The following is a 57,671-nucleotide window of genomic DNA, read 5'->3' on the forward strand; positions in this document are numbered from 1 at the left end:
GGCGGGAGAGCAGCTTGCGGGACACATCCATCCGCTTCTGCAGGATGGTCTTCAGCAGCCAGCCGTCCTCGGACGGCGGCACAATATAGGAGATCGGTGAATAATAGCTTGTCATATTATTTGCGGAACACCTTTTTGCTGCGCACATACTCTACATCAGCAATCTCCAGCCGTGTATTCGCTGTGCGGGCCAACGCAAAGAAATAGTCCGAAAGCCGGTTCAAATAAATCACAGCTTCCGGATTAATATCTGCGCTGCGGCCCAGCGTAACCGCCCGCCGCTCTGCACGGCGGCAGACGGTGCGGCAGACATGCAGCACTGAGGACAGCTGGCTGCCGCCTGGGAGAATGAAGCGCTCCAGCACCGGATTCTCCGCCTGCAATTCGTCGATCCAGCCCTCCAGGCGAACCGCCATCTCGCTCTTGACCTTATATTTGCTCTCGCTGATTTTCACAAAAGCCAGATCCGAACCGCAATCGAACAGCTCATGCTGGATCTCCAGCAGTTGTTCCCGGACATCAGCGAACCTCTCGTCCTCCATCAGACTGCGGGCCTGACCCACAAAGCAGTTCAGCTCATCAATCGTTCCGTAAGCCTCGACGCGGACATCATCCTTGCCTACCCGGCCGCCGATGACCGATGTTTCTCCCTTATCCCCCGTACGCGTATAAATCGCCATCTCTTTTCTGCCCCCTTCACTCTCAACATCACATATTCATAGTTTAATCGGTAGGATGTAAGGTTGGCAAATGAAGATCGGTATTTCTGCCATGTTAATAACTGCCTGAGTCCGGGCAATCCATGACAAGTTCAGTCAAATTAAGGTTTTCGCGTTTTTGTATAGCCTCTTCTATCACACCTATGCCTCCTGTTCCTGCAGGAAGCTGATAATTTCCCTGTTGATGATCTCCGGCTGCTCATGATTAACCCCATGCCCTGCATCCTCGATCACTTTATAGCGGAAATCCCCATCCTTCAAAATCTCCAGGAAATCCTTCTTGTGGCCCAGCTTGTAATCCCCCACCAGAAAGTAAAGCTTGTCTCTGATCGCAACCGCCGTCTCTTTATCATAAAGCTGAAGCTGATGAACAAACATGGCCTGTTGATTATGGTTCTTCATTAACAGCACCAGATGCTCAGCCACTTCGGGATGTTTGTCAAAAAGTCCGGAGTTTGGCGAGCTTAGCTTTCGGGTGACCTTTAGCAGATTATTGCGGGTCGGAACGAGAATTTCCGGGAACATCATCATTAGCGTCTGGATCATCGCCTTCATCGGAGCAGTAATCATCCCGCCTTCCATGCACACCACCCCGTATACTCTTTCAGGCAGGCAGGTCGCATAATTAAAAGCCATGTAGGCACCATTCGATACACCCGCCAGATGGAATTTCCCGATCCCCAGCCCATCGGCTACGGCAGTAATCCAATCCACCTGTGAGAACGTCCGCTTGCTGAAATTGGCGTTAGGTATACTTTTTCCGGGTCCGCCTATCGTGTCTACCGCGATGCAATAGAAATGCCTGGATAATTCCTGCATATTGAGCATCCACATCACTGCAGAATTATCACCCACCCCGTGAAGCAGCAGCAAGGGCGGATTGCCTTCATCTCCTGCCGTTATACAATGTGTTGATCCGTATTCCGTTTCAATATCCAGCTCGCGGAATTCCATCGCCCAGCGTTCCAGCAGCTCATTATAGGAACGCAGCACCCTCTCCTTGCCTGCTTCACGTTTAAATACCTTGACCATGACTGTTCTCTCCCTTAGGTTCAATGTCCGCTTCTGTTAGCTTCTCTTCAAAAAGCGCAGCACCAGCTCTGTAGTAGGAAAAGACGTCTGCTCCGTGGCCTGAGCTCTTGCGATTCCCAGCCCCTGGATGAATGAAAAATAAGCAATCGCCAGCTCCAGCGGATCGCCCTCCACAATCTCCAGGGCCCGCTGGCCTTCCATAATAAGCGGAATCAGCTGCTCAAAAGGCTCTCTAATCTTCTCCTTCGAGATCCGCTTTGCTTCTTCCGGGATAGCTTCGGAGGTTGCTGTCTGCAAAAGAATCAGCCGCCAATGCTGCATCGCAAGACTGCCCGGGGACAGAAACGCCTCGGTCAGCCAAGTGATTCTCTCCATAGCCGTCCCTTCCAGCTCCGCTGCATATTGCACGGATCTTCCTGCCCCTTCCGACGCCAGTTCGACAATCTTAGTGAAGATCTCCTCCTTCGATTTGAAATACATATATACATACCCCTGGCTGAATCCTGCACTGGCCGCAATATCCTTGATTTTGGTCCCGGCAAATCCTTTCCTCGAAAAAACCTCGAGCGCGTGAGTTATAATTTGGCGCGTTGCCTGATCTGGAGCGAGTTGCTCAAAGCCGTCGATAAATCTCTGCTCCAGCATTTTGCTTTGAATGCTCATAGACACCTCCATGAAATGAATGATCGTTCATTCATAACCCATTATAAGGAATTTACTAGTAATAGGATACATCTATTTTCAGCGAAAAATAGAAGGAGGGCCCTAAGGCCCTCCTTCTCCAAATGGATGTATGTGCAGTCAATCCCTGCGCATACGTCCTCTCATATATTCATTAATCTTCAGGTCCAGCAAACTGCTAATTTCAATCACAATATCTGAGGTGAAGGATTTCTCCTGTATAAAGAGCTGCTCCATTCTGCTGCGAAGTGCCTGAATCTCATCTTCCAGAGAGAGTTTGCGAGTTAAAGCATCCGCCTTGCAGGACCGTTTTCCGTTTCCCGGATAACATTCCCCGCTATAGGAAGGCAAGTAACAATCGGCGCAGAGCACAATCATCCCTCCTAAACTTCATCTCACTGCCTTATTCAGTCCGCTCACGTTCCAGCTGTAAGACGAATTCACCTATCCGCTCTATCGCCTCGTTTAGCTGGGATACCGATGTGGCATAGGAACAGCGCAGATAACCTTCGCCGCCTAAGCCGAATACACTGCCAGGAACAGCAGCTACCTTGTACTCCAGCAAGAGACGTTGGGCAAATTGATCTGAGGTCAGTCCGGTACGGCGTATGCTTGGAAAAGCGTAGAACGCGCCTTGCGGCTCATGGCAGTCCAATCCCGCATCGCGCAGGCCTTTGACGATCAGGCGCCGCCGCTGATTGTAGGAATCCGTCATCCGGTCTTTCTCTTCCATACCGTTGGTCAAAGCCTCCAGCGCAGCTACCTGCCCCATGGAAGGGGCGCACATTACGGTATACTGATGAATCTTCAGCATGGCCGAGATCAAATCGGGGTGGCCGCAGGCATAACCCATCCGCCATCCGGTCATCGCAAACGCTTTGGAGAAGCCGCTGACCAGAATGGTCCGGTCGATCATCCCCGGCAGTGATGGGAAGCTCACATGATTGCTTCCATAGGTCAATTCGGCATAGATTTCATCTGAAATCACAATGAGATCATGCTTCTCGACGACTTTGGCAATCGGTTCCCAGTCTTCCCGGCTCATGATCGCCCCCGTCGGATTGCTCGGGTAACAGAGGATCAATATTTTCGAGCGCGGTGTAATTTTGGCTTCAAGCGCCTCTGCCGTAAGTTTGAAGTTATTTTCTCCAAAGGTCTCGATCCCGACCGGAATGCCTCCGCCAATTGCAGTAATCGGCGAATACGAAATATAGCAGGGCTCAGGTATGAGAATTTCATCTCCCGGTGCGATCAATGCGCGGAGTGCCAAATCAATTGCTTCACTTCCGCCTACCGTGGCGATAATCTGATTAGCGGGATTATACTCAACAGCGAAACGAGATTGAAGATAATTGGCAATGCCTTCACGCAGCTCCGGCATCCCTGCATTGGAGGTATATCCGGTAAAACCTCGCTCAAGCGAATAGACACAGGCTTCACGGACATGCCATGGGGTCTTGAAGTCCGGCTCCCCGACCCCGAGGGAAATGATATCCTTGCTGCCAGCCGCCAGGTCAAAAAACTTGCGGATGCCTGAGGGCTGGATTTGCTGAACCAGCGGTGCCAAATATGAATTCATTGATTTGCCTGTATCTCCGGTTGGTTTGGGTTCATTGGTGATCATATCATTACTTCCTTTACGGAGATATCATCAGACGCTTGTCCTCTTCATGCTCTTCAAAGATGATACCGTCCTGTTTGTATTTTTTGAGGGTAAAGTTGGTTTTAGTAGAGAGCACCGAATCAATCGGAGACAGCTTCTCGGAGACAAAATTGGCGACTTCGCGCAGGTTGCGCCCTTCCACTTCCACTAATAGATCGTAGGCGCCGGACATCAAATAGACCGATTTGACCTGCGGGTACAGATAGATCCGTTCGGCAATGCCTTCAAATCCGCGGCCCCGTTCAGGCGTGATCTGCACCTCGATCAATGCGGTCACCCGTTCGTCATCCACTTTATCCCAATTCACGACAGTAGCATATTTTACAATGACATGATCTTTCTCCATTTGCTCAATAACCGTCTTAACATCATCTTCTTCCGCTCCGAGCAACGTCGCCATCAGCGCCGTAGAGCTTCGGGCGTCCTCCTTGAGCAGTTCCAGCACTTTCCGCTTCAATTCATTCATTTCCTTCATGCCTTCCCTCCGGATAGTTCGCACCGGCAACTGCGTAAAGATCACGCATCGTCCTGCGAAAAGAGTTTAATACTAATATGACACGAAAATGACAGTTCTGCAAACAAAATAACCCCATGGGGAAGACGGGGCAGTGCTCGAAATAAGGGTCGCCAACACAAAAAACCGTCCACCCCTCCGGAGGAAATCCGGCGGATAGCGGACGGCTTTAGCTGCTGAGGTTTTTACGCACGAACAGGTCAGCCCCTTCGTTGCTTCACCCCCCGGCAGGAAGGTTACATATAGTAAGAGCTTTGTACGTTCGGCTGATGCTGGGGAACATTTCCATAATGTGCGTTTGTTCCGGCTGCACCTGTTTTTTGCTGCACGAACTGCTGGCATTTCTGCTGGGTCTGGTGAGCGGTCTGAATCTGCTTGTCAATATCTTGGCGCAGTGCCTTGCCTGGCGTAGTGTACATGTTCATTTGGGACATCTTCGTGTACAGTTCCCCCTGCAGGCGTAAAGTATCCATGGTCAGGTCGTTGAACACCCGGCGTACAGTTGGACAATTCGACTCCGTAGCAGCGGTCGTATATTCGCGTACCGTCCGTTTCAAATCTGCAAGCACTGTGTTGAGTAAATCCTCATCCGACATAAATGCCGATCCGTTTTGTGCGTACACAATATTACCCCCTCAATAGTTTGGTTTTGAAATTGCTTTCCATACTAATACCCGGCCGCTTTATTGCGGCTGTGTCGGTGCGTATTGCTGATGCTGCTCCAGCAGCTGCACAAGAGTATTCATATGACCAGTATGGCTTTGGATTTGTTGAACGCAGATTTGGTGCACCGTGGCGTTCTGAGTCGTCCCGGCGGTTGCGGCCATCTGCTTGATCAACAGATCCTCATTAGAGATGGAGTCAGCGATGTATTCCACTTCTTTGCCGCTAAGCGCCTGCATTTGGTTCGATTGCATAGTGTGTATTTCCCTCCTTCTAAATGGTTCAAGCAGTCGTTATTATGCCGCGTATCCAGGCACATTATGTGTGCATTGATGTTATGCGTGCTCCCGGATGAATGCCGGTTAAACCAGTGCATAAGAGCGGGTAAAGCCGGCGAAACTACCCTATCGGTATCTCATAAAGGAGAGATCAACAAATGAAACTAAACAGCGGGCAGCTGCCTTGGGGCAGCTCTTTTCCAAATCCTCCATCCTATCCTGCGCTTGAAGGGGATATTACATGCGATTGCCTGATTGTTGGCGGAGGTATGGGCGGAGCCATGTCCTCCTACCGCTTATCTTTAAGCGGAGCAGATATAGTTCTCATTGATAAAAGAGCAATTGGAGACGGAAGCTCCCATGCCAATACCGGCCTGCTGCAGATAGCCAACGACAAATCGCTGACTGCGTGTATGAATACGTTTGGGGAAGCAAACGGTGTGCTGTTCTATAAGCTGTGCCAGCAGGCTGCCCGGAGAATTCTGGAGCTGCCTGACAAGTTGAACATTGATCCGCACATTATTCCCCGCAGCAGTCTGCTGTATGCAAGCACACCTGAAGATGTGCCAGCTCTGCGGCTGGAGCATGAGAATCTGGTATCACACGGCTTTGATTCGGAATTCTGGGGGCAAGACAAGGTCAGCTCACATTACGCCTTCTCCAAACCCGCCGCACTATATTCCAAGGGCGATGCAGAGACAAATCCTTTCCGGACTGTTCACAGCCTAATTGACAAAGCCCGTGACAACGGTGTCCGCATCTATGAGCATACCCGGGCACGGCATTATGAATACAGCGCCGAAGGTGTGACCTGCATAACCGGGAACGGACGGATCTTCGCCAAGAAAGTGATTTTTGCGATGGGCTACGAAACCCAGGAGATGAAAAAAGACCGTGGCGCCGAGCTCATCAATACCTACGCCATTATGACAAAACCGCTTGATCATTTGCCCAAGTGGCATGAGCGGAGCCTGATCTGGGAAACTGCCCGCCCGTACCTCTATTTCCGGACTACGCCGGATAACCGGATTATTGCGGGAGGCAAAGATGAGCCGTTGACCGATCCGGAGCGCCGGGATATCCGCGTGCTCTCCCAGGGCCAGCGGCTGCTTGAAGAGCTGGAAGCCCTTTTCCCGGAAATCCGGGGAATCGAAGCGGAATATTCATGGGGAGCCGTCTTCGGTTCAACCCGGGACGGACTGCCCTATATGGGCCCGCATCCAGAGTATCCCCACTGCTATTTCATTGAAGGCTATGGCGGAAACGGTACGGTCTACAGCATGATCGCTGCCGAGCTTCTGGCCGATACCCTTGCCGGCAAATACCGGCCCGAGCTGGAGCTGTTCTCGCTGACCCGGTCAAGCAAGCCGTCTCCTTCTCCCGCCGTACAGGCATAAAAGCAGCAAAAAGCTTGGGCTCTGTTGAGCCCAAGCTTTTATTCTGCCTAGTAGAAGAGGTATTGATTACTTATTGTGCTTTTACGAATTCAGCAGATTTAATACCTGCCTGACGGCCGAAAATAATGATTTCCGCTACAGAGTTGCCGCCGATCCGGTTTTGTCCGTGCAGGCCGCCTACAACTTCCCCAGCCGCAAACAGTCCTGTAATAGGTTTGCCGTCTTTATTTAGAACTTCTGTGTTCGTGTTGATTTTTACGCCGCCCATGGTGTAATGAATCCCGGGGCCGATTTTAATCGCATAGTATGGCGCACCGGACAAGTCGTTGTCCATTCCTGTAGTTCTGCCGAATTCAGCATCCTTTTTATTCTTCACCGAGCTGTTCCAGGTATCCAGTGTCTTTTGCAGCTGATCTGCCGGGACATTCATTTCTTTGGCCAATGCCTCGATAGAATCTCCTTGGATCACAAAGCCCATCTTTTCGTACTGTTCAATCGCTTTAACACGGGTCTTTACGCCGGAATCAAATACAAGAAAAGCCGATTTCTCTGGAAGTGTATTGATTGCAGCTGTGACTTTGTCCCGCGTGTCCAGTTCATTGGTGAACCGTTTGCCTTCACTTGAGACAAGCAGAGCGCCTTCACCGCGGACAGCTTCCCCAATGAGATAGGATTTGTCCTGCTGCACCGTCGGGTGAACCTGAATTTGATCCATATCGACTGTCGTGCCGCCGAGCTTCTCAATCATCTGGATGCCGTCACCGGTGCTGCCGATCTGGTTTGTAGTCACATATCCTTCCAAGTCAGGTCTCACTTTAGAAATCATATCCATATTCGCGCCGAAACCGCCGGTCGTCACAATAACAGCAGCCGCTGTAATGTTTTTCTCATCCTTTTGGTTAAAGAGGACTTTGACGCCGTTTGCCTTGCCGTCTTTTTCAGTTATCTCCTTAACATCCGCGTTCACAAAAAGCGGGATGCCTTTTTCTTGTACGTTTTTCACCAAACCTTTGACAAGGTATTGTCCGACCGCTGAACCATCTTCAGGACGGTGTGTACGTTTTTCCTTCATCCCGCCAGTAATCGTGATATTGTTCAAGCGAATTCCGATGGAATCCAGCCAATCAATAGCGCTTGCTGAATTGTCAACGAAGAAACGGAGCATTTCTTTATCGTTGGTATCATGACCGCCTTTTAATGTCTCTTCATAAAATAAATCATTGCTGTCTTCAATGCCCTGCTCTTTTTGGAATTTCGTTTGCGAAGCGTTCATTCCGGAAGATGACTTTGTTGTGTTCCCGCCGGCAACCGGCATTTTTTCCAAAATAACCGGATTCATGCCTTTTTCTTTTGCTTCAAGTGCAGCAGACATCCCAGCCCCGCCTGCACCGACAATGATAATATCATATTTATCTTTTAATTGATCGAACGGTGTATAGCTTGCTTCGGATGCCCCCGAAACGGCTTCAGTTTCTTTCGGCGCGTTTGTCGCGCTGTTCTTGCTCTTGTTCTCATTTGCGTTGCTGCTGGTATTGTTGTTGCTGTTTCCGTTACCGCATCCAGCGATAACAAGCATGACGGAGAGAATGAGAAGAAGAGCAGCTGCTGTTTTCTTTTTCATGTGTAATCTTTGCCCCCTTGTGCATATTTTCACAATAATCATAGCGGCAAAGATGCTGTTCTTGGAAGCTTACGTAATTAAAAAAAACATTTAGTAACTAAAGTAACTGGATTTTGCTGCTGGGGCAGCGGAACGCTTACGGAAGATGGAATATGCAAAGAGCCCGCGTCCGACGCGGGCTTCTTGTGCTGGAAGTATGGTGATGTAGGATTCGCTCGTTTAATTCATCATACTGGCAGCAATGCGGATGACCTCATCCTTGGTCAACTCAGATTTCTCCTGGCGAACCGACACATTATAGACGATCTGCGCTTCGGGGTCAGACCAGACCAGGTTATACGTATACCCCATGTCGATCTCCTTGTTGCTGGAGTTTTCGAGATAAATGAGCTGCTTGCTGCCAATCTCAATATTCTCCACCTTTGTCGTTTTGGTCCACGACAGCGGATATGCCGGTTTGTCTTTGTCATCAACACGTGAGGCACCGATTCTCACCTGAACCTTCCCCTTCTTGTACACCAGTGAAGAAGAAAGATAGGCAATGTTCTCCGCCTTCTCTACTCTCCAGGTCAGCCGGAAGTTGTCTCCCAGGTCTCTCACGCTTCCGCCTTCAAGCTGCTTCTCATCTGGAACTTTTATGAAAGAAGGCTTGATAAACGCCTCGTCCAAGGCATACCCATCCGGCATATACCCCGGCTGCTTCACTTCCGGAGCGTGGTGCTTCTCGACACTGGTCTTATAAGTGGAATAGTCCTTGACTATGATCGGCGGGCAGTACAAGCCAAGATGAGATTCTTCTTTCCGGTCTTCACGTGTGATAACATAGGTGGCATACTCTCCAGGAAGCAGCAGCGTCTTAATGGCATTGTAGCCCTTTGAATATTTCATGTTGTAGAGTTTATTCTCTTTGTAGATTTCATTCTCTGTACTCGGCTGTACCTCGGGATGCAAGGGAATCAAGGGTTCTATCGCCTTCTCTATCATACCACCTGATGTCGTCGCCGGAAGCGGCTTATACGGCAGCACCTTATACTGAGCTCCAGCCCCCTGCCGGACTTCACCGGAATACTGGGTATAGCCGCCGCCCAGCAAGACCAATACAAGAAGTGCCGCCACCCAGCCCTGCACCGGAATCCGCAGGAATCTCCTCCGGCCCCGCCCAGCCGCGGCTTCTGTCTCCAGCCTGCGCATCACGTTAGGAGCCGCTTCGTTTGGCGGAAGTGTCTGCAGCGCTGTCTGCTCTTCTGCAGCAGGTAAGGTCCCGCCAAGCCCGAGCGCTTTCATTACCGGTCCATGAACATCAACGGGGATCAAATTGGCCGAACGGTCTCCATCCTTCAGAAACTGCTCCTCCGAAGTCAATTCACTCTTGCCCATAATTGTTTCTCCTTTCTCTCAATCGCTTTTTTAAGTTTGCCTCTGGTCCGTTCATATCTTTTGCGTGCGGTAGCCGTACTGACGCCCAGAATTTCGCCGATTTCCGCAAACGATTTATCTTCATATATTCGCAGAATTAACAAGTTCCGGTCTTCCACATCAAGCTTCCCCAGAGCGGCCGAGACCGGCTCGCTGAACAGGCGGTTCTCAACCATTTGTTCGGCGCTGTTCACCGCAACGTCCTGCCGGAGCAGCTTGCGCAGTTGAAGCTGAAATTTCTGCCGCCGCAACTGATTCAGACAATGGTGGTAAGCGATCTTGTAGAGCCATGATACGAAATCCGCCTGCGGCTTGTATTGCCCGATATTCTGATAGGCCTTAATCAGGACATCCTGCACCGCATCCTCCGCCTCTTCCTTGCTGTTCAGCAGCCGGAAGCAGTAGAGGTATATCCGCTGCTGGTACAGCCTGATTACATCTGAGAACAGGCGGGCATCTCCGGCCTGTATCCTCCTAATCTTCTCTTCTATAGAATCCACGTTGGTCTCCTTTCTTCTATTTCTTCTGTTTCTATAGATATAACACTTGAGTAGCCTCAGGCGTGACATTTATTTCTTCCGGCTGCACAGCAAAAGAGACCAACAGATGAATCCCTGTTGATCTCCCTGGTGTAGAGCCTGCTTCCGAAACCGTCTGCTCTACGCTAACTCGACGGTCTGGTTGAGGTTCAGCTCCGGGTCATCATAGCCGGTCTTCAGGAACGCCTCGCAAATAAAGGCAGGGCCTGCATTGGTGGGGGTTGGCGGCAGTGACTTTCTCTCGCTGGCCTTTCTTAGGGATCGGTAACGTAAAGGGAGTTACACTCAGCTTAGCTGGCAGCAGCCCGGCTCCACGATGTAGAATCCGGCACTTTTACTGCAAGCTAGCCGATGCGCTCTGTAAGTACTTTCCAGCCCTCTGACTGGCCCTAAAGTTGATTCCCTGTTGACTGAAGATATCGAATCTTCCGGCTGGAGCGGTCGGCCCCGGTTCCTCTATTCAATTCTAGCTGGCGATCGTTTTCCCGCTTCCCTTCATTCTGTGCAGACGCAGATTATGAACCAGTACAATCAGCTTGGCAGCACCGATCCCGAGAGATAGGATACTCAGGACAAAGACGAGATGTCCAATCCCAGGCAGAAAGGAGACCACCACTCTCCATGGGGCAAAAATATGACTAGGACCGTATAAAACCGTAATCGGCAGCACTACATTAAACAAAAGCAGGCAAAATGCGAATACGCTGGTCCGCAACGGGGTAAATCGAAAGCTTTTCTTGCGTTTAAACAGGTTGAAAGCCGACACTCCCAGCATAATTGCCATTGCTATACAAGCCAGATCAATGAAAATATGGGTACCGGCAATACTGCCCACATCCTCAACCGGCTCGCGTCCATGTATAATGTCAAGAATTCCATCAGCCACCATGCTTAATTTGAAGCCGCGCACCAAATAATCATGGGCATTGATCAATACCACAACACCTACGTCCCCGTCCAGCTTCATATCGGAGTGAAAGCTCTCAACATCACCCGGATGCTGAACAATACCATTAACGATCTCCCAGCCCATGCCATATTCACCGCCGGTGGTAGGGTCTTTTATGGCCGGCTGATGCATCTTCGCAACACTTTCCGCAGTAGCCACGCTGCGATCATGGAACTTTCCGCCATTGATTTGAGCAATTAAATAATGGTTCATATCTTCTGCGCTTGAGATCAGATAGCCGGACGCAAGCATGGATTGGTTGTCCGGCTGCTCAAAAGGAACCATGAAACCAAAGACGGACTTGTAGCCTGTGGCCAATCCCTGTAGTTTCGCTTCGGGTGTAGAAGTAAAACTGTTCTGCATATCCAGAGGAGAATACACATGATCCTGGATATATTCAGCATAAGACTTGCCGGAAACGGCCTGAATAATTCCGCCCAGTATATCGTAATTGTAGTTGGAATATTGAAACTTGTTGCCGACGGTCTCGGTTAATGGTGTGTCTTTCAGATTGTGTATAAGTGCATCTATAGTTGGCATCGTGTTGGTAAAAGCTGTCCGCCCATGTAAAGTGGACAGTCCGCTGTTCTGATTCAGTAAATGCCGGACCATAATGGTTTTGGACGCTTCCTTGTCAGCAAGCTCGAAGTCCGGCAAATAGCGCTGTACCGGCGCATCCAGGTCAATCTTCCCTTGCTCAACTAATTGCATGATGGCCAGCGCCGTAAACGATTTGGAGACCGAGCCTAGAATAAAAGGGGTTTGCGCTGTAACGGGCTGACCCTCAGGGCCGGAAATTCCATATCCCTTGGTGTAGACGGTCTGGTCTCCCTGTACAATCCCGACCGCCATACCCGGAACATCCAGTTTCTCCCGCATCGTTTCCACAAATTTGTCAATTCGGTCCGCATCTACAGCAAGTGGAGCCGCTTCCGCATGGGCCATCCCCGGTTGCAGTAAGGGCAGCACGCTGCCTGTGACCATAACCAATATAATCATTAATGCTTGGATGATAGTCCGCTGTATTGTTTTCATCTCTCTTAACCTCTTCTCCTGATTCTGTCCCTTCTCTTGTCAGACATATGGATCAAGAATATCCTTTCAACCTTTCAGCTATATTTCGAGAATCTTAAGTTAATCTTAAATTTCCTGGTGCAGATGCTTATGTATAGCTGAAAATGAAAACGGCAGACCTGTAGTTTCGGGTCTGCCGTTTTCGCATGATGCTATGATTTAGCTGCCGCTGCCGCGGCACTCACCAACCAACAATTTCAACTGCCTTCTGCAGTGCTGCTTTATTCAGGAACGCCGCTGCTTTCCGCTGCGTTACTGTTTTCTTCGGCGGGTGCTCCTCCTTCATTAATACTGTTGCTTTCAGTTCCGGCGCTATTATTTACTTCCTCTGCACCCTGTGACACTGCCGTAGGGTCCGCAGCCTCTACCAGAGTAAGCGAAGTTCCGTCAATCCACCACGTCCCGTTCAAGCTCGAGACCAGCAGCCAATTGGCGTACTTGCCTTTGACCTCTACCTTCTGTGGCGGAAGGATGCCCCCCTTGGGAGCCAGAAGATCAGGATACTTATACAGCTTTGTTTGTGCATTCAATTGAGCAGTGGCTTCTACTGTCTCCACGACAGCCAATGTCCCAGGTGCAGGACAAATCCAACCCACACCGCTGCCGTACTTGATCTGGAACCAGTTTCCCTTACGTGCGATTACATATACTTCCTGCGGCTGCTGCGTGCCTATGGCTGGCGAATTGCCGGTACCGGAGAATACTGCCGATTGGGTGAACAGATTCATGGGTAGCCCAACCTGCTCCAGCGTCTGCTTCTTGAGCCAAAGATCATATGAGACCGCAGCTGCATACACTCCGACTTTCTTATTCTTCGCCCAGATGTTATTAAAAGCGCTGAGCGGCAGTGGCCCTTCACCGGCGTACGAGCCGATTTCAATCGTAAGGCCAGGTCGTTTAAACTCCTGGATGAACCAATCCTTGTAGCCTCCACCGGATGGATTCTTCTCCGGCTTCACCAGAGAATAGCCGGTAAAGAGTCCGACATCGGCGGCAATTTTTTTGTCCCGTGCCAGATTGGCTGCCAGCGTGTTGAAGTTCCAGAAAACAATCTCGCCGGAGCTGTGATAGGAAATGGTCATTTCCGGATCCAGCGTATAAGTGAAATCCATCATAAGCCGGATCTCCGGCGCTTGCGCCGGTTTCACACCCTTGTAATTCTGGTACGACGGATAAGGCGAAGTATTCCTGATCGCGCTCCAGCTCGCTGGATACTGGCGGTTCAGGTCGAGCCCTTGCATATTCGCTTTCCAGCGTTTGAAATTACTGCTTCCTCCATTGTAGCCTACCAGTGTGGAAGCTAGACTCTTAGACAAACCCGCTGTTCCCTGCTGAGCCAGCGTGACACCATCCGGATTCACCATCGGCACGATCCAGATACTGACATTGTTCAGCAAATCTCTCACCTTATAGTTTCCCAGCTTCTGATCTTGGACATAAGCTTGAGCATACGAGTCTGCCATTTTCATGAGCAGTGAAGTCGTCATCCATTCCCGGGCATGGTGCGAGCCATTCAGAAACAGAGAGGCTTCCCCGCGACCTAGCTGAACTGCCCACAATTCGCGTCCGTATATCGTCTTACCCAGCGATTTGTAAGTGATCAGTCCAGGATATTTAACGGCCAGACTCTTGATATCTCTTTCCATAGTGGAATAGGAATAGACCTGGCCAGGGTTCACAATATTAGCCGAACCTAGCGACGGACGCGGAAAAATAGCAAGACCCAGAATTAACAAACATAGTACCATACAAAACTTGTAAAACAGTGATTTCATCGACAACCCTACCATCCTGAGCATGATCCTCTCTACCAATATTTGAGTTAACACTAGTCAAAAAGGCCTAGCATTGTCAAGTAGATTCGACATATTATTTAGAGAAAGGACCAATATGCCTAGTATTTGCTTCTTAAATTCATAGAGGAGTGATGAAACCCCAAATCCATAGCGAATAAGCGAGTAACCACGTCTGGTTCAACGATTGTCCTGTACAGTAAAAAGGGACCCGAAGGTCCCTCTTGATTGGCAGCTGCCGCTTATATATATTTAGCTATAATTTCATGGCCCGTAGCAGATACTGTGTACATATATACCGGCCTGCCCACCGATCCATAGCTGATCTCCATCTCCAGCACACCGGCCTCCGTGAGAAAAGCCAAATATTTGCGGACAGAGATCCGCGAAAGCGGGGCACTTGCCGTAATATCCTCGGTGGAGAATACCGGCCTTTCCAGCTGCTGTATGGTGTTCCAAATGCTCTCCAGCGTCCCTTCTGCAAGTCCCTTGGGCAGAGTCCCCGCTTTGTCTTCCTCGGTTCCCAGGGAATACCGCAGCAGCTTGTCAAGCTGCTCCTGGCTGAGATGCTCCCTATGCTTCATCAGCAGATGATCCTCCCGATATGCAGACAGCGCCGCCTGAAAACGGGCGAACTCAAAGGGCTTGATCAAATAGTCAACAGCCCCGTGCTGCAGCGCTTTACGGATGCTCCCATTGTCGCTGGCTGCGGAAATCACGATAACGTCAACCATGCTTCCCTGCTCCCGCAGGGAGGACAGCAATTGCAGCCCGTTGGTATGCGGCATATAAATATCGAGCAGTATCAGGTCTACTTCACGATCCACAAGCATCTTTGCAGCCTCATCGCCTGAAGAGGCCCAGCCTGCGAACTCAAAACCCTGCACCTGCTCCAGATAATGGCGGTTGAATTTCGCCACCATCGGATCATCCTCAACAATCAGCACCTTAATGTTCATACAGTTTCATCACCCTTTACAGCATATGGCACATCGGCCATAAACGTTGTTCCCGGCTTCCTATCCTCTACAATCTGAAGCTGGATCAGTAACTTCTCCATTCATTCTGCCGCACCTGCCCCTCACCTTTGAAGAGGCTCAATTAAATACGACTACAAACATAATATCATTACGGCAGATAATTTTGGAGGTAAAGGCCTGAATCTCCCTGCTGCCGGATAATCTGATCTCAGAAAATAATATAGAGCACCAAAAGGAGACTCTATCCTCAGACAGAGTCTCCACACCATTTACGGTTTATAGGTTAGCTTTCGCTGCAGCAGCCAGCCAATCGGCTAAATCATTGATTTGATTAAGCATTGCAATGGGATCGCGGTACCAGGAACTCGATTCATTCCACAAATATACGCGTCCTTCCTTGACCGGAGGAAGAATTCCCCAGATGGGATCAGCCTGCAGCTGCTCCAATGAGGATTCGGAGGTTAGCACAAGATAATCTCCCATATACTCCGGCAATAGCTCCAATGAAAATTCAGCATAGGATTCCTGAAGCATTTTTCCCGGTACTGCTGCGGGAGGGTTCATCTCCAACTGCTCGTACATAATACGTCCGCCTCTGCCGGACTTGCTGCCAAACAAATATACAAGACCATCAAACTCTTGCATAACGGATACCGTTTCATTCTCTGAGACAGCTTCCTGTACCTGTTGCTTCGCGCTGGCTATCTGCTCCTGGAAATGTTCCTTCCATTTCCGGCTTTCTTCCTCCTTGCCAAGCACCTTGCCGAAATAGTCCATTTCAGCTTCAACGGATTCAAATGAATTGTACGGCATCACAACAGTAGGAGCAATCTGTTTATACTTATCATAGGTTTCTTGATCCGTTACATGACTAATAATCAGATCAGGTTCCACCTCAAGCAGCTTTTCCAGCGAGTTGCCCACATCCACCACACCGTCAAGCATTCCTTCAAGGTATGGACTTGACATTAAAAACTCCTCTGCCGCAACGGGCTTAACATCCAGTGCAAGCACAGTACCCAAATAGGAAATAGCAGCCACCCGTTGAGGATGGACGGGAATCTCCACTTCACCAAATGTCGTAGAGACAGTTTTGGTTTCCTGCGGCAATCCGTCCGGCTGAATGGCCGGAGTCGATACCGCTTTATTCTGTTGTTCATTTGGCGCCTGGCTGCTCCCCGCAGCTTGTGATCCGCCCTGAGATGTTCCGCAAGCAACAAGCAGCAGCATGACACATAAGCTGAGCATTGTGGTCATTTTCTTGTAATGGTTAAGCATATCAAACTCTCCATCCTCCGTATATTGATAATGATTTTCATTATCATCAATATGATATCGTTGGATAAGTTTCATAACAAGAGACGGATTTAACTTCTTTATAGCATAATCCGAAACACCACTTTGCCCGGCTTCTAATTGTGCTCTAAACATTCCGGGAGCAACACCCATGTTTTTTTTAAATATACGGTTGAAATATACAACGTCAGTATAGCCAACATATGTAGCGATTTCCTGCAAAGAAGCATTGGTAGCAAGCAGCATCTCCTGTGCTTTATACATGCGAAGTTTGATGACATAGTCAAGCGGGCTGTAGCAGGTCTGCTCTTTGAATTTTCGTGAAATATATTGAGGACTGTAATTAAGCTGCTGCGCTAGGCGTTCAATGGATACCTGACCACGATAATGCTGTGACAAATACCGCACAACCTGCTCCGCTACTGATGTCTTGGCTGCTTTCCAGTACTGCTTATCCTTTAAAGCGTGATGGAGGAATTGCATGAACATTCCTTTTATCAGCAGCTTACCTATAGGGCTTTTGTCAGTATGCCAGCCCTCCAGCATCTGCTGGGCAAGACTGAGCAGTTCCAGCGGCTCTGCTGGAGAAATTCCCCACATATGATCGAAGGGGCTGTCCGTTTGCATCAGGATATGAAATTCACGCAAGGAGTTCTGCGACAAAACAGCCTTATAGAAAATGAAATACAGCTCCATACCCTTCTCCGTATTTACTTTAAGCCGCCTGCCTTTGCCTGCGTGCAGCAGATAAAATCCATCAGCCAGCCAGATTTCTTCATCCAGCCAAAGCTCGCCGCTGCCGTGCGTACAAAATATAAAAGAACTTGCAGGCAGGACATAAGGCAGATGAAACTCACCTGCTTCTACCCGCCGCAGCCGTATATCCAGCACTCTTAGAAGCACCTGATCCCAAAGCTGCAGGTGATGATCGTTGTCCATAATCAATGTTCCCCTTTATCTTCACGGCTGGACAGCACCTTAATGGTCATACAGCTTCATCACCCATTACAGCATATGGCACATCGGCCATAAACGTTGTTCCCGGCTTCCCGTCATCTACAATCTGAAGCTTGCCCTGCAGCTTCTCCACGCTTTTCCGGACCAGGTACAGACCGATCCCCCGTTGCTCTCCCTTGGTGGAAAAGCCTTGAACAAATACCTGCTCCCGCAGCGCCTCTGGAATGCCCGGTCCGCTGTCCCGCACGGTGCAAATCAGGCGCCCCCGGTCATAACAAAAAGCAAGCTCTATCTCCTTGACGTTATGCTCCTTCAGTACCTCCATAGCGTTGTCAAGCAGATTGCCGGCAATCGTGATCAGTTCATGAATGCACTGCGGGTCTGCCGATTCCGGCAAATAGCTGTCCCCGGTCAGCTGCAGATCAATTCCCGCTTCGCGGGCCCGGCTCAATTTCCCCAGCAGGAAGCCTGCCATCACGGGGTCCTTAATCTGTCTCGTAATGGAGCCAATTTCCTTCTGGTAGTTGCCCACCATTCCCGAGATGTATTGCTGCAGCTCATCGTACAGGCCCATATGTGTCATTCCCATAATGACATGCAGCTTGTTCATGAATTCATGCGTCCCGGCCCGCAGGGCGTCCGCATATACGGAAATGCCGGACAGCCGTTCAACCAACACGGCAAGCTCGGTCTTGTCCCGGAATGTAGCGATGGCTCCCGCAATCTGGCCATTCACCCGGATCGGAACACTGTTGACGAGCAAAGTGATACCGTTCAGCTCAAGATCCTGATCCACCTTCGCTTCCCCTGTGGCCAGCACGGGCTCAAGACGCAGCTCAGGCCAATAATCTGCGATATGCCGGGTCATCGCATTGCCAGTAATGCCCACCGTTCCCAGAAGCCGCTCTGCTTCCACATTGATCATTGTGATCCGGGCTTTATCATCTACCGCAATAATACCTTCGCGTGCTGACTGCAGCATGGCGCTGCGCTCTTCCAGCAGCTTGGAAATATCTGAAGGCTCCATGCCGAACATCATCTGTTTGATTTTCCGGGCCAGCACGATCGCCCCTCCGGCTCCAAGCACAGCACCGGACAGCAGAATCGCAATGATGGTCCATTCATTTTGCCGTATCAGACGGTGTACGCGTTCCAGTGAAAGTCCGACTACGACTACTCCCACCTGAGAACCTCTGTTGTTATACACTGGCACAAAAGCGCGCAGTGACTTGCCCAGCAGCCCCTCGCCTTCGGAGATACTCTCTTCCCCGCGCAGCGCCATCTTCTGTCCTCCACCCACAAAGTGCCTTCCAATCATCGAGGCATCAGGATGGGAATAGCGGATACTGTTCATATCGATTACGACTACAAACATAATATCATTGCGGCGGGTGATTTTGGAGGTATAGGCCTGAATCTCCTTACTGCGGCCCTCCCCAAGCCCTTCCGACACCAGCGGCATCAGGGCAAGAGTGCGGGCAATCGTAATGGCTTTATCCTCCAGGGCATGGCGGGTCTGCGGGATAATCTGATTCCGGAAAATAATGTAGAGCACCAGCATGACCAACATCACCACAGCGGATACCATAACTGCAACCTTCGTCCTTAGGCCATAACCTTTTTTCTTGGCCAAAACTTAACCTTCCCCCCATCCGGTCATCCCGCCCTCTTCAAGACGGATGATATTTGCCGCTTCTCAGCAGACGGCGCAAGACCAGCCAGCTGCCCAGCGGAGATGCACCCAGCAGCAGCATCAGCAGCGTGATGACCTGCGGTGAGTCGTTCACAGACAGCACCGCAATGAATACGAACACCCCTAGCAGCCGTCCGCTCATGAGGCTCAGCTCCCTCAGCACGACAAGCTCGACCCGTTTGCCGGCAGCCTCCGCAGACAGGCCCATCAAGTCAAAGCTGGTCGAAACCATAGGCAGCATATACAGCGGAATACAGAGCGAGGTTCCTATGCCCATTATCAGCAGCGTCCCGTAGCTGACTTTCCAGAGCAGCGGCGTAATCACAGCCACCAGCAGCAGGCCACCGGCCAACATGCCTGCGGAGCGGAATTTGGGCTTGAACCACTTACCGGCAACAAAATAACTGATTAGAGATACAGCTGAGGTAATTAGCGCAAACTGCCCCAGCTTGCTCTCCTCCCTAGCCGCTATGTACACCAATAAGCCGATCAGAAATGAAAAAACGCCCTCACGCAACCCTTGAAACAGCAGCGCAGCCGCTGCCGGTCTCCATGGGCTGCCGGCACGCCGGAGCTCTTTCCATGGCTCCAGCCACAGGTAGGTCCCTTCGCTCTTACGCTTCTGCAGCAGAAAGCTGAGAACGGCTGAAATACCATAAGTGCAGAGCGAGATTATAAATACGACGCGGTACCCGTGTTCTCCTGGCCACAGCGAGATCAGCCAACCGGAAACCCACGGTCCGACGATGCCGGTAAAGGAACCAAGCAGCCCCATCCACCCATTGAAGAAATCGCGGTTCACCGCTTCGGTAATTTCGAAAAATACGATGTTGAACGCCAGCCAGAAGAAGCCTATCGAGAGCCCCAGGATCAGGCCGAGCGGCCAGATATAATGTACTGCTTGTCCGCCCAGCCACAGCACCAGCAAATAAAAAAAGCCCGAAACGGCGATTCCCAGCCGCAGGGCATTCATCTTATTATGCTCCTTCACCCATTTGCCGCCCACCCAGAAGCTGAGGCCAACAGCCACCTGCTGAGCAACAGTAAACCAGCCGATCATGGCAAAATTTTGGCGGCTTTTCCACAGATAGACGTTCAGAAAAGTGCCTGCCAGCACACTCGCCAGCATATACAGCCCGGCCACGGCAAGCAGCAGAACCGCCTGATTACGCAATAAGCTTTTCATAATTAACCCCCTGCCTTTGGACATTCCTAGCTTTAATATGTCCAGAAAGCAGGGCTGACATGAATCGGCATTTATTCCGCAGAGGTGCTCAGGTTACGCACAAACTGAATACGGTCTTCCTGCGCCAGATTGTGCTGAACATGAAAACATGAAGGACATACATAGAGATTAAGCGCAAACGGCGCTTTCAATACAGCTCCACCCAGTGCTTCGGGAGCTGATGGCTCAAAGCTGTCTACCTTCTGTGTACCGGCAAGCACCATCAGTTCATGACATTGCGGGCACTCGGGCGCTTCAAGCTGTGCAGCAAGAATTGCAGAAACGCTATGCTCATAACGCTTCATATCATAATCGTCGCTGAATTGGCTGGCGGTATTGAAGATTGGCACTACGCTCTCCTTGTCGCTGTCGTCCCACAAGTCCTCATCGCTGATTTCCTCTGACTCCGGTTCGTCCTCAGTCTCCGGCTCGTCTTCTTCCAGATCGTCACTGCCCAGAGTGACTGTACGGTAGCCGCTAAGCTCATTGTTGCAGTGGGGGCAAGTCTCTTCGGGTCCAAATTCCTCGTCCCACACGATTTCGGTATGACACCAAGGGCATACGGTTGTTTCCATCACTAAAATCTCCTTCTTACCTCACATTTAAATTCAATTCACCATTAAATAAATAATACCGGCCGCTATAAAAGCCAGGGCAGAAAAAAACAGAATCCGGATCAGCATCTTCATGATTTTCCTACTCCCTGAGTTTAGAATATAGCGGCGCCAATTACATAAGACAGTGAAACCGAGATCAGCATGGCCGTCAATCCGACAGCACGGTTATCTGCGGCAATTTCATCATCAATTGAAAAAACAGGGGTTAAAAACTCGAACAAAAAATAAGCCAGCAAGAGCAGCAGAAATCCGACAACCGACCATTTCATCGTCTCGTAAATTGATGCCCCTGCCTGTATGCTGAAGCGCAGGATATTGCAAATGCCGAAGATTTTGCCGCCTGTCGCCATGGCTACCGCCAAATTCCCTTTGCGGATTTCTTCCCAGCAGTTATATTTCGTCACCATTTCAAAAAAGGACAGAAACACCACCAGCCCCAAAATCGCCACGGTGAAGTAACCGATCAGTGCGCCCAGCGGATGGCCCAGCATAAGATCAATAGTTTCTTGCATCTTTCCCCCTCTTTCCGCCAGGCTCCGCCGCTATTGCAGTTCAGCCACGGTTACGCCCGCGCCGCCCTCATTATAATTCCCGAGCCGGTAGCTTTTGACATGCTTATGCTTGCGCAAGTACTCCTGAATGCCTGTTCGCAGCACGCCGGTTCCTTTGCCGTGTATGATCGAAATCTGGCCCAGGTTGCCGAGAAAGGCTTCATCAATAAAGCGGTCGGTCTCCATGATTGCCTCTTCCAGGTTCGTCCCGCGCAAGTCCAGCTCACTGCGGATGTTCTCGTCACGGGTACGTTTCACTGTAGTAGCCCGGCGAAGCGCAGGAACGGGGACATCCGGGGCGGAAGCCAGGAACTCCAGATCGTTCAGATTAACCTTCATCTTCATAATGCCGAATTGCACCAGCGCTTCCTTCGTTCCGCTCAGCTCCACGACGAAGCCTTTCTGATTCACGCTCGGCAATTTGACTTCATCTCCGGGCTGAATCCGCCGCGGCGCTTTGCCGCTGCTGCTGCGGGATACCGCCTTCTTACGCGGTGCCGGCTCGGCTTCATCGAGGCGGCGGCGTGCTTCAATCAGCTTATGCTCCTTGACGGAGGCACCTTCCTCCATCGCCAGCCTCCGCAGATCGCTGATGATTTCCTCCGCTTCCTTACGCGCCTTGTCCAGAATGGCACTGGCGTCTTTCTCCGCCTTCTCCAGCCGCTTGTCACGCTGGCTCTCCAGCTTCTCCAGCTCCAGCTGCTGCCGGTTGCGGAATTCTTCCGCTTCACGGCGGACCACTTCGGCACGCTCGCGTTCATTCTCTGCACCCAGACGGTTCTCTTCAAGTGAAGCAATCATGTGCTCCACGCGCAGATCCTCTTCCTTGACCTCGCCGCGGGCATGCTCAAGAATGTCACTCTGCAGGCCGAGGCGTTCGGCAATGGCAAATGCGTTACTTCTGCCCGGCACACCAATCAGCAATCTATAGGTTGGGCTGAGACTTTGCACATCAAATTCCATGCTGGCATTGATGACCCCTTTGCGTTCATAGGCATAAGCCTTCAGTTCGCTGTAATGCGTGGTGGCCACCATCCGGCATTCTATCCGGTGAATATGCTCCAGAATCGCAATGGCGAGCGCCGAGCCTTCGGCCGGATCTGTTCCCGCTCCCACCTCATCCAGCAGGATCAGACTTTTCGGAGTCATACGCTTCAGTATGGAAATAATATTGGTCATATGGCTGGAAAAGGTACTGAGGCTCTGCTCAATGCTCTGTTCATCCCCAATATCGGCATAAATCGCATCAAATACACACATCTGGCTGCCTTCCTCTGCCGGAATGAACAATCCGGACATCGACATCAGACTCAGCAGGCCGATGGTCTTCAGCGTAACCGTCTTACCGCCCGTATTCGGCCCGGTAACGATGATTGAGCTGTATTGATTGCCAAGCTCCACATCCAAGGGAACGACTTGTTCCGCCGGAATAAGCGGGTGGCGTCCCTTGCGCAGCTTGAGGTAGCCACGATCATTCATCCGTGGCTGGGTCGCTTTCATATCGCGTGCCAGACGCGCCTTGGCAAAGATGAAATCAAGCTCGCCAAGGATATCGACATCATAGGTCATCTCTTCGGCAATGTCGCCTACCAGCGCGGTCAGCCGGTGGAGAATGATCTCAATCTCGCGTTCCTCGCGCAGGCGGGTCTCCCGCAGCTTATTATTCATCGCCACAATGGACTCCGGCTCAATGAACAGCGTTGCCCCCGAACCGGACTGGTCATGCACGATTCCGCCAAAATGGGCGCGGTATTCGGCCTTGACCGGAATGACAAACCGGTCACCGCGGATCGTCACCAGCTGATCCTGCAGCATCTTGGCCACTGAGGAGGAACGGATCATTGAATCCAGCTTTTCACGGATTCTCGTCTCCCCTCCGCGCAGCTCCCTGCGGATCGTGGCAAGCTCATGGCTTGCCGAATCGAGCACATCCGCATTCTCATCAATGCAGGCCCGGATGTCATCCTCTACATGCTTCTGCTCCGAGAGCAGATCGCTTAAGGCAAACAGAGAATGGATCTTCTCATCCTCATGCATGGCCGCCAGAAACCGCTTGACCCGGCGGGCTCCGCCAATGGTATTGCCAACCGACAGCAGCTCCGTCGTTCCCAGCATGCCGCCGATGGAGGCGCGTTTCAGCGCAGGTCGAATATCGCTGACCCCGCGGAAAGAAGGAATACCCTTCAACCGGTCAACGTTAGCCGCCTCATCCGTGGCCTGCAGCAGTTTCTTCACCCCTTCAAAATCACTGGAGGGCTTCAGGTCTTCCGCCGCCAGCCGTCCCATCGGAGTTTGCGTATATTGCATCAATTTATTTAAAATCTTGCGATATTCAAGCGTATGCAAAATCTTGTCGTCCAATTACTGTCACAGCTCCCTTCATAGATGTTTACATTATACCTAATTCGGCCCATTTGCGCTATTTAGGCATAGAATCGGCGATTCAGGTCACAATAACAACTGCACATATCCTTGAAACGAAGGCAAAGGAGGTTAGTTCAGTGAAATTTTTGGGTCATGTCGTCCGTTTCATCGTTGCAGCCATCGTGCTGCTGGTTGTCGGCTGGATTGTCCCGCAGTTTACGATCGGCGGTTTCTGGAGTGCGCTTGTCCTTGCCCTGGTGATCGCTCTGCTTGGCTGGGTTATTGAGGGCATCTTCGGCAAAAAAACAACGCCCTTCGGCCGCGGAATCGTCGGCTTTATCGTCAGCGCGTTAGTCATCTGGATCGCCCAGTTTGTCGTGAGCGGTGTCAGCGTCTCCATCCTTGGCGCACTTCTGGCAGCACTCGTCATAGGGATTATCGACCTGTTTCTGCCGGTATCCACTCCGTTCGAAGCGGGAAAATAACGTAACGGCCAGCAGAGGCTCTGCAGACAACGAAACCCCCTATTTCCGGATTATAACGGAATTAGGGGGTTTATTATAGTAACTTACGCATAGGACATGACCGGATCATCGTCATGGGCTACAGATGCGGTAACCACAGTATTCTTTCCGCTCCGCTTGGCTTTGTACAAGGCATTGTCTGTCTTGCGGAACAGCCGCTCTTTGCCGTCTCCGAGCTGGTAATCACATAACCCGATGCTGACCGTAATCGGCTTGTCCCCGGCATAGGGATGCTCCATCTGGGCGATATTTATCCGCATCTTCTCTGCAGCGGCATAAGCATCGTGAAAGCTTTTATCCGTGAAGATCACTGCGAATTCCTCACCGCCATACCTCGCCGAAAAATCATTTAAGCTGATCAGGCTGCCCATCTTGGCCGCAACCTCCTTCAGCACAAGGTCTCCGACCCAGTGTCCATAAGTATCATTCACCTGCTTGAAGTTATCAATATCAAACAGCGCCAGCTGCAGCCGCAGCCCGTTGCTTTCACACTGCTCCAGCAGCGAGTCCAGATATTCATGAAATGACTTGTGATTGTAAAGACCGGTAAGTGCATCAATCTTCAGCATCTTATCGGAAATTGCCCGCTCGACCATAAGTTCCTGTTCGGATATGGTCAGCTGCTCCAGATGCTCACGGGCTTCACGTGCCCGGACAATTACGGCCTGAGCCATTACAACGAACACAATAAACACGCACTCTACCATCAGAAACTCCAGCACCGGCTTGTCCAGCAACGGCCGTTCCAGCCCCAAATAAACACCGGCATAAAACAGTAAGCTAATCAGTCCCAATCCGTGCAGCAGTCTTTGATCGAAATAAACAAGCGCAATCATAATTGGCATCATCAGGGTCATTTGTGCACCGTCAACAAACGGCTCCAAGACGAAATACATCAAATAGGACACAATAAACCCGCAAACAACAACAGCCTGCTTGTGATATTGCAAGGTAGTGCGCAACCACATTTCGGCGAGTATCATCGCGATCACAATCATTATATTACATCCTATAAATAGGTGCCCCTTGCTCGGAATCAGCACCGTCTTGACTTCAGGCATATGGGTTGACAACATAAAGATGAGCTGGGCAGCCAGCATGAAAATTACCAGCACCCAATACCCGCTTAATATTCTCCGGTGCCATATCTCCGCGTTCAACGTATCATTAGCTAAATTGATGTATATCCCCTACTTCTAACCGTTAATATAATAGCTTTCATTATAATAAATTTAATTTATTTTTGCATCATTTATTTGCATTTTTCGACAAACTTCGGACATATTTTTAGACGAAATTTTGAGCCTGATTGTTTTTCAACAGTTTTGAAAAGTTTATCCAAGACTTCCGCTTAAAAGTAAGCTATGCTATTGTCACCGAACGGTATCAAAATATAGTTATAGGAGGATGAAGATGATCCGAAGATCAGCTATGCTGCTGTCCATCGCATTTGTTCTTATACTATCGGCCTGTAGTGGCGGCAACGGCAAGCAAGCCGGCTCCACCAGCAATAATGGCACTGCCGCTTCCGGCATCAAGCCGGAGGATGAACTCATCATTTCTGCTACGAATTACAGCTTTGACCAGGAGGAATATCATTTAAAAAAAGGCGTGCCGGTGGAGATCACCTTTAAGAACGAAAGCGGCAATCACGGAATTCTTGTTCCTGAGCTGGAGCTTCAATTAACCGCCAAGGATTCTTCCCGCGTCATTGTTCCAGAGGAAGCAGGAACCTTTGAAATGACCTGTGCAATCATGTGCGGCTCCGGGCACAGCTCGATGAGCGCCAAGATTATCGTGGAATAATAGCATACAGTTATCCGCAGATGCCAACTTGATATCTAACAAGTGGAAACGGCTTCGCCGTCCTCAAAAGGACGGTATCCGTTTCAGCGAGAAATAGAAGGATAATTTATAGCGTGAAGCATATAAATTCTTATATTTAGATAAAGACGGGGCCCAGGCAGAATTCACTGCCCGGGCCCCGTCTTTATCTTGCGTCCGCCATTCAACTATCCTGTTCGATCAGTTGAATCCATTCATTATATTCACTTTGCAGCTTGGCATATTCCCCTTGGAGATTGCGATGCTCCTGAGAGAGCTTATCCAGCTCACCTTGCCGCAGTTCGAACTGCGCCTGCACCAAACGAAGCTGGCCCTGCACGAGCTCGTAGCTCTCACCGATTTCTGCGAGCTGCTGCTGCACTTCGCTGCGCTCCCGGTTCATGGATTCAGCCTCGGCTTCGGCTTCTCCGGCCTGCTGCTGCCAGATCTCGATTTCCTCGCGCAGAGTGGCTTCCGCTTCGCTCCACTGCTGCTGACGCTGCTGAAGTTCTTCATATTTATGCTTCCAGGATGCCTCGTACTCCCGCGCTTCCTTCAGCACTTCCTGCTGCTCCGCTGCGGTTACGGCAGCTTCACGGCTGGCTTCGTAGAGCTCCTCGAGACGCCGTGTGGACTCTTCGCTTTCGGCTTCCAGCAGCTCGTATCTTTCGCGAAGCTGCTCGCCGTCCTGCAGAACATCATCATACTGCGCAATGAGTTCCTCATAACGCCCGCGCAGCGCCGAAAGTTCCTTGCGGGCTTCCGCTGCAGCTTCGCGCTGTGCTGCGCTCTCCATTTCCGCTTCTGCACGCAGTTGGGCCTCACGGTCCAGCTGCTGTACCATTCCGTCTGCCTGGCCGCGGAGCGTATCAATCTCACGCTGCAGTCCTGCTGACTTCTCTTCGGCTTCCAGAAGGTTCATCTCCAGCTCGCTGATATCCTCCATATGCTTGTCCGCAAGCTCCTGCCAGTTCCCGGCTTCTTCTGCTGTACGGGTAAGCTCCGCCTGTACGTTCAGCAAACTGTCCTTGGTTCCCTGCAGCGACTTGCGCAGCTCTGAGGATTCTTGCTGTGCCAGCTCATACCGCTGGCGTAGTCCTTCCAGCTCATCGCTGAGCAGCTCTCCCAATTCGGCGGCAGACCGCAGCTCCTTCTTGGTGTGGCTCAAGGTATCGGTTGTTGCCTGCAGCGATTCTCTGAGTTCTACGGCTTCGCGCTGTACCTGCTCATAACGCTGGCGCAGCTCTTCCAGCTCCCCATTCAGCAGTGTTCCCTGCTCCGTAGCGGAGCGCAGCTCTTCAGAAAGCTGCTCCTCCCGGCTTAGAACCGCTTCATATTGCGCCAGAAGCGTCGTACGGGCATCACGTTCACCCTTCAGCCCCGCTTCCGCCGCTCTCAGCCTGGACTGAAGCTGCCCGGTTCCGCCGCGCAGCTCGCTAAGCTGCTTCTCCAGCTCTCCGAGCTGCTGCTTATGCCGGTGCTCTTGGGTACCCTGTGACTGCCGCAGCTCCTTATTCTTGGCAAGCTCTTTCTGCAGCGCTTCTCTTTCGGTGCTGAGTTCTTTGTCCAGCGCGGATTTGGTATCCGCCAGTTCCTTGCTCAGCGAAGTGCGGATCTCCACAACCTCGCTTCCCAGCGACTCCCGGGTCTCGGCCAGTTCCTGCTGGAGAGCCGACAGCGTTTCCGCTTTCTCCTTGGACAGTGTCTCGCGGAGAAGCTCCAGCTCCTGCGCATGCGCCGCTTTCAGTACTTCCAGCTGCTCCAGACGTGCAGCTTCAAGCCGGTCCAGCTCCTGCCGGTGACTCTCGCGGGCAGCAGCCTGCTCATTCTCATTCGTATCCCGCAGCGCCTTCAGTTCCACCTCGCGGGCCTGAAGCTCTTCAGCCAGCTTATCCCGGTCCGCAGCGGCCGTCTTCCCTGCTTCAAGCAGCTGCTCGGCATGAACCTTGCGCTCCTGTTCCTGTATCTCCAAATGCCGTTTGCGTTCCTCTTCAGCGGCGGCAATCAGCCGTGCTGCATCTTCTTTGGCCGCAGCATCCAGCCGTTCGAATTCCTCCTGCCGCTCCCGCTGTACTTCGAGGAGACGTGATACCTCCACGCGCAGCTCCGTGCGCTCGCCGGTCAGCATATTCAGCTCATTCTTAAAGTCCTGAACCTGGATGGCCTGCTCTGCCATATGTACGGCTGCAAGCACCGCAATCCGCGGTGTATCCAGTCTGGAATGTGATTTGGAAATTGCGCGCATGTGCTCGTCCACATAACGGGCAACCTGCTTCATATATTCAGTGCTGCTTCCGACAAGTTTATAGGAAGTTCCATATATCTCCACGGCGACACGAGTCCGGTCCATAGCCACAGTTGTGCCCTCCTTTGTATGTGTGCGGATTCTAAGTTGCTATCCCTGCTTCTATTGTAGCGTTATTCTTAAACATTTGGCAAAAAAACGTCTTCATTATATTGATTTAGTCCATATCCGCCGAACCTTAAACTTATTAGAAAAAAGCCGCAGCGAATCTCTGGTTCTAAATGGATTCGCTGCGGCTTTGCACAATTCCTGCTACTTTCTTAATTCCGCACCAAAAGTTTGCTGAAGTGCGGAAACAACCTTATCATGCACTTCCCCAACTTCCTCGTCGGTCAGTGTATGTTCCGTATGACGGTAGAGCAGCGAGATCGCTACGCTCTTCTTCCCGCTTTCCATTTTGCCGCCGGTGTACACGTCGAATACCTGCACATTCTGCAGGAGTGTTCCTCCGTTCTCACGGATGGATGCCAGCAGATGGCCTGCCGGAACTTCCGAATCCACAACGACTGCAATATCCCGTTCCATTCCCGGGAAGCGCTGCAGTTCACTGTACTGCAGATTAGCCCGTGCGGACTCATAGAGCGGCTTCAGCAGGATCTCAGCTACATAGGTATCCTCCAGATCAAGCTTGCGCTGCAGTTCAGGATGAAGCTGGCCGATTGTTCCGATCTTCACGCGCCCTTCATCTCCCAGCAGATACACCGAAGCGGAACGGCCCGGATGATAGTCTTGCGGGGCATCAGCTTCGTAGACTACGCGTCCGGTAAGTCCCAGATGGGCAAACACGGTTTCCAGCGCGCCCTTAAGATCGAAGAAATCGACAGGCTCTGCCGTCACATTCCACTGTTTGGCTGCGCGGCTTCCGCTCAGCAGCAGTCCCAGCACCGGCAGCTCACGCGGCTGGCGGGTGAGCTGCTCTTCATCGGTGAAGAAGACATTGCCGATTTCGAACAGCGCCAGATCGCTTTGCCGGCGGTTGGTATTGTAGAGGGCAATATCCAGCAGCTGCGGAATGAGGCTGGTACGCAGCACGCTGCGTTCCTCGCTCATCGGCATGGCAAGCTTCACAGAAAGTTGACCTTCCGCAAGCGCAGGGAACCATTTGCTCTGCTCCGGCTGAATGAAGGAATAACCCATGACCTCCTGATATCCGCCAAGGGACAGCAGGCGGCGCAGCTCGCGGCGCAGGAACTGCTGTCTAGTGAGTGCTCCAGGAGTGGTAATACCTTCCATCAGGGTTGTCGGGATATTGTCATAGCCATACAAACGGGCAATCTCTTCAATGAGATCCACATCATAGCTGATGTCGCCGCGTCTGGTTGGCACCTGAACTTCAACGACTCCCTGGGAGGCATCGCCGCATTTGAAATGCAGACGGCCAAACAATGTCTTCACTTCCAGCAGCGACAGCTCCGTGCCGAGATAGTTGTTCAACTTCTCCAGCGACAAGGTCAGAACCTTCTCCTGTACAGAGTCTCCTCCTGCCTGAACAATGCCTTCATGCACTGAACCCCCGGCATAACGCGCAATCAGCGCTGCCGCCCGGTCCAATGCCGGAATTACGGCATTCGGATCCACTTCTTTCTCGAAGCGCAATGATGCTTCAGAGCGGAGGCCGAACTGGCGTGAAGCCTTACGGACCGTTCCACCGTCGAATTTGGCCGATTCCAGCACCAGATTCACTGTTTCTCCAGTTACTTCCGTTGCCAGTCCGCCCATCACTCCGGCAAGCGCTACGGCTTTTGCCCCATCGGCGATCACAAGCATTTGCGGCTCCAGCTTGCGTTCTTGCCCGTCGAGCGTAGTCAGAACCTCGCCTTCCTGCGCAAAGCGGACGCCAAGCACGCCGCCTTCCACCTTGTCACTGTCAAAGGCATGCAGCGGCTGTCCGTATTCCAGCATGACGTAGTTAGTGATATCCACGATGTTATTGATCGGACGGACACCTGCAGCCATCAGCCGGTTCTGAATCCAGAGCGGAGAAGCAGCAGGCTTCACTCCGGTAATATAGCGAACTGCATAGCGGGAACAGTATTCGTCATTCTCGATTTTTACAGAAATAGAGTCGGATGCCTTGCCCCCGGTCTCTACCAGATCCGCTGCTGGATCAGGCAGCTTCAGATCCCGGCCAAGAATCGCGCTTACCTCATAGGCCGCGCCAATCATGCTTAGGCAATCGGAGCGGTTCGGTGTCAGATCGAATTCAAGAATTTCATCATTCAGGCCCAGAACCTTCAGGATATCCTGGCCGATCTCGGTATTCTCAGGCAGAACAAGAATGCCTTCCTGCAGTTCTTTCGGCAGCAGCTTGTCATTCAGCCCAAGCTCCTTGGCCGAGCAGATCATGCCTTGCGACAATACGCCGCGCAGCTTGGCTTTTTTGATGTCCAGACCCGGAAGCTTCGCGCCTACCAAGGCTACAGGTACCTTTTGTCCCGCTTCGACATTCTTTGCTCCGCATACGATCTGCAGATCCTCGCCCTGTCCTGCATCCACGATACATACGTTCAGCTTATCGGCATCGGGATGTTTTTCTTTCGATTTCACATATCCGGTTACAATCCCGGAAAGCCCCTTGTTGCGGCGCTCGACACCGTCAATCTCGATGCCTGCAGTGGTGATTTTGTCCGCCAGCTCTTCAGCGGTTACTCCCTCTAACGATATATAATCAGCCAGCCATCCGGTTGATACTTTCATGTCCGCTCACTTCCTTTATTTCAGATGTATTTATCTACCAGCCCGCTCACCCGTCAAAAATCTAAATGCCCTTGAACTGCTTCACGAAGCCCATATCATTGGTATAGAAATAACGGATGTCGTCGATCCCGTATTTCAACATGGCAATCCGCTCCGCACCTACGCCGAAGGCGAAGCCGCTATACTCCTCAGGGTCGTATCCGCCCATTCTGAGTACATTCGGATGCACCATGCCAGCGCCGAGGATTTCCAGCCAGCCGCTCTGTTTGCACAGCCGGCAGCCGTCTCCGCCGCATTTGAAGCAGCTGACATCAACTTCAACGCTAGGCTCGGTGAATGGGAAGAAGCTCGGACGAAGGCGGATCCCCGCACTCGGGCCGAACATTTCTTTCATGAACTGCTGCAATGTACCCTTCAAGTCACTCATGCGGATTCCCCGTCCAATGACCAGACCTTCGATTTGATGGAACTGGAAGGAGTGGGTGGCGTCATCATCATCGCGGCGGAACACTTTGCCCGGACAGATGATTTTGACCGGTGTTTCACCCTGCATTGCCTGCATGGTGCGGATCTGCACCGGAGAGGTCTGCGTACGCATCAGGAGATCATCCGTCAAATAGAAGGAATCCTGCATATCGCGTGCCGGATGGTTCTTCGGCAGATTAAGCGCCTCGAAGTTATAGTAATCCGTCTCTACTTCAGGGCCTTCTGCTACCCGGTAGCCCATGCCGATGAAGATATCTTCAATCTCCTGCACCACCCGAGTTAGCGGATGAATTCCGCCTTGCGGCAACCCGCGGCCCGGCAGCGTAACATCCACTTTCTCTGCCCGCAGGCGGTTCAGCGTTTCCTGCTGCTGGAATGCCTCCTGCTTGGAGCCGATAATATCTTCTATCGCGCTGCGCACCAGATTCGCCACCTGGCCGATTACCGGACGCTCTTCCGCGCTAAGCCCTCCCATTCCCCGCAGAACCTCGGTTAATTCGCCTTTTTTGCCCAGATACTTCACGCGTAAGTCATTCAGAACCTGCGGATCTGTTACTTCCTGCAGCTTAGCCAATGCCTCAACCTTCAACGCTTCCAGCTTCTCTTTCATGGCGTGTACTGCCCCCTTAATCATCATATTGTCAACAAAAAAAGGCCTTTCCTCCCGGTAAGGGACGAAAAGACCGTGGTACCACCCTTGTTAGGCTGCCGTACCACTTCCCTTAAGAGCTGTATTCCCTCTTTCGGTGCGGTAAAGACATGCCTCACTTTAACAGAAATAACGGTCTGCGGCCGGTTTCCCCTACTGTCTTCCTTCAAAAAGGTCTTGAAGTGAATTCAGGGAACTGCTCCGGAGTGAACTTCGGCAGCTCTGCTCTCCTAGAAACGCTCTCAATCTGCGGCGTTTCCTCCCTGTAAGCCAGGCACTGCGTACTCTTCTCCATCACTGCATTTATTATGATGTTGCTGGGAAACTGCATCTTCTTACTCAGAAGATATGTCTATTCATTATATGCACAAAATGTCGTTTTGACAAGCCGACAAATTCAGAGGAATTAATCCCTAAACTCGCCGGGAACGAACCTGCTAACCTTTAATATAGTGGACGGGAGCGGCAGCTATGATATTTTAGTGACTTAGCACAGAAAGGGAGTATCGTTTGTAGAAAACTTGGGTAATAGGACTCAGGGGTTGGAGTATGAATAAGCCTGTACTATACATAATGTTTAAATCTGATGCTAATTATATCAAGATCCCCATCTCCTCCCCGGCTTACCGGATCGCTTGATGACCCGAACGGTCGGCTGGCAGGGGATTTTGGGCATTTCAGGCTCGGATCAACCTCTTATATTCCATACTCGGCCCGGATGCCCTAAGCAGGACGTCCTACATACTGATGAGAAGGATCCCTAATCGTACTGGAAGCACTATGTTTCTATGACTATTTGAAAGACACTCTCTCGTTGTCCCTGCGGCCAATTACCCGCAGCTGGGATTAGTTCCGCATAGGTATCATCTACTATCAAAGAGATTTCTCAAAGTTTTATGCGGGGAGAGGATGACAGTGGCTTTATACAAAATCAAAAACACACGCAGATTAATCCTTTTATTTGTCGCTATCTCCGTTATTCTGGCGGGCATCAGCACCGCTTCTCTGCTGTATCTGAACCACACAATTAACCGGCTTTCAGATTCACTGTACAGCGATGTCTACCAAAATTCAGAGCTGATTCTGAATGCCGACCGGGATCTTCATCAGGCTGCCCTTGCGCTGCACACCGTGATGAACCGGAACATTACGCGTGAACAGCGCGGCCTGCTGTCTCAGGAGTATCATGACAATAATGCCCAGGTGAAGCAGCGGCTGGGCATGGTCAGCTGCAACATCAACGCTATGAATCATCCGGAAAAGAGGATGACACAGAGCAATCGGCTGCTCTCCCAGCTGAGAAACGAGCTGCTGAGCTTCGAAGACGCTTTTGAAAGCTGGAAGAATACCGGGCAGAAACTGATCTCCCGGCGTATGGAAAGCAATTGGAACCCGGATACGTACTCAGCTATCATGATCAACACCCGGCTGAGTGAGGTCCGCAGCAGTCTGGATCAATCCGAGAACCTGATCGATAACTACGGACAGCAGATTACCCAAGAGTTCCGTGAGCGAAAAAGCACCCTCTTCGCGGCCTACTCCCTGATCTTGTTCCTGCTTATGCTCGTTATTATTTATCTCTGCCGCAGAGTAGTTTCGCTGCAAAGTGAGATGCAGGAAGATCAATCCCTTTACCAGCTGATCGGTGAGACCATGTCTGACTTCATTATTTTGACCGATCCAAACGGTATGATCCTGTACGCCTCACCTTCCCATTCCAGCGTGCTTGGCTACGTGCCGGACAAAGGTGTTCCTCTTTCCAACTACATCCGCGAAGCTGAAATCTCCTGGGCGAAGCTGAAGAGTGTGGTTCAGGGGACTCCACGAATTTCGGAGCTGCGCATGCGTTCGGCAAAAGGCCACTGGGTGTGGCTGGAAACGAAAATCTCACCGATCACCGGCAGCCATGCTTTTCCCGCGCAGTATATGCTTATCTCTCGTGAGATTACCCAGCGTAAGCAACATGAGGAACGGCTCCACAAGCTGGCCTTCTATGACCATTTAACAGCAATCCCCAATAGAGCCCATTTTAAAATGTACATGGAGAACCTGATTAATCAGCCTGAGGACCGCAGACAGGAAATAGCAGTTGCGCTGCTCGACTGCGACAGGTTCAAGCAGCTTAATGATACCCTTGGCCACTTGGCCGGAGATGAATTCCTGCAGCTGCTCTCCCGTGAGCTGCAGCAGACGGTTAAAGGATTCGGTCAGGCGTTCCGCATCGGCGGCGATGAGTTCGCCGTCGTGCTTCACCGCTTTACCAATCCAGAGATGCTGAACGAAATGCTGGACCGTTTACTTCAGCTGTTCAACAAATCCTGGTCTGTCAACCAAGGCTCCAGCTTTCATACTTCCGCCAGCATCGGCGTAGCCCTATATCCGCAGCATGGCGGAAGTATCAACGAACTGCTGCGCGCCGCCGACCTGGCGATGTACCGCTCCAAAAACAGCGGCGGTAACGAAGCCAATCTATACAATAAGCTTGTGGATGAAGAACATTCAGACAAGCATAAATAAAGAAACAGGCAGCAAAACAGGCTGTTCCGGAATCACTGCCCAAACGGCGGCGATGCTGGAACAGCCTTTATCAGCTGAGTGGCTATCCGTTTCTTCTATATCTTAACTTCAGCTGCTTAACTGAAGCGGATTATCTCCATCGCCGCTGCTTGCACTGCTGCGGTCTTGCACCACTACCTTAAGCAGCGCTTCACTGCCGGAGCAGTCTATAAAGCGGTCTCCGCTACCCTTCTCTTCCCAGTCATTCAGCCGCAAAATATATCCAACCGACTCTGTTCCCGGCACCACTTCGATCCGTGCTACCGCACGTCCATCCTCCATCTGCCGGAAATCGCACTGCCCATCCTGGATGCCTGTACCCCACACCCAAAGATTCCAGCCGCGGTAATCGCCGTCGGGGCGGTCATAATGAACCTCAATGATCTTTGCCCGCGGTGCAGGCTCGCCGTAGACATCATACAGTACCATCATCGACAGTCCTTCAAGCTCTACTGCATGATCTGTGGCAATACGGAAGGCTTCTGTACCGGCACCGGAATGATCCACCACAATGTTCCAGCAGCCGCCTGTCTCAGGCAGCTGCTGAGTAACAGGCCCCCAATTGGCGTTGAAAATAACAACGATATTGTTCCAGACATCACCGCCTGCATTATCCTTCAGCTGATAAGCGACGACGCCGTCTTCACAGCGCAGGAACTCCAGTGAGCGCTCGATCTCCTGCCGTCCATGCAGACGGAAGGCCGGATGCTTGCGCCGCAGCTCAATAAGCCCTTTATAATATTGAAAGACAGGCATAAATGTCTCTTTGTTATCCCAGCGGATCGCATTGACCACATCAGGGGAACGGTAGCTGTTATGATCCCCGTATTTGCTGCGCAGCATTTCATCTCCGGCATGCAGAAAAGGAATGCCCTGGGAGGTTAAAATGATCCCGTTAGCCAGCAGGGATCGGCGCACAGTTTCATTGTCAAGAACATCCTGCGGGTCGATTGCGAAGTACGGATTTGCTTTAGCGACCGCCTTTTCGACCTCTCCGCCGCCCTTCAATCTTCCATTCTCCAGTTCAGGCAGATCCGCCGCCTGGCGCTGGCCTTGGGAAGCAAGCACCTTATCCCACAGATTCAAGTTATCATGAGCGGTAACATAATTCACCGTTTCGACAGGCGAGTCGGTAAATTCATGAATCGCTCCTTTTATTCCCGACGCCACTGCGCCTTCTTTGCCATATTCACCGGTTGCGAAGCCTTTGCCCCAACCATCGCTGTCGCCTTTTATTGCCGCACGGAAGTTGTCATTGAACACGGCATAACCTTTGCCCCGCTGCACACCCTTCAGCGTTTTGTCCGCCAGTGGAGAGTCCCCTCCTGTCCACGGCTCCCCGTAGATCAGCAGATTCGGATTAATGGCAAGGCGCAGCTCTTCCGTAATTTCGCGCATGGTTACGCTGTCCATCAGACCCATCAGATCAAAGCGGAACCCGTCGATATGATACTCCGAAGCCCAGTATAACAAGGAGTCCTTAATATATTTGCGCACCATAGGCCGCTCTGTGGCAATTTCGTTGCCGACGCCCGAACCGTTGGACAGTCTACCCAAATAATCATGACGGTAGAAATACTCCGGCACCAGCGGCTCGAATGGCCCCTTCTCAACAGAATACGTATGGTTGTACACCACATCCATAATGACCGAAATGCCTCGGCTGTGCAGTGCCTGCACCATTTCTTTGAATTCACGGATCCGGGTCCCGGGTTCAGCCGGATTCGTACTGTAGGACCCTTCGGGTACATTATAATGCTGTGGATCATAACCCCAGTTATATTCGCTGTAATGTCCCGCTTCGGTGTCCAGACCATTTGCATTCAGTTCGTTTACCGTCTGGAAATCGAATACCGGCATTAGATGCACGTGGGTAATTCCCAGTTCAGCCAAATGATCAATCCCCAGTGCATTCCCTGCGGAATCACGTAATCCGGTTTCCGTAAAAGCTTTGAACTTCCCCTTATGCAACATGCCAGAGCTCTCATGGGCGGAGAAATCCCGTACATGCAGCTCATAAATTACCGCATCTGCGGGATGTTGCAACTGGGGTGAACGGTCCTCTGCCCAGGAGGGCGGATCGGTCTCACGCAAATCCACAATCGCCGACCTCACCCCGTTCGCCGAAACAGCGGTTGCATAGGGATCGGCGGCCTCCCTTATACTGCCGTCGGCAAATACGGTGCGGTACATATAATATTTGCCTTTCAGATCTCCGGTAAGCTGCGCCTGCCAAACACCGCCATCCTGGCGCTGCATGGGGATAATCACTCCACTGTCTTTGGAATAAACGGCTGATACATCTGCGCCGGTCCCGCCGGTCTCGTACAATACAACCGATACGGTAAAGGCCGTCGGGGCCCATACTTTAAACTGGCTGCAGCCTGCAGTGTAGGTTAGTCCAAGGTCTTTGCCTTCATAAGTCTCTATTATTGTCTCTGTATTTATATAATTGCTATTCATGTATTCCACCATCCCCCTGTTCTCCGCCATATTGCCGGATAACGGTTTACTTCACTTAAATCCAACTATTTCCACTATGGAAGAAATTAATACTTGCACAGATCTGCAAGCGAAGTCTATAGAGTACTGTCTTTCTTTTGAATCATAATATAATATGTAACACTATGTTCACAGGTTTGGGTTCCACCCGTTTTATGTGCCCACATTCTATTATCGGCTGCTGCGCCCAGGTATTTGAGCTTGTCCTTATAAATGACAGCACGAACAAAAGATGATGTACTGCCGCTGACAACAAAAAAACGGCCTCCTATAGAGGAGGCCGGCAGTAGTAGTTGGAAGAGTGAATTGCCTAAACGGATAATGCAAGAAAGCTTTGCGAATTTACTTCACGCTGCTCTGCACAAGTGCAGCAACTTCCTCGGCGGTGCCAAGCTGAAGTGCTTTAGCAGCCATTTCCTTCATATCTGCAGCGGACAGCTTAGAAATCTGGCTGCGTGCAGGCAGGATGGAGGTTGCGCTCATGCTGAACTCATCGAGGCCCAGACCGAGCAGCAGCGGAATCGCTGTGCTGTCGCCGGCCATTTCGCCGCACATGCCGGTCCATTTGCCTTCGGCATGGGCTGCGTCGATAACGATTTTGACCAGACGCAGGATCGCCGGATTGTATGGCTGATACAGGTAGGATACCCGTTCATTCATACGGTCGGCAGCCATCGTATATTGAATAAGATCGTTGGTACCGATACTGAAGAAATCCACTTCTTTGGCGAACTGGTCAGCCAGAACCGCCGTTGATGGAATTTCTACCATGATGCCCAACTGAATGTTGTCCGATACTTCCTTGCCTTCTTCGCGCAGCTTAGCCTTTTCTTCCAGCAGCAGATCGCGGGCTGCACGGAATTCGCCGAGCGTAGCGATCATCGGGAACATGATGCGCAGGTCACCGTGAGCACTTGCTCTAAGCAAAGCGCGCAGCTGGGTGCGGAAAATATCCTGACGGTCCAGACACAGGCGGATCGCACGGAATCCAAGGAACGGGTTCATTTCCTTCGGCAGATCCAGGTAAGGCAGCTCCTTGTCGCCGCCGATATCCAGTGTGCGCACAACAACCGGCTTGCCGTTCATGTTCTCAAGCACAGTGCGGTAAGCATTGTACTGAATTTCCTCGGAAGGCAGCTTGTCACGGCCCATGTACAGGAACTCGGTGCGGTACAGACCTACACCTTCGCCGCCGTTCTCGATCACACCGTTCACATCATTAGGTGTGCCGATGTTGGCAGCTAGTTCTACATGTTTGCCGTCAGCCGATACGGTCGGCTCATCGCGGAGTTTTTTCCACTCGGCAATTTGCAGATCATAGGCTTCCTGCTTAGCTTTATATTCGGCGACTTCAGCATCGCTCGGGTTGATTAGAACATCTCCGCTCAAACCGTCGACAATCACCAGATCTCCCGCCTTGACTTCAGACAGTACATTCTTGGTGCCGACTACCGCCGGAATTTCCAGGGACCGGGCCATGATGGCCGAGTGCGAGGTGCGTCCGCCGATATTCGTCGTGAAGCCCTTCACGTATTTACGATTAAGCTGCGCCGTGTCGGATGGAGTCAAATCCAGGGCAATGACGATAACCTCTTCATTGATTTCCGCAGGACTTACATAGTGAATACCCAGCAGGTGGTTCAGGATGCGTTTGGTTACATCGCGCATATCAGCGGCACGTTCCTGCAGGTAAGCACTTTTCATATTTTCGAACATTTCGATAAACTGAGTGGCAACTTCATTTAGGGCATAGTCCGCATTAACCGATTCCTCGCGGATTTTATCCATTACGGGACTGATGAGTTCGGGGTCTTCAAGAATCAGCAGATGGGATTCGAAAATCTCCGCCTTCTTCTCGCCCAATTCAGCGAGCGTGCGCTCCTTAATGCCCTGCAGCTCGCCCTTGGATTTCTCCAGGGCGCTCTCCAGTTTGGCAATCTCGGCTTCCACATCGCTTACAGCAGTCTTCGTGATTGTATAATCCGGATGTTCCAGGATAAATGCACGGGCTACGGCAATACCTGCTGAAGCCGCGATTCCTGAAATTTTATTCATGGAGCTCTCCCAGCCCTTCTTTAATCATCACATCTTGCAGTGCGCTCAGTGCTTCCGCTTCTTCACTGCCTTCAGTAATCAGACTCAAGGTATCGCCAGCTTCAAGACCCAAAGACAATACGCCGAGAATGGATTTAAGTGTTACTTTTTTACCTTTGGCTTCCGCGAATGCTTCTGTGCCTTTAAACTTTGTTGCTGTATTTACCAGCGCTGTTGCTGGGCGTGCGTGAATTCCGTCTTCGTCAATAATTCTGAATGTTTTTTGCATGATAATATCCAACTCGCTTTCTGTTAATTTGAATGTTTGTCTTATGTGAAGGCCGCGCTCCCCTTCATTATAAGGGAAGCGCCATGCCAATGCACATTTTACTGAATGCTGATGATGTCTTTATCGCCTACAGCCACTTTACCCGACTTCTTCAAGGTAACCGTGGACCCTTCAGGCAGATTGGAGAAGATGACCGGTGAAATAACGGAAGGCGCATGGGCTTTCACGTATTCCAGATCCACTTCCATAATCGGCTGTCCTGCAGCTACCAGGTCGCCTTCTTCTACAAGAATCGTGAAGCCTTGGCCTTTAAGCTTTACAGTATTAACACCAATATGCACGAGCACTTCCTTGCCGCCGTCGGACATAATCCCGATAGCATGCTTGCTCGGGAATACATTGAACACTTTACCGTATACCGGTGAAGCAATCTTGCCGTCATCTGACAGGAAGGCGAAGCCGTCACCCGTCATCTTCTGGGAGAAGACAGCATCTGGAACCTGCGTAATATCAAGCAGCTCGCCATTTACCGGGGACACGATGTCCTCAGGAATAATTGCTGCGCCTTCTTCACCGACCTGCTTCTCAAGCTCAGGCTGCGGTGCGGCTGAAGCAGCTGGTATTCTGCCGTTCATGACATCCTGTATCTGTGACTTGATTGTATCTGAACGTGTACCAAAGATCGCCTGAACGTTATTACCAACCTCAAGCACACCGGAAGCACCCAGCTTCTTCAGCCGGTTCTTATCTACGCCTGCCTTATCCTTAACCTCGACGCGGAGGCGGGTGATGCAGGCGTCCAGATGGGTGATGTTTTCTTTGCCGCCCAGTGCGGACAAAATGTTGCGCGGCAGATCATCACCGCTTGTAGATACATTCCCCGTGTTGACGTCTTCCGAATCATCGGATGCATCTTCACGGCCCGGAGTTTTCAGATTGAACTTCCGGATGACATAGCGGAATCCAAAGTAGTAAATCACGGCAATAACCAGACCTACCGGGATAACCAGCCACCACGCAGTACGGTTCGGGATAATACCGAACAGCACATAGTCGATAAAGCCGCCGGAGAAGGTCATTCCGATCTTAACATGAAGGATTTGCATAGTCATAAAGGAAAGACCTGCAAAGACAGCATGCACTGCGAACAGAAGCGGAGCTACGAACAGGAATGAGAATTCCAGCGGCTCTGTAATCCCTGTCAGGAAAGAAGTAAGGGCTGCAGAAACCATCAAGCTGCCGACAATCTTTTTGTTCTCAGGTTTGGCTTCATGGTAGATCGCCAGTGCCGCTGCCGGCAGACCGAACATCATGAACGGATATTTACCTGTTGTAAATGTACCCGCTGTGAAATCCACCCCGTCGCGCAGCTGCTGCATGAAGATCCGCTGATCCCCGCGTACCAGTTCGCCGGCTTTATCGACATAACTTCCGAACTCATACCAGAACGGCGAATAGAAAATGTGATGCAAGCCGAAAGGAATCAGTGAACGCTCAATGACACCGAAGATAAAGGCCGACAGCGTCAAGTTCGTGTTGATCATGCTTTGCGACACATAGTTCAGGCCGTGCTGGATCGGCGGCCAAACAGCCGTCAATACAAGACCAAGAATCAGGGAGGTTACTGCCGTCATAATCGGCACAAACCGTTTACCCGCAAAGAAACCGAGATACGACGGCAATTCTATGCGGAAGAACCGCTTGTACATCGACGCGGCCAGTATCCCGACCAGGATACCGCCGAAAACCCCTGTCTGCAGCGTCGGTATTCCCAAGACACTGGAATAGGAGAAATCCTTCCAGGTCAATACATAAGCGTTAATGCCCAGTACCGTTCCCATGGTTACATTCATGACGAGGAAACCGATGATTGCCGCAAGACCGGCAACCCCTTCACCACCGGCAAGACCGATGGCTACCCCGACCGCAAACAAGAGTGACAGGTTATCAAAAACAATCTGTCCCGAGTTCATCAAAACGTTGGCAACGGCCTGAACCCCGCTGTTTTCCAGTGCCGGTACGTATTGGAGGAAATCCGGGTTAACCAGCATGTTGCCGATCCCGAGCAGCAAGCCCGCCGCAGGCAGGATGGCTACAGGAAGCATAAGCGCTTTACCGACTCTTTGCAAAACGCCAAACAACTTTTTGAACATTTAGGCCACTTCCTTAATAGTAATTTCGCACAAACAGGAAACCAAAAAAGGCATGAGCAACACAGCATTAAGGTTTGTCTCTCTAACACTAAGGTTAGATTGCCCCAGCTTGGGGCCTGACAACCAAAATACTGTAAATCACTCATGCCTGATCGTATCAGTTACACGTAGGTATTCTGTTTTATTGGAACAGGGAACATTGTAGCACCGATTTTTTGAAGTTGCAAGCATGTTTTTGTAAGGGGTTCATTTCAACCCTCATGCTGCTCCATATCCTCTTCATCCTCTTTCTTCTGGGCCAGACGCTGCAGATGAATAGTCAGGTAGCTCACTTCAGCCGGATATACCGGAATACGCACCCGCTGCTCAATGACCTTAGTCAGCTTCCAGGCCAGCATGTACATTTCAGGATATTCGCGCTTCATTAACCCGTCAAGAGAAGAAGTCTCCCGCACACTCTCACCACGGCGCAGTCTTTCCAGAACAAAACGCAGGTGGGTGACCAGCCGGGAATAATCCAGGGAATCCCGCGGAACATGATAACTCAGATTATCCTCCACCAGCCCCACGAGATCACCGATCAGCACGGAATGCTGCTTCACCTCGGAGATATGACGGTTGCTCAATGCGCTTACAATATGCAAAGCAACAAAACCGATCTCATCAAAAGGCAACGTTACCCCCATCGCCTGATTGATCCGCCCGACCGCATATTCGGCCAGACTGTATTCCTCAGGGTAAATTTCCCTGGTTTCGTACAGAAACGGATTATGTATGGCGATATCTTGTTCATGACGGCGGATGGCAAATGAAATATGGTCAGTGAGTGCAATATGAATATGTTCATTCAGCGGTTGGCGGCTGCTCTGCATGATATGCAATACAATCTCCTGAACTACCTCGATCAGCTTCTCGTCCACCTGCGGAACGAGCTGCTTGTATTGCTCCTGCTCCTCCTGGCTGCGGAGAATAAACATCTTCTCCACGGAAGACAGACTGATCCGATCACGCATTTTCCGGTTAAAGCCTATGCCCTTTCCGATCACCACAACCTCGGCGTATTGGGGATGCTCGGCAATAATCACATTGTTATTGAGTACCTTAGCCACTGTTATGCTGCTCACTGCTTACACCTCTTTGAATTCTGAATACCTTTGCCGCTGCGGCAGCTGCATAACTTGACAGCATGTGTAGATTATACTTGGCTACCGCCATAACATCAAGATTTCAGATGTGGAAGAGGCTGGATCATTTTACCCGGAAGGTTCTGCCCGAGTATTTATAGACCAGGAATAAGGCGATGGTCATGTAGGCTACCGTGGTCAGCAGTACCATTCCCGCAAAATAAGCCGGAGTGCTCTCCAAGCGGAGGCACACAATGGTTGCAGCCAACACAATGCTGTTGACAATGGTGAAGAACGGATTCTTCAAATTCAGCTCTGTGCTGTAAGGCTGGAAAATATAATACATGAACAAGTGATGCACGGAGAAGAACAGGGATAAGCCGAGGATAGCCCCGCAAAAACCAGCTGCATCCGCAATCCCCCAGGTTTCATCCGAAAGCAGAATGAGCAGATTCACAGCTATACAAATAGCTCCGGCCGGAATCAAATTCAGAGCGGTTATTCTCAGCAGGCGAATCCGGAAATTGCTCAGCACCGCCGTCCGTTCCCGGTAGAATCCATACCGCAGCAGACTAATGTCGCAGTTGTAAAACATGGCTTTGCAGACCTTCTCACCGATCGAGGTAAAATTCATAATAAATACAAAATAAGAAAGGCTGCCGATTAAAAAATGTGACATCTTGGTAAACATTGCCGGTGAGACCATCATCGACAGCAATCCGGCTGCGAACAACACGCCAATGATGAGCAGCCGCCGCTGAATCGGCTGTATTAAAAAACGTTTATGCCGGGAGAAAAAGATCGCATTCAGGTAAGCATAGCCGCTTTTCTCCTGAAATTGACCGGGACTCAGCTGTTCCGCTGAAAAATCCTTTTCTTTCGTCTCGACATCCTTCACTCTCGATTCCTTCATCATACGCCCCATATCCAGCAGCGGATCGTCTATTTTGGTCACGGCATCAACCGCACTGCGGTAACGGGGATAACGCGCAATATAAACGGCGGCAACCACTCCTATAGCCGCAATGGCTAAACCCGCCGGCAGGTTGAACAACATAGCGCTGTCCACGAAGGACACTTCTGCATACAGCAGAGCATAGGCAAGCGGAAATCCCACGCCTATGACGGTCCACACCCACCCTGTTTTTTTGACAAGCACAATGTCCGTATGGTCGAAGAGCCATAAATGCAGCGCCTCACTTCCCAAGCGCCAGGCAGTTAACAGCAGGGCAAGCAGCACTCCCTGCCAGACCGGGGCCTGCAGCAATGAAGCGAAGAGGCACATGGCCGGTATATAATAAACAAAGAAACTGAAGGTCCGAAGCGACAGAGTAGCGTGCATGTACTGATCAGCAGGCAGCCGCATCAGCTTCACACAAATATATTTGTCCCGCTTCGGTTCCAGGATGACCGCATTTGAAACTGCGGCTACGACACAACTGATTATGACCAGCACTTGCAGATAGAGCTGATACTGTTCAGCAGGCGGCAGTTCCTTGCCGATTGTGATCACCGGCCAATAGACTACAATTCCCAAATAAGCGAATTTGGTCAGAAAGCCCCATATTATCTTCAGAATAAGCACGATTACAGTCAGCGTCTTTTTGAGTCCTGTCCGGGAATACAAGTCATTCTTTGCCATCTTCCCAATTACCGGCAACCGCTGGAGATAATAGATCAGCCGGTTCGCCCCGGATGCGCCCCTGATATCCAGTATGGTGTTCAGCGTCTTAATCATTGCTGCCCTCATCCTTTAGCAAGGTTATGATTCTCTCCTCGAATTCCGGGCTGTGCAGAGTGTCGGCAGGAATCTCCTGGAGTGTCCCGTTATTCAGGATAACGAGTTCGTCGCACAAGTCGGCTGCAAGCTGCAAAATATGGGTGGAGAAAATAATGATATGATCCTGCTTCATCTCCCGCAGCAGCTTCTTGATCTCCAGTGCCACCACAACGTCAAAAGAAGTCAATGGTTCGTCCAGCAATATCAAGGGCGGACGCGTAATGATAAAGCAGAGCATTTGGATCTTGTTCTTCATGCCATGAGAATACCCTTTGATCAGCCGGTGGCGGTCCTCCTGCTCAATCCGGATAATGTCGAAATAGTCTTCGATGCTTTTGCCAGGTTCAATCTTGTCGCGGTTGATATCCATATAGAATTTCACAAACTCATAGCCTGTAAGAAATTCCGGCAGGATGGGCAAAGAAAACACATACCCGATATCCGCCTCGCGAAGCGGACTGCTTACTTCGTTTTCCCGTAAAAAAGCCCCGCCGCTGTCCATTCCAATCTCCCCGCTCAAGCAGTTGAACAGCGAGGTTTTACCGGCACCGTTGCGGCCCAGCAGACCGTAAATCTTGCCTTTTTCAAAAGTGTAGTCAATGCCTTTGAGCACTTGTTTATCTCCGAAGCTCTTACGGATGTTATCCAAGAGCAGCTCCATACGAAGTTCCCCACTCTCCATAAAATTCAAGGTATGACAGGCAATGCGCCTGTCATACCTTGAGTTATCCCGCATTATCCTTCAAGTTTATCAGTTGGAACCACTGGCACTGCCGGTACTGTAGGTACTGCAGGTACTACCGGTACCGCAGGTGCAACCGATACTGCCGGTCTGTGGTCCGGAGTTCCCGTTTTTCCTTTAGTCAAACCTTTAATCAATGCCTCTACATCAATTCCCGAGACACTCTTCAGCATTTCCGGTGCCGTCGACATCAGCTGGGTCACATAATTGCTGACCCGCGCCGCTCCTTCACCATTGCCCGTATCCACCACAGTGAGCTTGTCGATGGATGCCAGCGGCTCGGCAATTTTACCGGCCAATTCAGGCAGCATCTTCACGATGATGTCGAGCACGGCAGCTTCGCCGAATTTCTGGAACGCTTCGGCCAGCTTCTCTTTGGCTTCTGCTTCTGCGAGACCACGCAGGCGGATAACTTCGGACTCCGCTTTACCTTTAGCCAGCTCTGCGTCGGCTGTTGCCTGGCCTTCCAGGCGTTTCTGCTCGGATGTTGCCTTCGCCTGGGTCTCAATGCTGTACTGCAAGGCATCGGCTTCACGCATCCGCTTGGCCTTATCGGCTTCTGCCGCCTGTTCCACTGCGTAGCGGTCGGCTTCCGCTTTCTTCTTCACTTCCGCATCGTACTGCTTCTCGCGCACCTGTATTTCTTTGGACTGCAGGTCTATCTCGCGTTCCTTGCGAACCAGTTCGACCTTCATCTGCTCTTCCACCACCGTCTGCTTGGCGCGCGCCTCCTGGATGTGATAAGCCTGATCGGCTTCCGCCTTGGCTGTATCCTGATCACGTTTAAAGGCTGCAACCTTCAGCTGATTGTCCTTGGAGGCTTCGGCGATGTTCGTATCCCGCAGCAGTTCAGCCTTCTGCCCTTGCTCCTCGGCGTTTGCCTTCTGGATCCGCGCATCCCGCAGCGCTTCCGCTTCGGCGATTTCTGCATCCCGCTTCACTGCAGCAATCCGCGGTTTACCTAGAGCTTCCAAGTATCCGTGCTTGTCGCGCACATCTTTGATGGTGAAGGAGACAATCTGCAGTCCCATCTTCTTAAGATCGCGCGCTGCTACACCCTGAACCTCCTGGGCAAACCGGTCACGGTTGCGGTAAACCTCTTCCACAGTCATTGAGCCGAGAATCGCCCGCAGATGCCCTTCAAGCACTTCCTGCGCCTCGCTCTTCAGCCCTTCTATCGGCTTGCCCATGAACTGTTCGGCTGCCGTTGCCACATCTTCGGTAGAACTGCCTACCTTGATAATAGCCACACCATCGGCGATAACCGGCACCCCTTGCTCAGTGTATACCTCCGGTGTCGTCACATCGAGCTTATGCGAAAGCAGAGACATGAACTCGGCCTTCTGGAAGACAGGCAGAATGAACGCCCCGCCCCCGCGGACTATCTTGATTTTACGGCCCGAGCCATCATCTGAGATATGATTGCTGCCGAGAAAGGAACCGGTGACAATCATTCCTTCATCTGGTCCGACCGTCTTGTAACGTGCCCAGAACGCAATCCCAAGCACCAGCAGAACCGCTACAACTACAATAGGAATAAACAAATAATCTGGAATGTCTAAGCCTAACATTAAGAATCCACTCCTTTTCTCTCTTCAAATTCAGTTACCAGCGCAACACCTTCCCGGACCTCTACCACTACAACCTTAATCCCGGCCGGGAGGGAAAGCTGCTCAAAGCTGGCTGCCGTATGCAGGCTGTTGCCTGCGCCGAACTTTACCATGATTTCGCCATAGCCCTGTGTCGGAATAGGAACGGTAATTTCTCCGATCTTGCCAGGCAACTCGCTCATGGAGAATCCGTTTGACATCTCGCTTTTGTCCATCGGTTTGACGACTCCCAAGTAAAGAACCACCCCCATAAAGGCTGCGATCAGCAAGGACAAGGCAAGAACAGCGCCATCTTCCAGCCTGCTGTAACGCGTGAGCAGAATACCTGCTCCGCCAAATACGGTGACTCCCCCGGCCAGCACAGCAGGGTTCAGGAAATCAAAGGAAGCTACATCAAATATCCCATCCAAAACATTGCCGATCAGATCTCCCACAACTACGCTGACTACGGCAAAAATGACGCCGAGCGCCAAACAGCCCAAATACAGCGTTTGCATTATTTTCTCCTCCCGTCTATAGTTCCGGACTGTCATACTAGTATAAACGTTCAAACCATGTCCTTGGTTTCACAAACTTGGATGATTATCTCAATATTGTATCGTGGAAGCAGCCTTGAACCCAAACCGGCCTATGCCAACAGTTTATGCAAAAAAGCCGTCCCCATTACCGGGAACGGCTTGATTTCCTGCCCGGAGCTGCAGTTCTGCAGCCCCTTTATGATGGCGTTCTTACAGCGCCATTGTATAAATTTTTACGACATCCTCACGCTCCAGCTTGCGGAAATTACCGAACGGTCCGAAACGCACCGCTTTGTCTGCCATATTTCCGATTTCGCTGTCATTGATATCATAGTCGCCCAAGGTCTTCGGCGCACCGATGGAATCCCAGAAGCGGCGCAGTGCTTCAATGCCTTCAAGACCGGCTTCTTCATCGCTTTTGCCGGACGGATCAATGCCGAATACGTTCACGGCCAGCTGGCGGAAGCGGGCAGGGTTCGTACTGAGGTTGTACTTCATCCATTGCGGGAAGAGAATAGCCAAACCGCCGCCATGCGGGATATCGTAGACTGCTGATACGGCATGCTCGATGTTGTGTGTTGCCCAGTCTCCGGCGAAGCCCATGCTGACCATGCCGTTCAGAGCCATTGTGCCGCAGTACATAATCGTTTCACGCAGCTCGTAATTGTTCAGGTCCCCGATCAGCTTCGGTGCCGTTTCAATAACGGTGCGCAGCAGCGTCTCACAGAAACCGTCCTGTACAGGCGTGTTTCCGTCGGTATGGAAATAATGCTCCAGAACATGCGACATGATATCCACCATGCCGTAGACAGTCTGGTCACGCGGCAAAGTGAAGGTGTTCTCGGGATCAAGGATGGAAAATGCCGGGAAGGCATGCACGCTGCCCCAGCCCATTTTTTCCTGGGTGACTTCGTTGCTGATGACAGATCCGTTGTTCATCTCGGAACCGGTAGCCGCCATCGTCAGCACTGTGCCCAGCGGCAGCGCGGCTTGCGGAGCAGCCTTGCGTTCCACAAAGTCCCACATATCCCCTTCATATTTCGCGCCTACCGCAACTGCCTTGGCACAGTCCAGTACGCTGCCCCCGCCTACGGCAAGGATCAGCTCAATGTTGTGCTCCCGGCACAATGCCACACCTTTATGTACAGTGGACAGACGCGGGTTCGGCTCGACTCCGGCCAGTTCGGTCACGACAGCCCCGATGGAATTCAGCTCAGCCAGCACATTATCGTACAAACCGCTGCGTTTGATGCTGCCGCCGCCGTACATCAGCAATACGTTCTTACCGTATTTCGGGACTTCGGTCTTCAAAGCCTGCAATGTTCCTTGTCCAAAAATCAGCTTGGTAGGATTATAAAATTCAAACTTGCGCATATGGGTAAACCTCCATTAGTTGATGAATGTGATGCAATTTCATATTATAGACCTCCGGCGTGCGTCATTCAAATCACAGCGTCTCCCCGTATCACGCCAAGCTGAACGAACTGTATAAGAAAAGCCCCCAAACCTGCATGGCCGGGGACATTAATACTAACATTCAGTTGTTTATAGGGCTCCGAAGCTCTGCACAAACCGGCGGAAAGCGGCTTGTCCTTCCGGTGTCCGTTTGTAGACCCCGGCATGCTCCAGAATATGGGTGAACTTGATACCGACCTCATTCTGCACGATTTTGACAGCTTCTTCGTGGTTGTGACCTGTGCCAAAACGTTCGGCCAGCTCTTGTATCCACGAGGCATGCTGTGCAAGCGCGTGATCAGCTTCACTCTTCACGGCAGCCAGTAGCGGGAGATCTCCGGCAAGCACGCCTGCGATAGCATCCAGCTCTTCCTTCAGTCGTCCCGGCAGAATAGCCAGACCCATAACCTCAATCAGGCCGATGTTCTCCTTCTTGATATGGTGCATCTCCCGGTGCGGGTGGAATATCCCTTCGGGGAATTCCCCGCTGGTCCGGTTGTTGCGCAGCACCAGATCCAGCTCGAAGCCGCCGTCTTCCGCCCGCCGCACGATTGGAGTAACGGTATTATGCGGGGTTTCCACACCGTCAACTTCGCTGAAAGCTAATACCTCAGCCTCAGGATCGCTGTAGGATTTCCAGGCCTCATAGAGATCGTTGCCGCATTCCAGCAGCACTGCAGGGTCTACTCCATGCAAACGCAGGACCGACATCGGCCACTTCACGATGCTGAGGCTGACACCCGGGTAGGAGGCATGGGTGAACGTCTGCTCTTTCGGTGCTTTCTGGATCGGGAAGGTATGGCGCCCGCCCTGGAAATGATCATGGGTCAGAATCGACCCGCCGACAATCGGCAGATCGGCGTTCGAGCCAATGAAATAATGCGGGAAAGCTTCCACAAAGCTGAGCAGACGCTTCAGCGACTCCTTGGTCAGCTTCATCGGCACATGATCGTGATGGAACACGATGCAATGCTCGTTGTAGTACACATACGGCGAGTACTGTAAGAACCATTTCTCATTGTTCAGCTTCAGCGGAATTACACGCAGATTCTGGCGCGGCGGGTGATTCAACCGTCCGGCATAACCCACATTTTCGCGGCAAAGCAGGCATTTCGGATAGACCGGCGGAGGGAGCAGCCGGGCCATGGCGATTTCCTTCGGGTTCTTCTCGGGCTTGGACAGGTTAATCGTCATTTCGATATCCCCGTATGGTGATTCCTGCAGCCAGAACACATTCTTCGAAATCCGGTCCATGCGGATATAGTTGGAATCAATACTTAATTTGTAAAAGCGGTCGGTTGCCGCCTCAATGCCCTTCTCCGCCGAGAGGCTATAGAATTGGGCATTGACTTCAGATGGCCGTGCCATCAGCAGGCCCATAATCTTCGCATCCAGCAGATCACGGTACGTATCGGTATTCTCCGGAATCAGTCCGATTTCGAAGCCATAATCGATCAGAATGTCCAGCGGTCCCTGCGGGCTCTCAAGCGGTGTTTCACTGAATTCAAGGGCATACGGCTCACTGAAGCCGAACTGGTCCAGCAGTTCATTGCGGCTATAGTCAACATCGGCAGGCTGGATCAGCTCCTGGTGCAGCGCAAACAGCACAAGCTGTTCGATGGCATGCAGCGCCTTCTCTCCGGCCGGAGCGGTATTAATATCGTTAGGCATTTAAATTCTCCTTAATGTGGTGTAGCAAGTTGTCTGTGTCCTTTTTGGGGGGCAGCTGGTTCAATAGAATGCCATACTCCCCCGGACAGCCAGGAGTTATTCTTCTCCGTATCCTTGCGGATTCGCTGAATGCCAGTTCCAGGCGCTCTGAATAATATCCTCAAGGTCCGCATGCTGCGGAGTCCAGCCGAGAATGGAACGGGCTTTGTCAGAAGAAGCTACCAGCACAGCAGGATCACCGGCGCGGCGCTCTTGAATGACAACCGGAATGTCCAGCCCGGTCACCTTCTTGGCGGTTTCGATCACTTGTTTGACCGAGAAGCCGAGGCCGTTGCCAAGGTTGAAGATATTGCTTGCACTGCCGCTGCGCAGATAGTTGACCGCCCGGACATGGGCGTCAGCCAAATCGCTGACATGGATGTAGTCGCGGACGCAGGTTCCGTCTTCGGTCGGATAGTCTTCGCCGAAGACAGCAATGCTCTCCCGCTGCTTCAACGCGGTTTGCAGCACCAGCGGAATCAGATGGCTCTCCGGACGGTGGTCTTCGCCAATCTTGCCGCTGGCATGTGCCCCTGCAGCATTGAAGTAGCGCAACGCCACGTATTTGATGCCGAGCACCTTGTCAAACCAGGCCATCATGCGTTCCATCGTCAGTTTGGTTTCACCGTACACATTCGCCGGCTCTGTGCGGTCAGTTTCCTCGATCGGCACCTTTTCCGGTTCGCCGTAAGTTGCGGCCGTGGAGGAGAAGACGATTTTGTCCACACCTGCATGCTGCATCGCTTCCAGCAGACACTGTGTACCATATACGTTGTTGTCATAGTATTTGACCGGGTCCTTCATGCTCTCGCCCACCAGCGAGCTTGCGGCAAAATGGATCACCGCTTCAATCTTGTTCTCCGAAAACAGCTTGGCCAGCAGCGCCTTGTCCCGCAGGTCACCTTCATACAGCTTGCCGCCCAGCAGCGCCTCACGGTGGCCTGTCAGCAAATTGTCGATAACCACAACTTCCTCGTCCCGCTCCAGCAGCTCAGCTACTGTATGAGAACCGATATACCCCGCTCCACCTGTTACCAAAATCGCCATCTTACTTCACTCCTTTCAATTCTTCCACACCATTGCCGATACCGCATACGTAGAATTCGCCTACCAGACCGGATCTGGTGGTATAGGCTTCACCGACTTCACGGATAAAGCGTTCGACATCATCCTCATGCACCAGTGATACCGTACATCCGCCGAATCCCGCACCGGTCATCCGCGAGCCAAGGGTTCCGGGAATCCGCTGTGCTTCTTCAACCATAATGTCCAGCTCCTCGCAGCTTACTTCATACAGATCGCGAAGCGAGACATGGGAGTCATTCATATATTGACCAAACTGCTTCAGGTCATTGTTCTTCAGTACTTCAACCGAGTCAAGCACACGCTGGTTCTCTTCCACTACATGGCGGGCGCGGCGTCTGACGGTTTCATCTGTAATTTTGTGCTGATGGATTTCAAATTGCTGAGGTTTCAGCTCTGCCAGGTAAGACAGGGAAGGAACCTCCTGCTTCAGAATGGACAATGCTTCGTCGCACTGGCTGCGGCGTTCATTGTATTTGGAATCCACGAGACCTCTCTTCTTGTTCGTGTTGCCGATCACCAGCTTGTAGTTGCCGGTCACAAATGGAATCAGGTTGTACTCCAGCGTATCGCACATCAGCAGAATCGCGTGATCACGCTTGCCGTTGGCTACGGCAAACTGGTCCATAATTCCGGAGTTTACGCCGACATACTGGTTCTCCGCACGCTGGGACAGCAGCGCAATTTCTACTGTATCCGTATCCCCACCCAGCAGTGTCAGGAACGCGAAGCCGGTAACCACCTCAATGGAAGCGGAGGAAGAAAGGCCCGAACCGTTCGGAATATCACCGTGGAACAAGAGGTCGTAGCCGCCGGAAACCGGAAGATCCTTCTTCGCCAATTCCACCATGACGCCAATCGGATAATCGATCCATTCCCCTGTTTTGGCCTTGCCGATTTCGCTGTAGTCAATGGACGCTTCGTAAGGAAGATTCGTCGATGCGAATTGAACCTTGCCGTCGCTGCGCGGGCGTACAATCAGTGTTGTGCCGAATTCCAGCGCTGCCGGAAGCACATAACCCCCATTGTAATCCAGATGCTCTCCAATAAGATTGACACGGCCAGGTGCGTAGAAGACGCGTGCCTCTTCGGTACTCTCCCCGTACTTCTCAATAAATTTGCTGTTAAGTTCCTGTATGCTCATTAGTGCCACTCCATCCTTTCGCTGCTCTTGCTTCAACTTGGAATCAGTCTTGCTGCCTTCATGGTTATATTATAATAAAATCAGACTTGCCCTGATAATGCAATCATGTGTGCAATGCATGGATAAATGTGACTTCCGTGTTATAATCGGAGGACGGGCATTTCCAGCGATTACCCGTTTCCAAAGCGGTGACAGCGTTAACTCCAGAAAGGAAGCTTCTTCGTGGAACATACTTATTCCGTAGGGTCAAATCCCGTCTATTATGATAAGCAAAATCTGCATGTACTGTTTGCCGGCGAAAGCCAGACCTTGCCGCTGCATCAGGCCGGTCCCAAAATCTATGATTATTACCTGCTTCACTTCATTGAATCCGGCTCCGGGACCTTCCGCACCGAGCAGCGCAAATATGAGCTGGGACAAGGCGACTGCTTCCTGATCCATCCCGGCCAGCTGGTCAGCTATCTCTCGGACGAGAAGCAGCCCTGGCGCTACCGCTGGGCCGCTTTCACCGGTGCGGAAGCCGACGCGCTTGTGCTGCAGACCGGCTTTACTCCGCAGAAGCCTGTGCTCTCCACCGCCGAAGGCAGTGTCATCCCCGCTGCGATGGCCGGAATGATGCAGGCGTTTTACGCCAATAAGGAGAGCGCCCACCTGACTTCACTCGGCTATCTGTATCTGATCGTCGGAGAAGCCGCTGAGCGGCATATCTCCTCCTCCAGGCTGTCGGGGGCGGAATCACAGGTCAAGCGCACCGTGAAGCAGATGATCCACTATATGGCCTCCCAATATGCTCACCCGGTCTCGATTGAGCAAATGTGCGGCAGCCTCGGCTATAACCGCGCTTACCTGTCGCGGATCTTCAAGCAGGAGACCGGTCTCTCGCCGGTGACCTATCTGCTTAAGCTGCGCATCGAGAAATCGCGCCAGCTGCTGCGGGAACGTCCAGAATTATCCGTAGAGCAGGTTGCGGCATCCGTTGGACTGACGGATGCCCTGTATTTCTCCCGCCAATTCAAACGCTTCTGTGCCCAGTCCCCAACCGCTTACCGCATCTCAACGTCCAGACCCGGGGAGAAGCAGCAAACTTAAGATCTATGTTATTGAGGCCAGAATTCTGTACACCATCCCGAACCCTATAAGACACTGCGGCTCGCGATAGCCGCGTTGATCTCAGTCCACCCGGCAACCCTGCTGAATTCTCTGCACCTTGCCGTGGCCCGCGCTGAACCCTCTCACCTTATTGTGTGATGCGCTGCCACACGGTATCAGGCTGATTAGTTAACCCCGTGTCCCTCCGGAGATAACATGCTGCAAACGGACTCCATAGCCACTATTACGCTGATCCACCTGTCTTTTACACAAATTCGGACCTCAGAGGCGTTATTTTCCAATATCGCGCGTGTTCTGCCACTTTTCAGATAGAATAACGGCTATACGGTCCGTTTGTGTAAGTTTTGGATGTTTCTCCCTGAAATAACGTCCCCTCAGTCCGATTCACACCCCACTTCATCCCCCTCTATTCCCTATGTTATGTCCTATCCCTTTCCCAGGTTATGCCCTATTCATAATTGTCCAACTACGGCAACAGCCCGTCTTCCGGTCAGGAAGCGGGCTGTGCAGCAATAGGCCCCTAAACGGGATGCATATGGAGGCCATAAATGTAGTGGATGCGAAGCTTACACATCACTCTCAGTTTTGAGGATAGTCTCGATCCGATCCAGCTCCTCCTGGGTAAAGTCCGCATGGGACAACGCGGCGATGTTCTCTTCGATCTGGCTCACCCGGCTTGCGCCAATCAGTGCAGAGGTCACTTTGCCGCCGCGAAGTGTCCAGAGGAGCGCAAACTGGGCCAGACTTTGGCCGCGCGTGACAGCCATCTGGTTAAGGGCCCGGATCTTGCGCTGCACCTCCGGTGTAATCCGGCTTTCATTCAGCGCGGTGGATGGGCCGGCCGCCCTTGAATCCTCAGGGATGCCATTCAAATATTTATTGGTCAGCAGGCCCTGGGCCAGCGGAGTAAACGCAATGCTGCCGATACCGTTCTCTTCCAGCACATCCTGCAGTCCACCTTCGATCCAGCGGTCCAGCATCGAATACCTCGGCTGATGAATCAGAAGCGGAGTGCCGAGACCCTTCAGAATGCTGACCGCCTCCACAGTCTGCTCCGCCGTATAGTTGGATAATCCGATATATAGCGCTTTGCCTGACCGCACGGCATAATCCAGCGCGCCCATTGTTTCTTCCAGCGGTGTCTCCGGGTCCGGACGGTGAGAATAGAAAATGTCGACATAGTCCAGTCCCAGCCGTTTCAGGCTCTGATCCAGACTGGACAGCATATATTTGCGCGAACCCCATTCCCCATAGGGTCCAGGCCACATATAATATCCCGCCTTAGTAGAAATTACCATCTCATCACGGTAGGGGGAAAGGTCACGGGCGAGCACCTTGCCGAACAGTTCCTCTGCCGAGCCTGCGGGCGGGCCATAATTATTGGCCAGATCAAAATGGGTAATGCCGAGATCAAACGAACGGGTAATCATCTCCCGGCCATTCTCATAAGTGTCGATCCCGCCAAAGTTATGCCAGAGTCCCAGTGATATCGCCGGAAGCTTCAGTCCCGATCTGCCAGAGCGGTTGTATTGCATAACTTCATACCGTTCATCGCTAGCCACATATACCATTGCTTATCCCTGCCTCTCGTATCCTCAGTTGTCACATTACCCTATTTTAAACCACTGGCGGCCGTTGTAATCTTCTAATGCTGAAATCGCCTGCAGTGATACGCACAGGATGTGAGATCTATAAGATTCTCAGAGCTGGTCCTGAACGGCTCCCATCACTTTCCCGATCCGGTCGGTAATTATCAGATCCGCCCTATGGTCATACGGTGTCGGGTCACGGTTCAGCAGCACCGTATGCCGCCCCCGGAAGTAGGTGACGAGGCTGGCTGCAGGCTGAACGGTCAGCGAAGTGCCGCCGATAATAAGCAAGTCCGCAGCCGCAATTGCTGCGACCGCCCCAACCAGCACATCATGATCCAGCTGTTCCTCATAGAGCACAACATCCGGCTTGATGATGCCGCCGCATTCCGGGCAGAGGGGCGCCCGTTCAGCAGACTGAATCACCTGCTCCAGACCGTAATAACGGTTGCAGCCCATACAATGATTGCGGTGGATAGAGCCATGCAGCTCCAGCACCACACGGCTGCCGGCCAGCTGGTGCAGCCCGTCAATATTTTGCGTAATGACCGCTTTCAGTTTGCCTTGCCGCTCCAGCTCTGCCAGCAATAAATGGGCACCGTTTGGCTCTGCCTCCGGGTGAATCATTTTGCTGCGGTAGAAATCAAAAAAAATGTCCGGCGAGGACATAAAAAAACTGCGGCTTAGCATCACCTCGGGCGGATAAGGCGAGTTATGCTCAGTCTGGTATAAACCCGCCGCTGAGCGGAAGTCCGGAATACCGCTCTCCGTGGATGTTCCGGCTCCTCCAAAAAAAACGATGTTTCCGCTGTCCTTGATCCAGGAAGCCAAAGTTTGCAATGAATCCATAGTCTGCACACGCACCCTTTCTACGAGTTATTTGTTAGCAGGTAATGCGGAGCTCATGAAAGCCGGAAACGACGATGTCGGCATCCTGCAGATGTCCAGCCGCTCCGGCAGGAGAGATGCCGACCGATAGACGCAAGCCCGCACCTTTTCCGAGCTGCATATCCGCATTGCTGTCACCGATAATAACAGTCTGCTCCGGCAGCAGGCCCAGTTCCCGGCAAGCGGTTTCGGCCATCTCGGGATCCGGTTTGCCATTCGATACCCGGTCCCTCGTGACAATAGTATGGAAGTAACCGGTTATTCCAAGTAAGTCCAGCTGCTCACCTGTGGTCTTGTCACCATCGGATGTAACTACACCCAGCTGCAAGGAAGCATCGGCACATTGCTGCAAGAATGGCAGCAGGTCCGGCAGAGGCCCGATTGTGCGGCGTCCGCGCATTCCATTCATCGCATCCTTGGCAATGGCCTTCACACGGACCAGCGCCTCATTCCAGGGAACTCCGGCAGTGTACAGCTGCCACGCGAGAATGCCATAACTCTCTTCCGCAGTTGCCATAGAGAGGGGTCCGGCGGGATCATAGCCTATTACCTTACCTTCAGCATTATGAGATGTGCCAAGCACCTTGGACAGATCAACATGCGATCCGGTGCCGATATGGGCAAGCTCATTGCCGAGACCTAGCAGCACCTCCTCCGCCCAGCTACCCCAAGTGGCGAGCAGGTCGAGCAGTGTTCCATCCTTGTCAAACAATATGCCTTGACAAGGCACGGAGAGATCCTTTACATGCAGCAGTGGCATCATACGTCTCCTCTCATCTATCTATAGCCATGATGACTAGCCCGCTACCGCAGATTCCCCATCCAGTCCAGCATCGTTCGTGCTGTACGGGCCTGCTGATCATCCTCGGTAATCGTT

Annotated in this window: 47 protein-coding genes and 1 other annotated feature (2 of these 48 running past the window's edge); of the genes, 5 read left to right on the forward strand and 42 right to left on the reverse strand. The window is 51.6% G+C overall.

Annotation, left to right across the window (positions count from 1 at the left end; all coding sequences use genetic code 11):
• The 9 genes from ACAN56_RS24570 to ACAN56_RS24610 form a co-directional block, all read right to left on the reverse strand.
• Nucleotides 1-115 carry the beginning of an RluA family pseudouridine synthase gene (locus ACAN56_RS24570; protein ID WP_379146090.1) on the reverse strand. It extends 872 nt beyond the left edge of the window, so only the first 115 of its 987 coding nucleotides appear in the window; its start codon is at nucleotides 113-115; its stop codon lies beyond the left edge, outside the window.
• A 1-nt stretch (nucleotide 116) separates the two neighbouring features.
• A complete protein-coding gene (locus ACAN56_RS24575; protein ID WP_038588302.1) occupies nucleotides 117-680 on the reverse strand; it encodes a cob(I)yrinic acid a,c-diamide adenosyltransferase in 564 nt (187 codons plus the stop codon).
• 180 nt (nucleotides 681-860) lie between these two features.
• Entirely contained in the window at nucleotides 861-1,751 is an 891-nt protein-coding gene (locus tag ACAN56_RS24580; RefSeq protein ID WP_379146091.1) for an alpha/beta fold hydrolase, read from the reverse strand.
• Nucleotides 1,752-1,787: 36 nt separating this feature from the next.
• Complete coding sequence (locus ACAN56_RS24585; RefSeq protein ID WP_379146092.1) at nucleotides 1,788-2,414, reverse strand: TetR/AcrR family transcriptional regulator; 627 nt, start codon at nucleotides 2,412-2,414, stop codon at nucleotides 1,788-1,790.
• A 138-nt stretch (nucleotides 2,415-2,552) separates the two neighbouring features.
• Entirely contained in the window at nucleotides 2,553-2,804 is a 252-nt protein-coding gene (locus tag ACAN56_RS24590; RefSeq protein ID WP_256718141.1) for an aspartyl-phosphate phosphatase Spo0E family protein, read from the reverse strand.
• Nucleotides 2,805-2,835: 31 nt separating this feature from the next.
• Nucleotides 2,836-4,056 (reverse strand): aminotransferase class I/II-fold pyridoxal phosphate-dependent enzyme, encoded by a 1,221-nt coding sequence (locus tag ACAN56_RS24595; RefSeq protein WP_038588294.1) that lies wholly within the window; start codon nucleotides 4,054-4,056, stop codon nucleotides 2,836-2,838.
• Between the two features lie 13 nt (nucleotides 4,057-4,069).
• The gene (locus ACAN56_RS24600; protein WP_038588292.1) at nucleotides 4,070-4,570 is read right to left on the reverse strand and encodes an Lrp/AsnC family transcriptional regulator; all 501 of its coding nucleotides are present in this window, start codon (nucleotides 4,568-4,570) and stop codon (nucleotides 4,070-4,072) included.
• Between the two features lie 275 nt (nucleotides 4,571-4,845).
• Nucleotides 4,846-5,232, reverse strand: a complete 387-nt coding sequence (locus tag ACAN56_RS24605; protein ID WP_038588290.1) for a spore coat protein — start codon at nucleotides 5,230-5,232, stop codon at nucleotides 4,846-4,848.
• A 60-nt stretch (nucleotides 5,233-5,292) separates the two neighbouring features.
• The gene (locus ACAN56_RS24610; RefSeq protein ID WP_038588287.1) at nucleotides 5,293-5,526 is read right to left on the reverse strand and encodes a hypothetical protein; all 234 of its coding nucleotides are present in this window, start codon (nucleotides 5,524-5,526) and stop codon (nucleotides 5,293-5,295) included.
• A 182-nt stretch (nucleotides 5,527-5,708) separates the two neighbouring features.
• Here ACAN56_RS24610 and ACAN56_RS24615 point away from each other — a divergent pair, with 182 nt between their 5' ends.
• Nucleotides 5,709-6,947 (forward strand): NAD(P)/FAD-dependent oxidoreductase, encoded by a 1,239-nt coding sequence (locus tag ACAN56_RS24615; protein WP_038588284.1) that lies wholly within the window; start codon nucleotides 5,709-5,711, stop codon nucleotides 6,945-6,947.
• Between the two features lie 70 nt (nucleotides 6,948-7,017).
• On the opposite strand, the gene ACAN56_RS24620 is transcribed toward ACAN56_RS24615, so the two are convergent.
• From ACAN56_RS24620 to ACAN56_RS24675, 12 genes are all read right to left on the reverse strand, one after another.
• Entirely contained in the window at nucleotides 7,018-8,568 is a 1,551-nt protein-coding gene (locus tag ACAN56_RS24620; protein WP_038588282.1) for a flavocytochrome c, read from the reverse strand.
• A 219-nt stretch (nucleotides 8,569-8,787) separates the two neighbouring features.
• Entirely contained in the window at nucleotides 8,788-9,945 is a 1,158-nt protein-coding gene (locus ACAN56_RS24625) for a DUF4367 domain-containing protein (protein WP_156130842.1), read from the reverse strand.
• Nucleotides 9,927-10,484, reverse strand: coding sequence for an RNA polymerase sigma factor (locus tag ACAN56_RS24630; protein WP_379146096.1), 558 nt, complete (start codon nucleotides 10,482-10,484; stop codon nucleotides 9,927-9,929). Before ACAN56_RS24630 ends, ACAN56_RS24625 begins: the two co-directional genes overlap by 19 nt.
• A 505-nt stretch (nucleotides 10,485-10,989) precedes the next feature.
• A complete protein-coding gene (locus ACAN56_RS24635) occupies nucleotides 10,990-12,507 on the reverse strand; it encodes a serine hydrolase domain-containing protein (protein ID WP_379146098.1) in 1,518 nt (505 codons plus the stop codon).
• Nucleotides 12,508-12,767: 260 nt separating this feature from the next.
• On the reverse strand, nucleotides 12,768-14,321 hold the full coding sequence (locus ACAN56_RS24640; RefSeq protein ID WP_379146099.1) for a M14 family zinc carboxypeptidase: 1,554 nt from the start codon (nucleotides 14,319-14,321) through the stop codon (nucleotides 12,768-12,770).
• Nucleotides 14,322-14,581: 260 nt separating this feature from the next.
• Nucleotides 14,582-15,298 (reverse strand): response regulator, encoded by a 717-nt coding sequence (locus tag ACAN56_RS24645; protein ID WP_379146100.1) that lies wholly within the window; start codon nucleotides 15,296-15,298, stop codon nucleotides 14,582-14,584.
• 297 nt (nucleotides 15,299-15,595) lie between these two features.
• Nucleotides 15,596-17,554 carry an AraC family transcriptional regulator gene (locus ACAN56_RS24650; RefSeq protein WP_038588268.1) on the reverse strand — a complete coding sequence of 653 codons (1,959 nt, stop codon included), beginning with the start codon at nucleotides 17,552-17,554 and terminating at the stop codon, nucleotides 15,596-15,598.
• 46 nt (nucleotides 17,555-17,600) lie between these two features.
• Nucleotides 17,601-19,205, reverse strand: a complete 1,605-nt coding sequence (gene dcuS, locus ACAN56_RS24655; RefSeq protein ID WP_081965751.1) for a DcuS/MalK family sensor histidine kinase — start codon at nucleotides 19,203-19,205, stop codon at nucleotides 17,601-17,603.
• A 37-nt stretch (nucleotides 19,206-19,242) separates the two neighbouring features.
• The gene (locus ACAN56_RS24660) at nucleotides 19,243-20,451 is read right to left on the reverse strand and encodes an MFS transporter (RefSeq protein WP_379146102.1); all 1,209 of its coding nucleotides are present in this window, start codon (nucleotides 20,449-20,451) and stop codon (nucleotides 19,243-19,245) included.
• 71 nt (nucleotides 20,452-20,522) lie between these two features.
• A complete protein-coding gene (locus ACAN56_RS24665) occupies nucleotides 20,523-21,065 on the reverse strand; it encodes a hypothetical protein (RefSeq protein ID WP_340893814.1) in 543 nt (180 codons plus the stop codon).
• Nucleotides 21,066-21,199: 134 nt separating this feature from the next.
• Nucleotides 21,200-21,619, reverse strand: coding sequence for a DUF350 domain-containing protein (locus tag ACAN56_RS24670; protein WP_038588259.1), 420 nt, complete (start codon nucleotides 21,617-21,619; stop codon nucleotides 21,200-21,202).
• Nucleotides 21,620-21,649: 30 nt separating this feature from the next.
• Nucleotides 21,650-24,019: an endonuclease MutS2 gene (locus tag ACAN56_RS24675; protein ID WP_038588256.1), complete on the reverse strand. Its 2,370-nt coding sequence runs from the start codon at nucleotides 24,017-24,019 to the stop codon at nucleotides 21,650-21,652.
• Nucleotides 24,020-24,159: 140 nt separating this feature from the next.
• On the opposite strand from ACAN56_RS24675, the gene ACAN56_RS24680 reads away from it, so the two are divergent.
• Entirely contained in the window at nucleotides 24,160-24,507 is a 348-nt protein-coding gene (locus ACAN56_RS24680; protein WP_038588253.1) for a phage holin family protein, read from the forward strand.
• Between the two features lie 83 nt (nucleotides 24,508-24,590).
• Here the strand turns inward: ACAN56_RS24680 and ACAN56_RS24685 are convergent, their stop codons facing one another.
• The gene (locus ACAN56_RS24685; RefSeq protein WP_052091934.1) at nucleotides 24,591-25,661 is read right to left on the reverse strand and encodes a GGDEF domain-containing protein; all 1,071 of its coding nucleotides are present in this window, start codon (nucleotides 25,659-25,661) and stop codon (nucleotides 24,591-24,593) included.
• 298 nt (nucleotides 25,662-25,959) lie between these two features.
• Here ACAN56_RS24685 and ACAN56_RS24690 point away from each other — a divergent pair, with 298 nt between their 5' ends.
• A complete protein-coding gene (locus ACAN56_RS24690) occupies nucleotides 25,960-26,352 on the forward strand; it encodes a cupredoxin domain-containing protein (protein WP_379146103.1) in 393 nt (130 codons plus the stop codon).
• Nucleotides 26,353-26,554: 202 nt separating this feature from the next.
• On the opposite strand, the gene ACAN56_RS24695 is transcribed toward ACAN56_RS24690, so the two are convergent.
• The 3 genes from ACAN56_RS24695 to pheS form a co-directional block, all read right to left on the reverse strand.
• Nucleotides 26,555-28,720 (reverse strand): cell division protein ZapA, encoded by a 2,166-nt coding sequence (locus ACAN56_RS24695; protein ID WP_231578466.1) that lies wholly within the window; start codon nucleotides 28,718-28,720, stop codon nucleotides 26,555-26,557.
• Nucleotides 28,721-28,927: 207 nt separating this feature from the next.
• Nucleotides 28,928-31,372 carry a phenylalanine--tRNA ligase subunit beta gene (gene pheT, locus ACAN56_RS24700; RefSeq protein WP_038588244.1) on the reverse strand — a complete coding sequence of 815 codons (2,445 nt, stop codon included), beginning with the start codon at nucleotides 31,370-31,372 and terminating at the stop codon, nucleotides 28,928-28,930.
• A 61-nt stretch (nucleotides 31,373-31,433) separates the two neighbouring features.
• Nucleotides 31,434-32,468, reverse strand: a complete 1,035-nt coding sequence (gene pheS / locus ACAN56_RS24705) for a phenylalanine--tRNA ligase subunit alpha (RefSeq protein ID WP_038588242.1) — start codon at nucleotides 32,466-32,468, stop codon at nucleotides 31,434-31,436.
• A gap of 57 nt (nucleotides 32,469-32,525) precedes the next feature.
• Nucleotides 32,526-32,814 (reverse strand) — a binding site (T-box leader).
• Nucleotides 32,815-33,422: 608 nt separating this feature from the next.
• Here pheS and ACAN56_RS24710 point away from each other — a divergent pair.
• Nucleotides 33,423-35,024, forward strand: coding sequence for a diguanylate cyclase domain-containing protein (locus ACAN56_RS24710; protein WP_341119805.1), 1,602 nt, complete (start codon nucleotides 33,423-33,425; stop codon nucleotides 35,022-35,024).
• 108 nt (nucleotides 35,025-35,132) lie between these two features.
• Here ACAN56_RS24710 and pulA read toward each other — a convergent pair whose 3' ends face one another.
• The 13 genes from pulA to ACAN56_RS24775 form a co-directional block, all read right to left on the reverse strand.
• Nucleotides 35,133-37,526 (reverse strand): type I pullulanase, encoded by a 2,394-nt coding sequence (pulA, locus tag ACAN56_RS24715; RefSeq protein ID WP_379146104.1) that lies wholly within the window; start codon nucleotides 37,524-37,526, stop codon nucleotides 35,133-35,135.
• Between the two features lie 381 nt (nucleotides 37,527-37,907).
• Entirely contained in the window at nucleotides 37,908-39,620 is a 1,713-nt protein-coding gene (gene ptsP / locus ACAN56_RS24720; protein ID WP_038588239.1) for a phosphoenolpyruvate--protein phosphotransferase, read from the reverse strand.
• A complete protein-coding gene (locus ACAN56_RS24725; RefSeq protein WP_038599075.1) occupies nucleotides 39,613-39,888 on the reverse strand; it encodes an HPr family phosphocarrier protein in 276 nt (91 codons plus the stop codon). The genes ptsP and ACAN56_RS24725 overlap by 8 nt, the downstream gene beginning before the upstream one ends.
• A gap of 98 nt (nucleotides 39,889-39,986) precedes the next feature.
• Entirely contained in the window at nucleotides 39,987-42,041 is a 2,055-nt protein-coding gene (gene ptsG, locus ACAN56_RS24730; RefSeq protein WP_379146105.1) for a glucose-specific PTS transporter subunit IIBC, read from the reverse strand.
• Nucleotides 42,042-42,292: 251 nt separating this feature from the next.
• Nucleotides 42,293-43,165, reverse strand: coding sequence for a glucose PTS transporter transcription antiterminator GlcT (gene glcT / locus ACAN56_RS24735; RefSeq protein WP_038588235.1), 873 nt, complete (start codon nucleotides 43,163-43,165; stop codon nucleotides 42,293-42,295).
• A 124-nt stretch (nucleotides 43,166-43,289) separates the two neighbouring features.
• Nucleotides 43,290-44,903 carry a hypothetical protein gene (locus ACAN56_RS24740; protein WP_379146106.1) on the reverse strand — a complete coding sequence of 538 codons (1,614 nt, stop codon included), beginning with the start codon at nucleotides 44,901-44,903 and terminating at the stop codon, nucleotides 43,290-43,292.
• Complete coding sequence (locus ACAN56_RS24745; protein ID WP_038588230.1) at nucleotides 44,896-45,606, reverse strand: ABC transporter ATP-binding protein; 711 nt, start codon at nucleotides 45,604-45,606, stop codon at nucleotides 44,896-44,898. Before ACAN56_RS24745 ends, ACAN56_RS24740 begins: the two co-directional genes overlap by 8 nt.
• Nucleotides 45,607-45,680: 74 nt before the next feature.
• Nucleotides 45,681-47,258, reverse strand: a complete 1,578-nt coding sequence (gene floT / locus ACAN56_RS24750; protein WP_052091932.1) for a flotillin lipid rafts scaffold protein FloT — start codon at nucleotides 47,256-47,258, stop codon at nucleotides 45,681-45,683.
• Entirely contained in the window at nucleotides 47,258-47,794 is a 537-nt protein-coding gene (locus tag ACAN56_RS24755; RefSeq protein ID WP_379146107.1) for an NfeD family membrane protein, read from the reverse strand. The genes floT and ACAN56_RS24755 overlap by 1 nt, the downstream gene beginning before the upstream one ends.
• Before the next feature lie 231 nt (nucleotides 47,795-48,025).
• Nucleotides 48,026-49,189 (reverse strand): iron-containing alcohol dehydrogenase, encoded by a 1,164-nt coding sequence (locus ACAN56_RS24760; protein ID WP_341119800.1) that lies wholly within the window; start codon nucleotides 49,187-49,189, stop codon nucleotides 48,026-48,028.
• 171 nt (nucleotides 49,190-49,360) lie between these two features.
• Complete coding sequence (locus ACAN56_RS24765) at nucleotides 49,361-50,941, reverse strand: UDP-glucose--hexose-1-phosphate uridylyltransferase (RefSeq protein WP_038588220.1); 1,581 nt, start codon at nucleotides 50,939-50,941, stop codon at nucleotides 49,361-49,363.
• A 96-nt stretch (nucleotides 50,942-51,037) separates the two neighbouring features.
• Nucleotides 51,038-52,027: a UDP-glucose 4-epimerase GalE gene (galE, locus tag ACAN56_RS24770; protein ID WP_379146108.1), complete on the reverse strand. Its 990-nt coding sequence runs from the start codon at nucleotides 52,025-52,027 to the stop codon at nucleotides 51,038-51,040.
• A 1-nt stretch (nucleotide 52,028) separates the two neighbouring features.
• Nucleotides 52,029-53,207 carry a galactokinase gene (locus tag ACAN56_RS24775; protein WP_379146109.1) on the reverse strand — a complete coding sequence of 393 codons (1,179 nt, stop codon included), beginning with the start codon at nucleotides 53,205-53,207 and terminating at the stop codon, nucleotides 52,029-52,031.
• A gap of 222 nt (nucleotides 53,208-53,429) precedes the next feature.
• Here ACAN56_RS24775 and ACAN56_RS24780 point away from each other — a divergent pair, with 222 nt between their 5' ends.
• Nucleotides 53,430-54,296, forward strand: coding sequence for an AraC family transcriptional regulator (locus ACAN56_RS24780; RefSeq protein ID WP_379146110.1), 867 nt, complete (start codon nucleotides 53,430-53,432; stop codon nucleotides 54,294-54,296).
• A 587-nt stretch (nucleotides 54,297-54,883) separates the two neighbouring features.
• Here the strand turns inward: ACAN56_RS24780 and mgrA are convergent.
• The 4 genes from mgrA to ACAN56_RS24800 form a co-directional block, all read right to left on the reverse strand.
• Nucleotides 54,884-55,888, reverse strand: a complete 1,005-nt coding sequence (gene mgrA / locus ACAN56_RS24785) for an L-glyceraldehyde 3-phosphate reductase (protein ID WP_379146111.1) — start codon at nucleotides 55,886-55,888, stop codon at nucleotides 54,884-54,886.
• 129 nt (nucleotides 55,889-56,017) lie between these two features.
• Nucleotides 56,018-56,755 (reverse strand): NAD-dependent protein deacylase, encoded by a 738-nt coding sequence (locus tag ACAN56_RS24790; protein WP_038588204.1) that lies wholly within the window; start codon nucleotides 56,753-56,755, stop codon nucleotides 56,018-56,020.
• Nucleotides 56,756-56,789: 34 nt separating this feature from the next.
• On the reverse strand, nucleotides 56,790-57,557 hold the full coding sequence (locus ACAN56_RS24795; RefSeq protein ID WP_379146113.1) for an HAD family hydrolase: 768 nt from the start codon (nucleotides 57,555-57,557) through the stop codon (nucleotides 56,790-56,792).
• Nucleotides 57,558-57,598: 41 nt separating this feature from the next.
• Nucleotides 57,599-57,671: the end of an alpha/beta fold hydrolase gene (locus tag ACAN56_RS24800; RefSeq protein WP_379146114.1), read on the reverse strand. It continues 668 nt past the right edge of the window; the window shows 73 of its 741 coding nt (coding positions 669-741); its start codon lies off the right edge, out of view — the gene reads right to left on this strand; its stop codon occupies nucleotides 57,599-57,601.

The organism is Paenibacillus paludis (genome assembly GCF_042610515.1).
Taxonomy (GTDB): Bacteria; Bacillota; Bacilli; order Paenibacillales; family Paenibacillaceae; genus Paenibacillus_AQ.

What these genes read in the sequence shown, in the direction of transcription:
- mgrA (WP_379146111.1), bottom strand. Translation starts at nt 55,888, where the DNA reads ATGGTATATGTGGCTAGCGATGAACGGTATGAAGTTATGCAATACAAC.
- ACAN56_RS24595 (WP_038588294.1), bottom strand. Translation starts at nt 4,056, where the DNA reads ATGATCACCAATGAACCCAAACCAACCGGAGATACAGGCAAATCAATG.
- ptsG (WP_379146105.1), bottom strand. Translation starts at nt 42,041, where the DNA reads ATGTTCAAAAAGTTGTTTGGCGTTTTGCAAAGAGTCGGTAAAGCGCTT.
- ACAN56_RS24690 (WP_379146103.1), top strand. Translation starts at nt 25,960, where the DNA reads ATGATCCGAAGATCAGCTATGCTGCTGTCCATCGCATTTGTTCTTATA.
- ACAN56_RS24650 (WP_038588268.1), bottom strand. Translation starts at nt 17,554, where the DNA reads ATGGACAACGATCATCACCTGCAGCTTTGGGATCAGGTGCTTCTAAGA.
- ACAN56_RS24580 (WP_379146091.1), bottom strand. Translation starts at nt 1,751, where the DNA reads ATGGTCAAGGTATTTAAACGTGAAGCAGGCAAGGAGAGGGTGCTGCGT.
- pheS (WP_038588242.1), bottom strand. Translation starts at nt 32,468, where the DNA reads ATGAAAGAGAAGCTGGAAGCGTTGAAGGTTGAGGCATTGGCTAAGCTG.
- ACAN56_RS24740 (WP_379146106.1), bottom strand. Translation starts at nt 44,903, where the DNA reads ATGATTAAGACGCTGAACACCATACTGGATATCAGGGGCGCATCCGGG.
- ACAN56_RS24745 (WP_038588230.1), bottom strand. Translation starts at nt 45,606, where the DNA reads ATGGAGCTGCTCTTGGATAACATCCGTAAGAGCTTCGGAGATAAACAA.
- floT (WP_052091932.1), bottom strand. Translation starts at nt 47,258, where the DNA reads ATGTTAGGCTTAGACATTCCAGATTATTTGTTTATTCCTATTGTAGTT.
- ACAN56_RS24600 (WP_038588292.1), bottom strand. Translation starts at nt 4,570, where the DNA reads ATGAAGGAAATGAATGAATTGAAGCGGAAAGTGCTGGAACTGCTCAAG.
- ACAN56_RS24665 (WP_340893814.1), bottom strand. Translation starts at nt 21,065, where the DNA reads ATGGAAACAACCGTATGCCCTTGGTGTCATACCGAAATCGTGTGGGAC.
- ACAN56_RS24695 (WP_231578466.1), bottom strand. Translation starts at nt 28,720, where the DNA reads ATGGACCGGACTCGTGTCGCCGTGGAGATATATGGAACTTCCTATAAA.
- ACAN56_RS24615 (WP_038588284.1), top strand. Translation starts at nt 5,709, where the DNA reads ATGAAACTAAACAGCGGGCAGCTGCCTTGGGGCAGCTCTTTTCCAAAT.
- ACAN56_RS24625 (WP_156130842.1), bottom strand. Translation starts at nt 9,945, where the DNA reads ATGGGCAAGAGTGAATTGACTTCGGAGGAGCAGTTTCTGAAGGATGGA.
- ACAN56_RS24645 (WP_379146100.1), bottom strand. Translation starts at nt 15,298, where the DNA reads ATGAACATTAAGGTGCTGATTGTTGAGGATGATCCGATGGTGGCGAAA.
- ACAN56_RS24640 (WP_379146099.1), bottom strand. Translation starts at nt 14,321, where the DNA reads ATGAAATCACTGTTTTACAAGTTTTGTATGGTACTATGTTTGTTAATT.
- ACAN56_RS24670 (WP_038588259.1), bottom strand. Translation starts at nt 21,619, where the DNA reads ATGCAAGAAACTATTGATCTTATGCTGGGCCATCCGCTGGGCGCACTG.
- pheT (WP_038588244.1), bottom strand. Translation starts at nt 31,372, where the DNA reads ATGAAAGTATCAACCGGATGGCTGGCTGATTATATATCGTTAGAGGGA.
- ACAN56_RS24765 (WP_038588220.1), bottom strand. Translation starts at nt 50,941, where the DNA reads ATGCCTAACGATATTAATACCGCTCCGGCCGGAGAGAAGGCGCTGCAT.
- ACAN56_RS24620 (WP_038588282.1), bottom strand. Translation starts at nt 8,568, where the DNA reads ATGAAAAAGAAAACAGCAGCTGCTCTTCTTCTCATTCTCTCCGTCATG.
- ACAN56_RS24585 (WP_379146092.1), bottom strand. Translation starts at nt 2,414, where the DNA reads ATGAGCATTCAAAGCAAAATGCTGGAGCAGAGATTTATCGACGGCTTT.
- ACAN56_RS24760 (WP_341119800.1), bottom strand. Translation starts at nt 49,189, where the DNA reads ATGCGCAAGTTTGAATTTTATAATCCTACCAAGCTGATTTTTGGACAA.
- ACAN56_RS24790 (WP_038588204.1), bottom strand. Translation starts at nt 56,755, where the DNA reads ATGGATTCATTGCAAACTTTGGCTTCCTGGATCAAGGACAGCGGAAAC.
- ACAN56_RS24660 (WP_379146102.1), bottom strand. Translation starts at nt 20,451, where the DNA reads ATGAAAAGCTTATTGCGTAATCAGGCGGTTCTGCTGCTTGCCGTGGCC.
- ACAN56_RS24795 (WP_379146113.1), bottom strand. Translation starts at nt 57,557, where the DNA reads ATGATGCCACTGCTGCATGTAAAGGATCTCTCCGTGCCTTGTCAAGGC.
- ACAN56_RS24775 (WP_379146109.1), bottom strand. Translation starts at nt 53,207, where the DNA reads ATGAGCATACAGGAACTTAACAGCAAATTTATTGAGAAGTACGGGGAG.
- ACAN56_RS24575 (WP_038588302.1), bottom strand. Translation starts at nt 680, where the DNA reads ATGGCGATTTATACGCGTACGGGGGATAAGGGAGAAACATCGGTCATC.
- ACAN56_RS24635 (WP_379146098.1), bottom strand. Translation starts at nt 12,507, where the DNA reads ATGAAAACAATACAGCGGACTATCATCCAAGCATTAATGATTATATTG.
- ACAN56_RS24755 (WP_379146107.1), bottom strand. Translation starts at nt 47,794, where the DNA reads ATGCAAACGCTGTATTTGGGCTGTTTGGCGCTCGGCGTCATTTTTGCC.
- pulA (WP_379146104.1), bottom strand. Translation starts at nt 37,526, where the DNA reads ATGAATAGCAATTATATAAATACAGAGACAATAATAGAGACTTATGAA.
- ptsP (WP_038588239.1), bottom strand. Translation starts at nt 39,620, where the DNA reads ATGAATAAAATTTCAGGAATCGCGGCTTCAGCAGGTATTGCCGTAGCC.
- galE (WP_379146108.1), bottom strand. Translation starts at nt 52,027, where the DNA reads ATGGCGATTTTGGTAACAGGTGGAGCGGGGTATATCGGTTCTCATACA.
- ACAN56_RS24610 (WP_038588287.1), bottom strand. Translation starts at nt 5,526, where the DNA reads ATGCAATCGAACCAAATGCAGGCGCTTAGCGGCAAAGAAGTGGAATAC.
- ACAN56_RS24725 (WP_038599075.1), bottom strand. Translation starts at nt 39,888, where the DNA reads ATGCAAAAAACATTCAGAATTATTGACGAAGACGGAATTCACGCACGC.